Source organism: Halodesulfovibrio sp. (assembly GCF_025210605.1).
Lineage (GTDB): Bacteria > Desulfobacterota > Desulfovibrionia > Desulfovibrionales > Desulfovibrionaceae > Halodesulfovibrio.
This window is the reverse complement of the sequence record NZ_JAOARI010000020.1, coordinates 1-53,895: the sequence shown is the minus strand read 5'-3', so window position 1 is coordinate 53,895 and position 53,895 is coordinate 1. Positions and strand designations below refer to the sequence as shown.

Here is a 53,895-nt window from a genome sequence, read left to right as displayed (position 1 = left end):
TCATGTCACCACTCTCCACTTGAGCAACAACAGCCAGTTTAAAGCCTAATGTGTAGTCCCGTTGTGTTCGCTTAGTCTTTGTTCTTGTTTGCTTTCTCATAATAAGTCCTTTTCTTGTGAACTTATTCAAGGACGGGACAATTGCTTAAAAAAAGCTCTTGCCCAAGAAAGAACGCTTTTCTGACATGTACAGCAGAAAAGCGTTCTTTTTCGAACTGTTCATGTGCAACTGTTTGAATATGCTAGTAAATTCAACAGAGCCAAGAAGCAGTTCGGCGTAAAAAAGGAAAAATCTCCTGCTCGTGGGACAGGAGATTTTTCAGAAAAAAAAGGAGGAAGAAGGTCGTATTTATTCAGATATCTTATAAATATGGCAGTACTTGATAAGATAGTGAACTAGCGCTGATAAAGAAGATACTCTGTGTAGATTTAATTTCAAGTTTATAATATTGAAAGATTCGTTCAATTTTTTTGAAAGAGGAATTTATGAATATTACCATAAGGCAAATAGAATTATTCCTCGCGCTTATGCGGAATCCTCATATTGGAACCGTTGCGCAGGAACATTTTTTGACACACTCAGCTGTCTCAATGGCGATAAAATCACTGGAACAAACAGTTGGCGAGCGGGTTTTTGATCGAATAAGCAACAGGCTTGTGCCTAACGAGAATGGCAAAATTCTAATGGAATGTCTGGAACCTGCGTTTGAACAGATTCGCGATGTGGAAACATTATTTAAGCGTGACAGAATGGCTGGCGTGCTTCGCGTTGGTGCAAGTTCTACGTTTGCAGACTATATTTTGCCGCAGGTATTGTACTCTTTTAAAACAAAATATCCGCAGAGTCAGATTGAAGTTATTAACTTTAACTCAACGCATGTTGTTGAGCACGTTGAAAGCGGCGAAATAAACCTAGGTTTTATTGAAGGCGATTACGAATCCCGCTCCACCAAGTTTGAAGAGGTCTATAAAGAAGAGCTTGTTGTGGTTACAGCAGATAAGTATCTTGCAGGGTCGCAGGAGTATCATTTATCTGAACTGCTGGATTTAGACTGGATTTTGCGTGAGCAAGGTTCCGGTACTCGTAAAACCATGTGGAAGCATTTAGGACCGGCGAAGAAAGATATTAATATCTTTATGGAACTTGAACACATTGAGGCTATTAAATCTGTATTGAAAAATCCGGGAACATTAAGCTGCATGTCTCCGTTTTGTTTCCAAAGGGAGCTTGCGAAGGGAGAATTATTCCCTGTTCAGCTTGAAGGGGTACGGTTTAAACGCAGTTTGTATGCTGTGATGAATAAGCAGAAATATCGTTCGAATTTGCTAAACCAGTTTGTGTTTGACGTTCGTGAACATCTTATGAAAATGGTTCCGCAAATTGATGAAGAATAACAGGCAGTGCAGATGCATGCCTCTGGTCGCGTGTTTGTTTTCTAAAGCAGATAGCCTAATTGTTTCGATACGTACGTAACAAAGGGCAGTGTTATTACTGGACAGATAACAGTATTGTTATCTTGTTGATAGATATGTTGCAGATAGAGCAAGGGCAGTCCGAAAATTCAGGACTGCCCTTGTTTTTATTTTTTTAACCCGCAGGTGTCTTTAAACTCTTTAGCGTAACGATCTCCTTCTGAATAGAGGCAGCCGCAATATTGTTGGCGGTAGATGTTCCAGTCTTTGGAGGTTTCGATACCCTCTTTCCAGCCGGTGCGGAAATCGCGGTACAGGAACTTGGCAGCGCCACCTTGTGCCATATCTTCACCAAGCTTTTTAATGTCTTCATGCTTTTGCATTCTGGAGTAAAGCAGGGTGGTCGTCACGTAATCAAAGTTCCCTTTACGTCCGATAGAAAATGCACGCTCCATACGCATTGCATAGCAGTGGAAACAGCGGTTTTCTTCGCGGTAACACATGGTGCGGAACCATTTTTGCGGGTCGTATTCCTGATCGCGTAAAATCACTTTAACATCGTATTTACGGGCTACTTCAATAGCACCCTCACGTCGTCGAAGATATTCTTTCGTCGGGTGAATGTTGGGATTATAGAACAGTCCGGTTACTTCCAGCCCTTCGCTTTGCAACTCCTTAATAGTTGTTATGGAGCAAGGACCGCAGCACATATGTAAAAGTACACGCGCCATAGATTATGCCTTGGCGATCTTAATCTCGATGGCAACCTTGTAGGTTTTTTCCAGTTCGAGAAGACGTTCGCGTTTTTGGTTAAGTAAATACATGGCAAGCTCACGTTCTGCTTCAAGCTCGAACTTTGCAGAAGCATCTTTGTTGTGACGCAGACGACGAAGCAAATCTTTAAGAGATTGCAAAGACTGCCATTCCATGTTTCTGCGTGAGCCGGAGCCGTTACAGCATGGACAGACTTCTGTGCTGATGGATAATGCAGAGGAGCCTAAACGCTGGCGTACAATCTGAAGCAGACCGAAGCGGCTCATTTTGCCCACATCATGCCGTGCTCTATCCAGTTTCATGGCGTTACGCAGTGTTTTTTCTACCTCGCGCCAATGATTGCGGTCACGCATTTCGATGAAGTCGATAACAACCTGTCCGCCGATGTCGCGCAGTTTTAATTGCTGGGCAATAGTCTGGGCTGCTTCCATGTTGGTTTTCAGCGCCATGGATTCGAAATTTGTTTTGCCTGCGATTTTTCCGGAGTTAATATCAATCGCCATAAGTGCTTCTGTCTGGTCGAAGACCAAACGTCCACCGGATGGCAAGACAACTTCACGGGAGTAAATTTGCTCAAGCTGCTTTTGCAAGTTGAATCGTTCCCACATGGACAGTTCCGGCTGATTATGGATTTTTACCTGAAGTCCACGGCGCGGGAAAACGAGTCCTGCAAACTCTTCTACTGCTTCTGCTGTGCCTTCATCATCAATCCACACTTCACCGACTTCATCTGTCAGGTAATCTCGTACTGCGCGGGTTGCGAGGTCACGTTCTCTGTAGAGCAACGCTGGAGATTCTTCTGTGGTGGCTTTTCTGCGTACGTCTTTCCACATACGTTTAAGGAAGCGTAAGTCGCGCAGCAAAGAAGTTTTAGGCTGCGCCATGCTGACGGTACGAACAATTACGCCAAGGTCATCACCCGGCTTTTGTTCGTCAAAAATAGCTTTTAGGCGTGCGCGTTCTTTTTCGTCATCAACCTTACGGGAAACACCAATTTGTTCGCGTCCCGGAGTGAGAACGAGAAAACGTCCCGGAATGGAAAGATATGAGGTAAGAAAAGCGCCTTTAGTTCCGGTAGGTTCTTTAACAACCTGCACCAGAATTTCTTGTCCAGCTTTGAGGACTTTTTGGATTGGCGGGTATTTTTTACCTTTAGTTGGGTCATGCGGTGCAAGGAAATATTCGGAATGAACTTCGTCAATTTGAAGAAATCCGTTTTTTTCTGCTCCGTATGAAATGAAAGCGGCTTGAAGGTTTGTGTCTATGTTGTTGATAACACCTTTGTAGATATTACCTTTTGTTTTTTGCTGATGCACCATCTCAACATAGTATTCTTGTACTACGCCCTCTTCAGCAAGTACTACTTCAACCTGTTCGCCCGGCAAGGTGCTGATAAACATCTTACGCTTGCCTTTGCGTGGTCTGACCATTGTGAGTCCTTTAAAAAACCTTTCCGAATGTTGTCGGGGCACTCGGACTACTGGCAGGAGTAAAACGGCTCATCTGTGTTGAGTGTAGCTGTGCGATCCGGCTCTGACTTATAAATTGTCCCTTCATTCTCCAGTATGTCTAAAACGCCTATGACAATGGATAGAGGAAGGGTGAGAGCTATCGCGAGCTGTGACGGTGTCTGGGGTCTGCGTGTGAGCGATTCCAGAACACGTTGCTTTGCAGCTAACCGGTCTTGGTCATGCAAGTCCGGTGGGTTATCTGTGGCAGGCTGTGCTTCAGCTGCTGCCTGTGTGTTTTCTTTGGCAATATGTTGGTGGCTAGTCGAGCCGTTGGCATCAAATCTAGTAATGCACTCAGCAAGTGCATCTTGCCATACTTTTCGTACGTTAGAATCAACAGCTTTTGCTAAAGAAAAAGCACCGGGTCTTGATAACGTAGTTACGTCAACACGATGAGGCTGTAACTGAGTTACATACTCCTTGAGCAGGGTTAAATTTTCTTGTGAGTCATTTATGCCCTGCGACAGTAATATTTCTAGAAAAATTTTGCCGCTGTATTTTTTGCTGAACTGTATAAGACAGTCCGCAATTGCTGCGGCGCTAACCCCCCCGCAGGGGCGATTCAATTTCGCAAATTCTTTATCTACAAGTGAGTCCAGTGAAGGAAGCACAGCATCTGCTTCCAACAGTGCATTTTGCACATCGGGATCACATATGAGTGTACTGTTCGTGAGAACTGCTACAGGGACAGATGGAAGAATCTGTTTGCAGCCTTTTATTATCGTGTCCAGTTCACTGTTAAGACACGGTTCTCCGGAGCCTCCCAGAGTAACATAATCGGGTAAATTGTCGCTGTGTGCGTCGCGCCATTGGCGTAACTCGTTCAGCAGGTAGTCAGCCGGGACATACGGCTTCCGGTCAAGAGTCAACTCATCAGTTTTGCCCACTTCGCAGTAAAGGCAATCCATTGAGCAGATTCTTTCTCCAAGAAGATCAAGACCAAGAGAGTGACCAAGTCTTCCGGAAAAAACCGGACCAAAAATATATGTAAACTTCATGGCGATTATGTCCCGCACTCTGGTAAGGTTCATTATTATACGTACAGGCAGCACAAAAAGACAGCTATTATTTCAAGCAAAAAAGAGTTGCTACTCTGCATGACTGCTGGAAAAATCTTGAATTCTCAATAAGAGACTGTCTCTTGACAGCTACCATATATATAAGTAGGGCGTTGCTCCAACCACGGAGGAAAAAAAATATGATTAAGCAAGGCGAACTGGTTCTGCTTGTCGGCCCGCGCGGAAAACGCGTTATGCGCCGTGTAGAACCTGGCAACGATATACATGGCAATGATGGCATTCTTAAAATGGAAGACATCATGGCTGCCGGTTATGGCAGCGTGGTATTAACACATAAAGAAAAGCCATACCGCGTGCAACGCCCTTCGTTGCACGATCTTGTGAAAGGCGTCAAGCGTCAGACACAGGTTATCTATCCAAAAGATATTGGCTACATCTGCATGAAGCTTGGTGTGGGTAACGGTTCTAAAGTTATTGAAGCCGGTTCCGGCTCCGGTAGCCTTACTCTCGCAATGAGTTGGTTTGCAGGTGAAAAGGGCGAAATTCATACTCACGAAGCCCGCGAAGAATTTATGAAGCTTGCTCGTCGTAACCTCGACTGGGCAGGTGTCGGTCAAAACGTAACCCTCTACAACCACAACATCGAAAACGGCTTTCTTGTTGATGATGCCGATGCTCTGTTCCTCGATGTTCGTGACCCTTGGGAATATGTAAAATTTATTCCGGGTGCGATTAAGTCCGGCGCAATGGTTGGTTTCCTTGTTCCTACAGTGGATCAGGTTTCCAGCCTTCTTACAGAATTAGAAAAAGGTCCATTTGACGAAGTTGAAGTTTCTGAACTCCTCGTTCGTAACTGGAAACCAGTACCGGATCGCCTGCGTCCAAATGATCGCATGGTTGCACACACCGGTTTTCTTATTTTTGCACGTCATCAGGAAGGTCTTGAAGCTCTTGAGGGACACAAGTATGTGGGAACCCGTGAGCGCAAGCAGGAAGCGGCTCGTAAAGAACGTCTTGCTGCTGCAAAAGAAGAATCCGCAGAATAATATTTTGCTTGTTTCAGATGATTCTACAATCCCGATTCCTTGTGAATCGGGATTTTTTATTATGCGGCAATAGGAAAAAACTTGCATCCTCCGTTTTGTGTGGTATATTCTTGAAATATATGTAAAAAATAGAAAAAACTTGATTTTCTATTCATTTTGCTGTAAGCTCAGGGTTTAGTTCCGCATAAAAATTTCTTGTATGGAGTACCCACATGACCCGTAAAGACCGTACAGAAGGCATATATAGCCGACGTGAAGTGCTTGACGAAAGCGAACGTCGTCAGTTTTACCTCATCCAGCTTAAAGACCTTCTTACATACGCATACCGTTATTCTGAAGACGTTAAAAAACGTTTTGACCGCGCACAGTTTCAGGTAGAAAAGTTTAAATCTCTTTCAGATCTGAAACACATTCCTATCCTCAAGAAAAAAGAACTTATCTTTTTGCAGTCCATGGGACCGCGTCTTGGTGGACTGCTTACAAAAGACCTTGGTGAATTGAAGCGTGTCTTCCTTTCCCCAGGACCAATTTTTGACCCAGAAGATCGCACTGATGATTACTGGGGCTACACAGAAGGTTTCTACTCCGCAGGGTTCCGTCCGGGTGACGTTGCGCAGATTACTTTCAACTACCACCTTGCTCCAGCAGGTCTCATGTTTGAAGAGCCTCTGCGTAACTTGGGTTGTGCAACCGTTCCTGCTGGTCCGGGTAATGCTGCAACTCAGTTGGAAATCATGCAAAAATTGCGCGTAAGCGGGTATGTTGGAACTCCAAGCTACCTGATGCACCTTGCTCAGAAAGCAGAAGAAAAAGGTTTGAACCTGCGTAAAGATCTCTACCTCGAAGTTGCATTTGTAACTGGTGAGCGTATCTCTGAGAAAATGCGTTCTTCCCTTGAGAAGAAGTTCGACCTTATCATGCGTCAGGGCTACGGCACAGCAGACGTTGGTTGTATTGGGTACGAATGTTACCACAAAACCGGTCTGCACATTGCTAACAGAACCTATGTTGAAATCTGTCACCCTGATACTGGTATTCCTCTTAAAGACGGTGAAGTTGGTGAGATTGTTGTTACTGCGTTTAACAAAACCTACCCGCTCATCCGTCTTGCAACTGGCGACCTCGGTTACATTGACAGATCTCCTTGCCCATGTGGTCGTACCTCTCCGCGTCTTGGCTCTATTGTTGGTCGCGTAGATACTACCGCTCGTATTAAAGGCATGTTCGTTTACCCACACCAGGTTGAACAGGTTATGGCACGCTTTGAAGAAATCAAGCGCTGGCAGATCGAAGTTACCAACCCGGGTGGCATTGACGAAATGACCTTGTACGTTGAAGCAAGCAACTTCAAACGTGGGGATGAACTGCTGCACCAGTTCCGTGAGAAAATTAAACTTCGTCCGGAGCTTAAAGTGCTGACTCCTGGCTCACTGCCTCCGCAGATTCGTCCTATCGAGGACAAAAGGATATGGGATTAACCCTCAGAATTCTTTTTTCTGTAGTTGTCATATTGGGTGGTTGCACGTTGGTGCAACCACCTTTTTCCCACGCTGCCCATGCACCGCCAGCAGATGGCTCTGATACTGCTCAAGCGGTGAAAGCAGACCCCGCTCATTCAAAACTATCCTCCAAGTATACTGAAGGCGAATTCTTTAACGCCAACGGTTCCAAAGCATCCCTTTCCGAAGTACTCGCCCTCGCACAATCATCAGACTACATTCTTATCGGTGAAACACATAACGTCACCTGCGACCATATCGTCCAAGCAAAATTAATCGATGCATTAGCAGCATCAGGCACACGGTTTACTGTGGGACTGGAAATGTTTTCACAAGACAGGCAGCCAAAGCTTGATGCAGTTAATGACGGCTCAGTACCCTTTGCTGAATTTCCAAAAAAAGTAGACTGGAAGGACGCGTGGGGCTTTTCATATGCTTTGTATGAACCGATTATTAAAGCGCTTTACGTTCATAGCATTCCTGTGTTCGCACTAAATTTTCCTTTCACAGTTGCACAAAAAATTGGCGACGAAGGTGTGGAAAGCTTAACGCCGGAAGAGCGTCAGTATCTTCCTAAAAATCCGATTCCAGCCATGAAGGAGCAGGAAAAGGAATTGCAGAAGGTGCATGATGAACATGTGGAGTTAATGAAAAAGGATAAAAAGAATCCTAAGGCGGCAGAAGTAGCTAAAAAATCGTTAGCGCACTATCGTCAGCGTTTTTTCCTCATTCAATCCATGTGGGATACGGGCATGGCAGAACAGGCTGTTGCAGTAAGAAAGCGTACAAATCTTCCTATGGTTATTTTGTCCGGCACAGGGCATGTGGAATATGGCTGGGGAATTGCGTACCGTCTTTCTAAGCTAGACCCTGATGCGAAGGTGCTGACGGTTGTTCCGTGGCGGAATGCAGCACCTTTTGAAGAAGCCAAAGGTGATGTACAATTTTACTGTCCACTCATTAAACAGAGCAGGCTTGGTTTTGTCTTGCGCATGGAAACTGACGGTGCCACTATTACTGCAATTAAAAAAGATTCTGCTGCATGCAAAGCAGGATTTTGTGTGGGCGATAAAATAGTTAAAGTTGGCGGGATGGATGTTGAATCCATGATGACCCTTCACAGGGCTGGTGTAAAAGCCTCCAAGGAAGGAAAAGACATGGTCTTTACAATAATCAGGGACGGCAAGGAGAAAACTATCTCTATGCCTGTGCCGAAACACCCTCATTCTTCATAATGCCAGAATTACCAGAAGTGGAAACCATTGCCTCCGGTCTATGGCCGATGCTGGCAGAGCAGACAATAGAACAGGTCACTATTTTGAATGACTCCAGTGTCGAAGGTCGGCGGGAGATGCTGGAAAAATACGTAGCAGGGCGAAAGATTACACATGTTCATAGGCGGGGAAAATTGCTGCTCATGGATTTGTCTATTCCTGAACGTTACGCAAACGAATTGCCTGTGCCGCGTTCAGAGTATCCATTGCAGCTTGCGTTTCATTTAAAGATGTCCGGCAGACTGTTTGTGTATCCTGCCGAGACTGAACCTGCGCGGCATACTCGAATTATTTTTGATTTGAGTAATGGAACACGGTTGTTTTTTGATGACATGCGAAAGTTCGGTTTTTGCCGTGCGTTAGCGCCGTGCGATTATTTGAATTGGCAGTTCTGGCAACAGCTTGGGCCGGAACCGCTCACTATTGAAACAGATGATTTTGTAGCACTGTTCCGTTCTCGTAGAACCCGCATAAAAGCGGCATTACTCGATCAAAAAGTAATTGCTGGAATCGGTAATATTTATGCAGACGAGTCACTATTCCGCGCCGGAATCAGACCGGATACGCCATCGAATGAGATTTCTAAAAAAAGCTTGGCGGTGCTGCACATAAAACTCAAGGAAGTGCTCAAGCAGGCGATTCGTGAGTGTGGTTCTTCAATTCGTGACTATAGAGATGCTCACGGCGATGCAGGGGCGTTTCAGAACAATTTTTTGGTGTACGGAAGATCTGGGCAGGATTGTCGTGTGTGCGGTGAGCCTCTTACAACCGAGAAAGTGGCTGGACGTACAACAGTCTACTGTAAAACATGCCAGAAGTAGGTGTCACTGTAACATATGTTTGTTTTGTGGCAGAATGTCGTAAGGCTCACATCTATGCGGTGGTATTACATACGCTACAAAAAAAGTAAGGCGGTTCTGATATACAGAACCGCCTTGGCGTATGAGGCGTATGGGAGGAGCTCCCAGTTACTATGAACTAGCTATTATGGGTGATCTTTAAATTTGTTTTCTGTAGCTTCAGAACCGGAGTGACAAGGAGTACAGTCCTGCTTGCCTTTAGCAATAGGGGACTCTTTGCCTTTACCGTGACAGCTTTCACAGTACTTCACAGATTCTTGTTTGCCGTAGAGACCTTCGAATTTACCATCAATTTTAGCATTGAGGATTTCGATAGCTTTGCGGGAAACGTCAGCAGTCAGGCGACCACAGCGTTCGGAACGAACTTTGGACTTAGCAGGAATACCTGTAGTGTAAGACCAACGGGATACAGAAACGTGACAAAGAACAGAGTTACTTACGCTGGTAGGGATTTCTTTATCAACGTGGATATCGGTTGTTGGCTTGTAGATAGGGAATGCAGTCTGTTCGTACCAGCGGAAAAGTTCGTCAACCATGGCTTTACGTTCTTTACGACCATAGAAGAGAGAGAATGCGGAAGCAGCACCAAGAAGTGCGCCACAGATGGTTGCCCAGTTGGAAATACCGGATTTACCAACTTCCATCATGTGGAAAGGAAAATCTTTGTATGGAGCGCCATGTTTTTCTGCCATCTGACCAACGATAGCGTAGAATGCACCGTAGCAGCAGCCGTAGCCTTTGTGGTAGTATCCGTCGTAGCCAAAGCGTTCGCCGATAGCTGGATCAACTTTGTGCGGAACCCACTCGGTGTTAGGAACAAATTTAGAAGGGGCTGCCATAGCTGGGAGTGCGGAAGCAACAGCTCCGCCCACGATTACTCCACCAACACCTGCAATCATCTGACGACGTGAAATTGTAGACATATCTTTGTATCCTCCTCAAGATAACTAAGAACTGTATTTTTAGTTTGCGCGATTTTGATAATACAAAATGCATGCCGATTGAGATATAATTCACAAGGTCTTGAATTATAATGAATCTTGGTAATTAGCGTAAAATAATACTGCAAACTTGTGTTAACAGTTTGCAGTGCAGAGATAACTATAGATTGCACATGAGTGCATGCTATAGAGTTGTCTAGTATGAGTATGTATCGATAATTATATAAGATGATGGATGTTTTTATTGTACTAAAAAACGAAGTGTACTGAATTTTTATTCAACAAAGAAAAAAGCTCCCGTACTGCTGCTCAGCTGTACGGGAGTGGATCTAGCTATACCATCTACATAAAATTATGTACGCAATGTTGCTTTAAGCCGTGCAGGGTTAACTAGTGATTCTAGTGCAGAAACGATGTCCGGCATAAGCACATCTGCGACTAGCAGAGCCTTTGGGCTTAACCCTTCCTGCCCAAGAATAGCAATGCCGAGTTCGGCTTTTTTCAGCATGTCAGTATCAACATTGCCGTTCCCGATAGCGCAGACAGATTCTGCACCGAGGGCTTCCACGTATTCCAGTTTTTCCTGTAATTGATAGGCACTGTTCACAACGCGGGTTGTTACTGGAAGGTGGGCAACTTGTTGGGTTACGTTCTGATTGGTGTCGGCAGATAGAATATGTACAGTAACCAACTGTGCAAGCATGCTAATTGCGGGTTCTACACCGCGAATAATATTGCCATCGAAAGCAATGGTTCCGTTAAAATCTAATACAAGATGGTCAAATTCCATTGGTTCAAAGCCGGGGATTGCGACTTTTAGCATGGGGGCTCCGCGTGTTTGAAAGACGTACTGATTTGTTAATGAAAAAATGCCTATCTGCTGCTGTAGCACCGTGCTTATCAACTAATTGAAACACTCACTGAAATTGTTGTGTCCCTGTGTCCACAAACCTTTGAAGACAGACTACATACATGGTAGTATAGGCTAACAGTGCTTAATGCCCAGTGATATTGTATTTTTTTAATTTGTACTGCAACAGACTTTTAGAAATTCCAAGCGCTTCCGCAGCCTTGACCTGTACAAAGTTACCGCGTGCAAGTGCTCTGCGGATTAGAGCTGCTTCAATTTTTTCCAGCGTATCACTAAGATCGAGCTGTACGGGGAGAAGGTCTACAGCACTCTTCAATTGGCTCTCTTCATCACGTACTTCAGGCGGGAGATCGTCAACAGAGATATCGGAGCCTGTGCCGAGCACTAAACAGCGCTCAATGACGTTTTCAAGCTGGCGGATGTTGCCCGGCCACTCGTAGCCGGAAAGGTAGTCTAACGCTTCCGGTGTAAAGGTGCGTTCATCAACATCTTGCTGCTCTGAAATTTTTTCAATGAAATGCGTCACTAGAAGTGGAATGTCTTCACGACGTTCACGCAGTGGTGGAATTTGCATGTGAACAACGTTCAGTCGGTAGTATAGGTCCTCGCGGAAGTTGCCTTTTTTAACTTCTTCGAGAAGGTCTTTGTTTGTTGCGGCAACGATACGGATATCTACTTCAATTTCTTCTGTCCCGCCTACGCGTTCAATACGGCGTTCTTGTAATACTCGAAGCAGTTTTACCTGCATATCGTGGGACAACTCCCCGATTTCATCAAGGAATAGCGTGCCTGAATCAGCGAGTTCGAAACGCCCTCGCTTCATAGCAACCGCGCCGGTAAACGAACCCTTTTCATGTCCGAAAAGTTCACTTTCCAAAAGACTTGGGTTTAACGCCATGCAGTTAACGCTTACAAACGGAGCGCTTTTGCGTGGTGAAGAAAAGTGAATTGCGCGGGCTACCAGTTCTTTACCTGTACCGGATTCCCCTGTGATAAGGACAGTGGACTTGCTTGGCGCAGCACGGTCGATAATGGAAAGAACAGAGCGGATGGCGCTGCTTTTACCGATGATGTTGTTTCGTCCGTATCGGGTTTGAAAATTTTCTGTGAGGAGCTGGTAGTTTTGCCGTGCCTGTGAAAGCTCGACTGCATTCTGTACTGAGAGTAGCAGCTCATCATTTGAAAATGGCTTGGCAATGTAATCGAATGCGCCAGTACGCATAACTTCAACTGCACTTTGAATAGTACCGAAGGCTGTCATAATGAGAACCGGAAGTCCGGGGTAATTTTTGCGGACATGATCGAGAACTTCTGCGCCGGTAATTTTAGGCATCTTCATGTCAGTTACAACGACATCAACATCAGATTCTTCTAGAAACGTCAGCGCGGTTTCGGGATCATTTAATGCTGTAACTTTGTATCCTGCATCAGTAAGCAGTGCTTCGAGAACAAGCAGATAGTTTTTTTCATCATCCAGAACGAGTAGGTGTTTTTTCTTTTTCATGCCTGATTACCTGCCAGATGTTTTCAGTGGAAATTCCATAGTAACGAGTGCGCCGCCAAGGTCTGACTTGCCTAACGTCAGTGTTCCGTGGTGACTTTTAACAATGCTATTTACAATAGGCAGTCCAAGTCCGGTTCCGTTGTCGCGTGTGGTGAAGAATGGATCGAGCATCTGGTTCAAATGCGCTTGATCGAATCCGCTGCCGGAATCGTGGAATTGCAGCATTGCTGTTCTGCCGCGTACGCCGCAAATCCGAATTTCCCCTTTGCCGTCCATCGCTTGAATACTGTTTGAAAGAACATTGTATACAGCACGATAGAGCAAGTCGCTATCACCCTCTATAAAGAATTTTAAATTATAATCCCTTGAGACAGTGATGCCTTTTGAATCCAGCTCGTTTTCGAGGAAGCCCAGCGCCTGATTAATAATAAGCGCAAGGTCAACCTTGTCGTGCCGTGCCATTTTAGGCTTTGCATAGTCGAGGAAGTCTGTAACCGTCTGGGCAAGGCGTTTGGATTCATCAAAAATAACTGTGAGCATTTTTTTGGTGAAGTCGTCAGTGCTGTCTCGTTTAATCATCATTTCAGCACTGGAAGAAATGATACCGAGCGGATTACGGATTTCATGTGCAATGGATGAAACCATGCGTCCCATGCCCGCAAGCTTTTCGTTTTGGTGCAGGTCGCGTTCAAGTTTTTCTTTCTCTTCAAGACGCTTTGTGAGTACGTGTTCTGCCCTTTTAATGATGCTCACAAGAATAATAAACATCAGCATAGACGAGAAAAAGATTGAGACAAAAATCAGGCGCTGGAATTGGATTACGCTTTTGTAGTCTTGCGTAATGTCCTGCGTCAGTTCAAGTACACCCATGATCGGCAGTTCTTTTGGCTCTTCACCGAGTTTTCCTTCAAGGCGCAGTGGATAAGTTGTGCGCAGGGTGAAGGAATCTTCAGGCAGCTTGAGCATAAAAACAGCTTTCAGCGATGAAACTTTTGACTCAATTTCAAAGCTGTATGTGTTTTGTTCAACTGCTTTCTGGGCAGAAATTCCGGCAATATTGCTTTTGCCAAGATCATCTTTATTCGTAGAAAATGAGGTAATCTGCTTGTTGTCGTAGATGCGCAGACTTTTAACGTGCAGCCCGTGAATGGTGTTTTGTACAACCTGTTCTAGGCGCTCATACTGAGTCGGGTTTCGTAGCGCAATACGCCCGTACCCGATGATGGTTGGAAGAGTAAACCGGCGGAAAATCTGATGGTTCAGATTTTCCGCCAGAAGGAGTGCAAAGTTCTTCTGTTTTTCGATTAAGGTTTTTCGGGCTTGATCCGCAATAAATGTGGACATGAGCAAGCTGGATATAATGATGACTATGAGCATTGCCCATGAGAGGACTCTAACAAAGCCGAATGGCTTTTTGTCCTTGAAAAACCTTGGAATCAAGTTAGAACTCCTGAATGTCGGGCTCCCTGCCTAAGAAATGTTCAAGCTGTTTGCTTTCTTCATCGTAGCCGGTCGCGCCGAGCCGTGCATTAGCCAGCCTTTTGCCTAATTCTACATGCGGCTGGTTAAGCGGATTTATTTCAAGCAGCCAGCCTGTAAGCACTGTGGCAATTTCCAGTAGTGCAATCAGGCGTCCTGCTTCCATTTCCGTTGTTTCTCCAACTCTGATTTCTACGAGAGGAGTGTCTGTCTGTCCTAGAGCCATGCGTGATCCGAGCGTCTCTGCTTGGAGCATAGTACCGAATTTTACACCGCGCAGGTAATCCCACTTTTCCGGTAAATCATCGGCAAAGGTCATACCTTCCGGCTGGTTCGGACAGGTCAGATATAAACAGCCTTTGTCACGCGGACCGCCAAGGTATAGCTGCTGCGTGGAATGCTGGTCTGTAACGCCTTTGGCTGGAAGCGGGGTAGACCCCTTACCATCTTTGCCGAGACTTTCAGCCCAAAGCTGAGCGAACCAGTCTCCGAAAGATGCCCATGTTGGAATATAAGTGAAGAACAACAAAATATTGTAGTCTTCTTCCATCAGCGTTTTTGCCCATGATGCAATTTTCCACGAAGGATGTGTAAGCATGGTGCGTTCTCCGCACCCGCGTTTACAAAGGCTTTCGCCAACAGACATAGCACCATCAAGCAAAGCTTTCCAGTCAATACCTAGGAACGCAGCCGGTACGAGACCAACTGCGCTGAGCACGGAATAGCGTCCACCGAGGTTGTCCGGAACAGGCATAGAGCGCACACCAAGTCTATTAACTTCATCACGCAGATAGCCGTTGTGGGCATCTGTGATAAGCATGATGTGATCGGTCCACGCATCGCCGAGATGTTCTTTTAACCATTCGCGCACAAGAAAATATTGTGCGATGGTTTCAATTGTTCCACCGGACTTAGAGATAACAACCACTACAGTTTTTTCTGCTGGTAACCGCGCAAGCCATTGTTCAGAAATGCCTGCATCTACGTTATCTGAAATCCATAAACGTTTCCCGGTGTGGTTCGGCATATCCTGCTCAGGATAAAAAGCACGCTGTAAAGCTCTGGCTCCCAGTGCGCTGCCGCCAATACCAAGCAGGAGCATGTGGTCAAAGGACTGAAGCCATGGTGAATGTTCCAGCAGCCCTTTTTCTAGATCGTCACGGTATGGTAAATTAATGAAAGGCAGTCTATTGCCGTCAATTTCTTCATAAAGATGCGTGGCGAGCTTTTCGCAACGGTTCTCGTGGCGTCGCTCATCTTTTCGGGCAAGCCGCCCGTTCCATGCACCTGTCCAATCAAGTGTATTCGTGGTCATGAAAATATTACCCCGCTTCATTAACATAGCTATTAAACCTGCCCTTAGGTGATAAAGGGCAGGTGTCTGTATGATGAAGCGTAGGGAAAAAGTGTAAAGCCCAATATTATATTTATCTTATCCAAAAAGAATGCGGGCTATTTTATGTAATGATTCTTCGAGGGTTTTCTCGTCTACTGCGTAGGAAATGCGAATACAATTGTCATCACCAAATGCGGCACCCGGAACCAACGCAACGCCTGCTTCTTCCAGCAGGTGTGTGCACATTGCAGCGGAATCCGGATAGGTTTCATTGTATAAGCGGTGAACATCAGGGAAAAGGTAGAATGCACCCTGTGGTACAGGACAAACAACATTTGGCCATTTTCCAATAATGCTCATGGCGAGATCGCGGCGTTTGCGGAATGAAGCGCGCATGGCGTCTACCACTTCAAAGCCTCCGGTAAGAGCGGCAACTGCGCCTTTTTGAGCAAAGGAACATACGTTGGACGTGGATTGTCCCTGAATTTTGCTCATGGCTTTGACGAGGTCTACATGCGCTAGAACATAGCCGATGCGCCAGCCTGTCATTGCAAAGCTTTTGGCAAGACCGTTTACGATACAGATCTGTTCTGGATATTTTTCCCACCAAGGGGCAAGTGATGCATGTTCTGCCGGTGCGTATACGAGCTGGTCATAAATTTCATCAGAAATAATGAAGATGCCGTGGCTGATTGCCCATTCTGCGATAGCGTCGATTTCTTCGCGGGAATATGCAGCACCAGTCGGGTTGGATGGGGAGTTCAGCAGCAGAACGGCTGTTTTGTCTGTGCGTGCGGCTTCAAGTTGTTTTACGGTAACTTTGAATCCGGCTTCCGCAGATGCGGCAACGGCAACAGGTTCACCTTCTGCAAGCTGTACCATAGGCGGGTAGCTTACCCAATATGGTGCTGGAATGATGACTTCATCACCCGGATTAAGAAGGCTTTGCAGCAGGTTAAAGAGCGCCTGCTTGCCACCGTTCGTAATCATTGTGTGCTCAGCACGCGCTGATGTTCCGTACATAAGGTTAAAGTAGTCGGCAACGGCTGTACGAAGCTCGGGGAGACCCGGTACAGCGCCGTATCTCGTAAATCCGTCGTCCAGTGCACGCTTGCATGCATCGCGTACATATTCCGGTGTTGGAAAATCCGGTTCGCCGACGGCAAGGCTGACAATTTCTTTACCTTGCGCTTTAAGCTCAAGCGCTTTTGCGTTTACAGCTAAGGTAGCAGACGGTTTTAGTTGTGCGATACGACGTGAAGTCTTCATGCGTTGCCTCTCTCTAAAATAAAATTTATGCGTATATGGTCGGCGTATCAATAAGCCAAAAGTATACCGGAAGCAGGTTCTGGGCACTGCTGGAAGGAAGACTGTTATGCAGTCTGTTGTAATACATTATGTTACCGTGGTGTATTGAGAATGCAGCACGTTTAAACAATAATTATGATGCCTTCTAGCCTTCTGCGGAGTACCAGTTAACAACACACATGTAAACTTTTAGAACCGGTTTCTTTATCCACTTTTTTTGGAAATCAAACATAAAATATATAGGAATTGTATGTCTAGCCTTGAACCACTCATTTTATATCCTGAAGGTTGCATTGCCGGATCGTTTGTGCGTCGTGTAAAGCGCTTTAGTGTAGAAATACTTGTGAATGGTGAATCTGTTTGGATTCATTCTAATAATACCGGTTCTATGATGGGATTATTAAGGCAAGGGTCGCCAATATTGGCTTCTCCGGCTGCTAATCCTAATCGTAAGCTTAAATGGACTCAGGAAGCGGTTGGATTGCATATGCCTAGTGGAATTGAGTGGGTTGGCGTAAATACACAGACGCCGAATAAAATGCTTAAAGCAGCTTTTGAAACAGATAGATTACATTGGGCAGAGGGCTATACGCAGTTCAAAAGTGAAGCAAAAGTCGGTGACAGTCGGGCAGATGGTGTACTGCGCACGGAAGATGATTCTTTGCCGCCATTGTGGATAGAGTGCAAGAACGTGACAATGGTGGAAGATGAAGTTGCCTGTTTCCCTGATGCTGTGACTGAGCGTGGTCGTAAGCATCTTAACAATATGATTAACCTTGTTAAGCAAGGACATCGCGCCGCATTTTTTTACCTTGTTCAGCGACCGGACGGGCACTGCTTTGCCCCTGCGGATGTTATTGACCCGCAGTATGCAGAGCTTTTTTACGAGGCACTTGAGCTGGGTGTTGAAGTGTATCCGTATAGAGCAAGCGTAACAGAAGCAGGTATCGCGCTAGGTGAACTGTTGCCTGTGAACGGTAAAGCATTTTAGGAAACACCAGTTTCCCTAAAGGAGAAACTGGTGTGATTGGCAGGAGCAGGGCATATAGGTCTTGCCTGTAGCTGGTTGTAAGCTTCAAGTCTTTCGGAATATAGGGACACCGTGTTGCACGCATATTGATGATGCAGATTACTGTGCCCTATGAACCGTCTAGCCTAGACTAATACCTACGTAGTCACCTTCTGCAAACTGAGCGGAAAATCCGTATACTGTCAGTTCTGTCCCCATAACACTCAAAGAATATTTTACATAGTGTCCACCAAATTGAACGCGCATGATGCGGGCAGCTGTACCTTTTGTGAGTACCAGCTGCTCCGGTCTGACAATAGCATACGCTCTGCCTTCTGGAATTATGGACTCAGTGAGACCAAGGTGGTTGCATAGTTCTGGTGTCAGGACATTTACGGGACCTAAAAATTTTGCCACTTCAACAGAGTTTGGAGAATTGTATAGCGCTGACGGTGTGTCAAATTGCTCTAGTTTTCCATTAAGCATGATGCCGATTTTATCCGACATGGCAAAAGCTTCTTCGAGGTCGTGCGTTACGCTGACCGTTGTAATACCAAATTCTTTTTGGGTATCGCGAATAAATTCTGCTGTTTCGAGTTTCAGGTTACGGTCAAGATTGGCAAAAGGCTCATCCAGCAGCAAAACGGCAGGGTTTACAACCATTGCCCGCGCTATGGCAACGCGTTGTTTTTGTCCTGCTGAAAGCTGTACAGGGTAATGATTGTGCTTATCTGAAAGATGAAAAAAATCCAGAATGGTATTGACTCGTCTTGTAATTTCAGCGGCTGGTACTTTACGTGCTTTTAGCGCGAATGCAGTGTTTTCAAAAACAGTGAGACTCGGAAAGAGCAAATAATCCTGAAACACCATAATTACAGGGTTGCCTTTGCTGGGCGGTGTTTCAAATGCAATGTTGCCGCTGTCTTGTTCTTCCAACCCTGCCAGAATTCGTAAAAGAGTTGTTTTTCCCACACCAGACGGCCCGATAAGGGAAACAATGTCTCCCTTATCAACGGAGAAAGAAACATCGGAAAGCACGGGCTTTCCGTTATATTTTTTGCATAACGTATCTATTGTAAAAACCATTCAAGATTATCCAAATAGCGTTCTATTGTTGCAAACGTGTCGTTGTTTTTAAGTGTCCGATTCTGCTGAGTGTATTCATACCACGCCATGTAGCACCATGAAAGACCGCGCAGGGTAATTGTTTTTTCCAGTACTCCAGTGAGGATGGAAAGTTCTTCGAGTGACTGGGATAATCCTGCGTGCTTTTTATACTGCGTTAAAAATTGCAATCTGTGCTCAGGCGAAGCAATAAAATCAGTTTTCCATAATGTTGTTGTCGGGACAATGAAGTGCCCAATGTCTTGATATCTGCAAGAAACAACAGCTTTTTCCCAGTCTACAAGATGTGCAGTGTCTTGTTCTCGGTTAATGATAAAATTACCGGAGTTTACCTCGGTATTTACTATTAATTGTGGTTCGGCTGCAAAGGCAGAAGCGTATTGATCTCCTAGCCGTGTTATCTGCTCACCATATGCTTCCAGCTTGCGGCGCAGGTCTATTTTAGGATGCTGTTTAAATCGTTCAAGAAGCCCTAGAGACTCAGTAACAATGTCTGCGACTGGATTTTTTTGATGGATAAAACTGTGGTCTTCTGGAACCGGCTGCGTGTGTATTGCAGCGAAAATATACGCGGCTTGATCTAAATCTTGTCTGTAATCCAGTGGTTCGCCGGATAGGTATTCCATGAGTAGTACGCCGTGGTCAAAGCCAGACGCAAGAATTTCTGCACTGTTGTCCACAAAAAGCGGCTGAGGGGTTACTCCAGAATTTTGGAGTGCTTGTAGAATAGAAAATTCGTAGGCAATCTGCTTGGTATCTAATTCCAGTTGGCTACCGTGATTAATGCGGAAGACATATTTTTGATGGCGTGTGGGATTATGTTCTGTGGTGACTGTAACAAGCCAGTTTTCGTTATATTCGCCTGCTGCCAGAAACGAAACATCTTCTAAAACCTGACTTGTGTCTTGCTCAAGCCATCCGGATTTATGAAGATATGTGATGATATTTTTTTTTGTATCCATATGTATTATTTTGTATTGCAGAGTGTTAGCGTTAAATTTCGAGTGCTCATGCGAATGATATTACAATAAAAAAGTATTAATCATGGAAAAGTAGTTTGTTACGTTGTGTACTTGAGTAGAAATCTCCCCACGATTATCAGGCATATGCATGCCATTCTTTCTGCAATTTATTTCCAACATTAGAGTAAAGTATATGCAAGAAACTCAAAAAGAAGCACTCGTGCAGAAAATGCACGCGGAAGTCGGTCGTTTGAAAATAGAAGTAGTTCGACTTAAAGAGATTACAAAACCTGTGGCACCGGATGATTCTATCGGAAGACTTTCACGTATGGATAATATAGTAAACAACAGCGTGAACACCGCGGCTCTTGCAAAGGCAGAATCACGGCTTGCCGGACTGGAATATGTCTTACGGAATGTCGATGATCCTGATTTTGGCTACTGCATGGAATGCGGTGCGCCTATTCCACATGCCCGCCTTATGGCAATGCCGGGAGCGACTCTGTGCGTTAAGTGTGCAGAGTAACAGGAAGATAAAAAAAGTACTATAGCCGCGTACCGGACTTCTCCGGTGCGCGGCTATTTATCTGTTGCGGGGACAACAGACACCGTAGCCAGTGGCACACCAACTTGTATGCATTGTTACTCCATTTTGTTTGATGGTCGTAGGTATTTTCTGTGAGTGGAAGTGATGGCAATGTGAACGGTTGTTAGAAGCGCACTATTGTTTTGGGGCTGTGTAGTTATGGCTACAATTTGTTTCGTGGATCATGTTGGTATGTTTTTTTGTCCTGTGAAAACAGATTCTTATTAGTTTTACTGCAATAAGGGTAGACTAGATTGTCAAAGTTATAAGTTCTCAATTCCGATGTGCTCAATGCTGACGGGTATGGTAATTTCAAGGTCAGTTTGGAATATATAATGCACATCGGGGGAACGTGTTAGATGTTGTATTCTGTTGAAGAGATAGACACAGAACATGATTTGTATGAGCCGACAGTGGCAATGCGGCAGGTTGATTTATATCCAGTAGGGCGGGTAACTCGTTCTTATATTCAAGATGAGTTAGAAAATAAAAGTATACTGCTGGTTGCGTTAAAAAACAGAACGCTTTTAGGGTGCGGACGAATAACAATCGAAGGTGATGTAGCGAGACTTTCGCACATGGTTGTGGGAGAGGAATTCCGTTTTACGGGAGTTGGAACTTCGCTGATGAAGAAGCTTATGGAAACGTCAAAGGAAAAAGGCGCGACGAAAATTGTGCTGGAAGCATCATCGGAGGCGGTTCCCTTTTTTAAGAGTTTTGGATTTACTACGGTTGGGAGTACAAAAATTCTAGATATCTTGGATTTACCCGCGTCGAACATGGAGTTGATCGTGTAAGAAGCAACACAAATGTGGCGCAGTTGCGGTACCGTTTACGTCAAAAAGAAACAAGCACGGAAAGCTGTGCTTAGCAAATCCATGCTTGTTCGCTCCCTCAATGGTTTCCAGTTGTGGGTAGAAACCATGAAGTTCCATTAGGCGATTTAGATGTGTGTTGGTTTGTGAGACCGCGTATTCTATAGCATGAAGAGTCAGTTGACCCAAGCACAAACACTGAATTTAGGTGGTTCCGGCATAAGTTATCATGCATATAATTCGCTCTAACGATTTTTTAGCTCTTTTTGGCATGATATTGCAGTTGGATATGCAGTTTCTATCTGCAATGAGGTTCTGCAATGCGAAGCTCTGCTGCAAGAGTGTCGAGAAAGTCTGCCGAAGTATACGGTTTTGGGATGAAACGGGCGATTCCACTTTGTAGTGTATTCATAATATGTTGGAGAGAAATCATATCTCCCATAACCAGCACGGGTGTTTGGGAATTCTGTGGGATTTCTTTAAGAAGTGAGGCAAATTCAACCGCAGCCATTTTTTGTGGTGGCGTGTCATAAATAATCGCATCAGTGATAATGACATCAAAGGTTGATGCTTGCAGTGCAGTGAGTGCGGAAGGCAGACCGTCGCAGCAAGTTGGGAGGTACTGCGCTGCTGTTAACAGAAGGAGCAGGCTGACTTGCTCATTCAGGTTGTTTGTAATGACGAGAATTTTGGGTGCCATATGCTTTTCCTCAATAGATTGAAAAGGTAAGTATATGGCATTTTTGTGTTTAACTGACAGAGTATAGTGTAGATAATAAAGATCCCGCGGGTATCCACGGGATCTTCTGCGTTTTTTGAGGTGGCGTTTTTCAGCAAATCAGTTTTTCATGAAATTGAGAGCGGCAGGCTTTATGAAAAAGCTTGGCGTGTTCTCTGTAGGAGACTTGCTTCTTCAGATAAAAAGCTGGTGCGATTTATAATCCAAAAAAGCGCACAGCGTTATTGCCGCATGTTGTCCAGATTTCTTCTGTTTCCATACCCAGTTCTTTTGCGATGCATTCTGCTGTGAAAACAGTGTATGCAGGCTCATTGCGCTTACCGCGGTAAGGAACAGGCGTAAGATACGGGCTGTCAGTTTCTACAAGCATACGATCAAGCGGGATTACCTTGAGTGCTTCGCGTGCTTCTTCATTTTTAGGATAGGTTACTGTTCCCGGAATGGAAAGGTACCAACCGTTTTTCACGATGCGTTCTGCAAGTTCAGTGTTTCCACCGAAGCAGTGCCACAGCACGGGGTAATCGACAAACCCTTCTGCTTCCAAAATAGTAATTGTATCCTCAGCAGCATCTCGTGAATGTATAATGACACGGGTATCAAGCTCTTTTGCAAGGTGGAGCTGTTTGATGAAAATTTCTTTTTGTGCTTCGCGTGGGAAATGATCCCAGTAGTAATCAAGACCGATTTCACCAACACCGCGCAGTCTGCTGTCTTCTGCAAATGCAGCGCGCATAGCATCTAATTCAGCATCGGTACATTGGTCTACATGGCTTGGATGCGTTCCCATGATAAAGAAGACTTCATCATGTCCGTCAAAAAGATGACGACTCTTTTTCCATGCGTCATGACCAAGAAATACGTTGCATATATGACGAACACCGGACTCTTTCGCCCGTTCAAGTACTTCCTGAATATCAGAAGAAAATGGAGCCAAGTCGAGGTGTGCGTGTGATTCTACACCGGTGCACGGTAATGCGAGGCTTTGTGGCAGTCGTGCCGGTTTTGAATTTTTCTTTTTACCCATTGAAATATATCCTGCTGTAAACTGACGATTGCCAGCCTTAGTGTGTAATTGAGCTGCTGATTATGATTGTGAAGCTAGTGGCTGTCTAGCTAGAAATAAAAAAGATGACGCATGTCGGCTTGTCTTATTTGAATGTGTCTTTGTAATCACAAACCAATAAAAAAGGTCAGATGCAACCATACGGTGATGTATGTGTTGTCCTGACCTTTTTATGTATTCTATGCAGAGTCGCGCTCTGCTGAAAAACTATCGTACTGGCGTAAGGCGCGCTATGCGGACTGCTGACGACGCTCTTCGATAAGTGCAATCGCACGCTGTGCCAAGAGAGTAACTTCCGGTTTTGAAACCTGAATATCTGCACCCACAGACTCACCTTTATGGCGAAGTTTATCTGTAATAAGGGATGAGAACAGAATTACCGGCAATTGCTTGAGCACAGGGTCGTCCTTAATGGATTTACATAGAGAGTGTCCATCCATTGCTGGCATTTCGATGTCAGACACCACAACCTGAACATAATCCGTTAGATTCCTACCGCTTTCTTCTGCAAGGGATTTGAGATGAAGCAGTCTGTTCCATGCTTCGCGACCATTGTTGTGTGCTTCAACCTGGAAGTTTGCTTTTTCCAGCAAGTCGGTGAGCATTTCACGAATGAGACCGGAGTCGTCTGTAATGAGTGCGCGGCGGCGTTCGCCACTTTCCCAGTCGATTGCTTCATCAAGTTTGAGTGCAAGATCCGGGTTTAAGTTGGCAACAATCTTCTCAAGGTCAAGCAGGAAGATGATACGGTCATTGATTTTTACAACACCGGTGATGGACTGGTTACTCAGATTCGCTACATAGCCGCTTGGTGGTTCAACTTCTTCCCAGCTGATGCGGTGAATGCGGTTAACGCCGGATACCTGAAATGCGGTGCAGACGTTGTTGAATTCTGTAACAATAACTTTAGGTGGTTCTGTTTCTTCGCGGTGTTTACCAAGCCACATGGAAAGGTCTACAAGCGGAATAACTTGTGAACGCAGGTTGAATGCGCCTAAAATACAGGAATGACCGCTTTCAGGAAGCTCCGTCACTGTAGGCATTCTGATAATTTCAAGTACCTTCGCTACGTTTACGCCGTAGTATCCACGGTAGCTTGTTCCGTCTATCTCGATTTCATCGAGAAAAAATTCAACAATTTCCAGCTCGTTTGTGCCAGATTCTAAAAGTATGTTCGTCTGCATGGCGTTCTCCGGTGCATAGCTCTATTTAGTGCAGGCTAATAAAAATATGATACTTCTACAACGTGTTAAGGAACTCTTCCGTGGCATCGATAATAGAACGCGGGGTTGAAGCACCGGCGGTTAGCCCTACTACTTTCATACCGGCAAAGTCCGATGCAGAAAGTTCTTCCGGTTGTTCAACGTGGAAGGTCGGGCATCCTTGTGCGCGGGAAACATCCGCAAGGCGGCGTGTGTTCCCACTGCTGTAGCCCCCTACAACAACCATTGCATCTACTTCTTTTGCAAGCGCAATGGCTTCCTGTTGTCGTTCTCTTGTCGCATTACAAATAGTATTAAGAACCTGAAGGCGTTCATGCAACTGTTCTTGCAGGTACGTATCTATTTGCGCAAATTCCTCTCTGTCCTGTGTTGTCTGTGCAGCAAGGCAATAGTCTATATCGGCAGAAAGAGGAAATTTCTTGAGTTCTTCAAGCGAATTAAACAAAAATGCTTTGTCATCAGCGTAACTCATGAGTCCGCGAACTTCAGGATGGTCTTTTTCCCCATATAACAAAAGAAAACAACCTTTGTTTATCATGTTGAGAATGCCAAGCTGAGCACGTTTAACTTTTGGGCAGGTTGCATCAACAACTTCTTCACATGATTCGGTCAATGTTGTTTCCGTGTCACGCGGAACACCATGAGCGCGAATAACCACACGTTCGTCAGATTTTGCTTCTTCTGCATGCTCAAGACAGCGCACATTGAGGTCTTCGTAGCGTTTAAGCACTTGCGGATTGTGGATAATCGGTCCCAGTGTTGCTATCGGGGTGTCGTGTTTTTCCACTTCTGCATCAAGTTTTTCCAGTGCCAGCGAAACTCCGAAGCAAAAGCCGGATGTTTTAGCTCTGCGTACTTCCATACTTACTCCAATGTACTCTGCATGCTGATGGTTTCTGAAATTTCATCCAGATCAACCGCTTCGCAACGTGCAAAAAATTCTTCGATCACGGCATCAAGCTGTTCCCAGTCTGTACAGGTAGAAAGCTGCTGTCGCAACGCTTTTGCTCCTTTAAACAGACGAACATACCGTGGAACAAATGTGCGCATTTTAAACAATGCACTGCGCTCGTTGGTATATTCGCGGGCAAGCTCTTTGTGCCGCTGGATTAACTGCATGGTTTTGAGAGGATCGGGGCGTTTAAGAGTCTCGCCCTTAATCAACGTGATGTACTCGTCAAAAATTGCAGGGTTGCCAATGGCTCCCCGTGCAAACATAACAGAAGCGGCACCAGTTTCTTTGACACATCTCACACCGTCTTCAGGTTCCAGCAAATCACCGCTTGCAATCACGGGGATTGATACAGCTTCAACAACTTCTTTAATAGCAGACCAGCGTGCTGTGCCGGAAAAGCCTTGTGCTGCTGTGCGTGGATGTAGAGTAAGCCAGCCAGCACCGGCATCTTCTAAGCGCAGTGCAAGCTCTTTGTATACTTCCTGCTCAGAATCGACACCGAGGCGGAATTTAAAGCCCACTTTACCTTTTCCGCCTATGGCGATCATTGCTTTGGCAACTTCTATAGAGTTATCTATGTCACGCATCATAGAAGAACCGCAACCCTGTTTGAAAACTTTGCGTACAGAGCAGCCCATGTTCAGATCAAACCAAGTGTAGCCAGCTTTGACCAGTGGTTCCATTGCCTGCGACATAATATCTGCATCGTTTCCGAAAAGCTGGAAAACAGCGGGCGATTCTTTTTCTGTAGTTTCAAGCAGCTTATGCGTGTTGTTGCTTTTATAGTACAGTCCTTTGGCGCTTACCATTTCTGAGCAGACAACGGCTGCCCCGAATTCTTTGCAAAGAAGTCTGAAACAAAGGTCAGAGTAACCGGCAAGCGGTGCAAGCCAAGGACGTTCCGGACTGATGTTTAAGCCCGTATTATCAGTATACTGCATATATGGAATACCGTTTTGAAAATTGTATTTTGAGCATCGCACACAGTGTGGCGTGTTCTTTTCTGTCTGAATCAGGCGCGTAAATTCAGTCCCCTGCGTTGTGCAGGAACCTCTTTGAATATGAGAGAGAGGATATCGTGCGCCCCCGCAGGCAGTTCAGAAGAGCCAAGGCAGGTACAGTTTGTAGATGTAGTGGTTGCTCGAGAGGTGTTGTTACCTGCTTTGCAGTTTTTATCAAGCAAGAGTCGAAATGCAAAGGCGGCAGGGTCGGTTGAAATATTCACCTGACCGGTTACGAGCACATGTTGTGCTCCTTTCAGGATTATACCCGCAGTAACCGTACAAATATTGTTTTCCGGTTTGGAAACGAGTAATTCAACCCCTTTTGCTGAAGGCATAAGCCACGGCATGTAGTGAAATGTTCCGTGCCCCCCCACTTGCACCATGCGCTGCACACTGGAGAGCAGACGCATTACACGAGTGTATTGATCGAGAGCGGCGGGAGTGCGCAATAAAAATTTGATAAGCGCTGTACGGTGCTCTTCACTATTCTGACCTGCTGATAGCTTTTGCGAATCCCAGAAGGCATACGCCAGCATGGTGTCGAGTTTGTCTCTTTGTGTGAGGTAAGAGCGGATATAGTCACTCAGGAAGATAGAACCGCGCGGGTCGGTTCCGTGCTGTAGCTGACGCAGAAGAATGGAAGGTTCCAGTGCTAGCACAAGAAATTCCATCCACTGCCCCGGTTCAGGCATGTGTTCAACTTGCGCCAGTAGCTCCATATCTCCAATCAAAACCCATGCGAAGCCCTCTTGCTCGACACGAAGCATTCTGCCCTTGAGCAACTGCCCGACTTTAACTTTACGTTTAAAGATAGCACCGCGACTTGTGGAGGCGGAGGACTGGCTACCGCCGTAAGGATTGCTGTTGCCGGAAATACGCATGGAACACCTGACTTGCTGGTGTAAGCAGCAGCCCGAGATGGTTAGTTATTGATGGTTGCGCTATTCTGCTTTCATCAAAATAAGTTCAACTTCATCAATAGAAAGACCAGTGGCTTTTGCAAGCTGTGGAATGGTTTGACCTTTCTTACGCCCTGTTAAAATAAGCTCACGCAAGAATTGCGGGGAACGGCTGATAGTTTCTGCCTGCTCCAAAAGCTTGCGCAATTCAGCAGCACGGGCTTCCAATTGAGTTTCAAGTTCTTGAAGCTCAACCTGTCGTTTTGCAAAAGACTCAACAATTTCTTGTTCAAGCTCAGCATTGAAGTGCATTTTGTTAACCAGCGATTCCTGACCTTCCTGCATTGCAGTAAGGAGCGCCTCACTTTTACGTAAGCGAACGTAAAAAATGAATAAAAGCGCAAGCAAAAGAATTTCTGAGCCGCTGATAAAAAGCAATATAAGCTGGGAAGATGTCATTGTTATACTTTAGTATCTATAATTTTGCCTTGCCATGCGCTCTCGGAGTTCGGCTTGGTTTCAACATCTTCTTCGGATGTTTCTTCCTGTCTGGCTTCGGCGGAAAGGTGTTGGTTGAACTGTTGCCCATGACCGTCTTCGTCAACATTAAGGTGTGATTGTTCTGTTGACTGCATTTTTGCCACATGACCGCGAGCATGTTCTCCGCCTTTGCGTGCAGCGTCTCTGGCTGTTGCCTGCTGTCGCTCTGGGCGGGATTTTTCTTGCTCTGCAATTTTTTGCACACGTCCCATTTGTTGCAGTACTAATGGGATGTCGGTTTCAATGGACATAACTATTTTACCAAATAGTTTTCGATGAATACTTCCTTAAACTGACCATGTCCCATGTATTGGTTAACAACAGCAAGCAGGTCTGTTTTGAGCAGCTGTGCGTTATCCTTGTTGGAAAGGAATTTAAGGTCTTTGTTACGCAGGTAGTAGAAAATAGCATCGCGAAGCGTTACTTTTTTCTTTCTAGCTTCCCACGCTAATTTTTCATTGTCCGTGTAGACTGCAAATTTACACACAAGAAAACGAATGTCTTCTTCGTTGTCGCGTTGTTCAACCCAAAAAGGCTTCCATGTGACGTCGAATTTGTCTTTTTGAACAATCGGCGGTGTGTCATATTTGCCTTTTTCTTTCTTGATAACGCGCTTAACCGGAACCGGTGGTTCGCTAGGGTTAAGAACATTCCAGCCTACAGCGATAAGTGCAATGATGAGAACGCCAAGAGCACCGAACATAAGCTTGCGCTTTTTAGCGCGGGCAGCATCTTGTGTGTCATCTGATTCGGCAGAAGAAGAGAATGAATCGGCGCTGCTAACCGTGGCATCGTCAAAAATTTGTTCCTCTTCCTCTTCTTCGTCTTCCATTAAAAATGGCGCGTCATCAAGATCAAGCTCTACCTTGTCATCTTTAGTCGGCTTTAAGGAGTCTGATGTCGAAAGGGTATCCACGTCTAGGTGAGCCTTATTCGTACCGGCGTTGCCGGGTCTGTTTGTTGGATCTTCTGCCATTTTTTACCTGGCCTGTGGTTTTTTTGGCAATATCATAAAAACAAGGCAATCCGGCAGAGGAAGACGACAGGCTTTGGGTATGGCATGTTGTGATTTCCTAAGCCGGATTGCATTCGTTTTATGGGCAGTTAGCAATAATTATGGGAAAATCTTATCGATTTTCTGTTTCATAATTTCTGCTGTAAACGGCTTAACAACGTAGTTGGAAACTTTTGCCTGCACAGCTTCAATAATGTTTTCCTGCTGTGCTTCTGCAGTAACCATCAGGAAAGGAAGATCTGCAAATTCTTCACTGCTGCGAACTTTTCTGAGAAGCTCGATACCAGTCATTTGTGGCATGTTCCAGTCACAAATGATAAAATCGATACGGTCTTTATTAAGAGTTTCCCATGCAGTGGTTCCGTCGTCAGCTTCTACCATATTGGTGAAACCGAGCTGGCGAAGAATATTTTTTACAATTCGTCTCATAGTAGAGAAATCGTCTACAACAAGAACGCGCATATTAGGATCAAAGCCCATGATAGACTCCTTCAGTCTTTATAGTCCGCTGTCTTTTCCATGCACCGCATAAAAATTATTTCGTAGCTTAAGTAATGCCTGAGAGTGCAATTGTGAAATGCGCCCTTCAGTAACCCCCATGACCTCTGCTGCCTCTCGCATATTCAAATCATCACTATAGTAGAGGGACAATACCAACTTTTCTCTAGGTGTCAATTGTTCAACTAGTTGTGAAATCTGGTATAATGTTTCCTTAGAAGCAGTTTTCTTAAAGGGTTGGCTATCTGCGTCACTTAATTCGTCTGATGAGACAGTGTCTTGAATAAGATCAAGATTAAGACATAGTTGACTTTGCAGGGCTACAAGTCCTTCGCGCACCCCTGCTTTATCCAAGCCGGTAGCCTGTTGCAGTTCTTCTTCAGTAGCGGAACGACCTTTATCGTTTTCCACTTGCTGCATTGCTTCTTCAATTTGTCTTACACGTTGGCGTAAGCTTCTAGGGAACCAGTCAAGGCGTCGTAATTCGTCAAGCATTGCTCCGCGGATGCGGTTCTCTGCGTAGGTATCGAACTTGATGCCCATTTCCGGTTTAAACTTGCCCAGCGATTCCATAAGCCCAAGCGTACCCGCGCTGATAAGTTCACCAAGCTCCACATTTTTAGGAAGCTTAACTTTCAGACGTGACGCAAGATACCGAACCTTGGGCGCATAGTGACGAACCACGTTTTCTTGTTCGTGGTCTGACATGGCGCTCCAGGCCTTCTCGCCGGACTCCAGTAACTCCCATGCATTAGTGCTGGAAGAGGAGCTTTTTCCAGAAAAACTTGATATTTCCATCAAGATTCGCAGATATTTCCCAATTTTGAATCTTATCCGCCAATTTGCCTATAGCCTGACAAACCGGTGCATTAGGATTCTGTTGACAAACAGGACGCTGAGCCACAATAGCTTTGCGTACAGCAGGATCTTGCGGCAAAAAGCCTGCATAATCCAAAGAAACTCCAGACAGGAAGTGGTCACATGCAGAATAAAGGCGGACGAACATTTCGCGGGCTGCTTTTTCTGAAGCAGCCATGTTTACTACGACCTTAAAGTGCTCAACACCGTGGTTCAATTTCATTACTTTAATGAGAGAGTACGCATCGGTTAAAGAGGTTGGTTCTGCTGTCAGTACGACAATGCGTTCTTGTACTGCAAGGTTAAAATACAGCACGTTGTCGTTAATTCCTGCACCGGTATCGACAATAAGAAAGTCTACGTTGTCTTCAAGCGTGTCCATTGACTCGAGTAAGTCAAGTTTCTGACCAGTGGAAAGCGTGAGCATTTCACCGATGCCTGAAGAGGCGGGCAGAATATCGAATCCATACGGTGTGGAGTATAGAATATCGGAAAGGGCAACCCCTTCGCTAAATAGGTGAAAGAGATTTCGTTCGGGCGTAAGCCCAAGCAAAACATCTACGTTTGCAAGTCCTAAATCTGCATCCAACAAAACAACTCGTTTGCCCTTTTTTGCTAATGAATGCGCAAGGTTGACAGAAAGATTTGTTTTGCCCACGCCTCCTTTTCCGGAGGTGACAGACAGGACAAGAGGAAGGTTGCCACTCATAATTTATATTATCTCCAATATGCCCTTAGGCATTCTGGTGAATTGTATATTCGCCGGGAAGCTGGTTTTTAAAAAGAAGTCTCCACAGCATCACGTCTTTGGCTGGAGCCAGTGTCTCCTTTAGACCTGAGCCGTATGAAAATGCTGAAATAGGGAGTCCCGTGGAAACTGCTGTATTGATTATTGTGCCGAATGTACAAGCTTCGTCGATCTTAGTCCAGACAATGCTTCCACCCTTTACTGCGCGATACTTTTCCAGTGTTGCAGTAAGCTGTTTACTGCTTGCTGTTGGTGAAAGAACTCTGTGAAAAGAGTTTTCGCGGATTGCGTGCAAACCAAAATGCTCAACCTGTTCTTTAAATGAGTCACGCAGTCCTAATCCCGGCATGTCGATAATGATACGGTCATAATTTTTTGCAGCATCACGTATTGTATTAGCAAAAGTGATGTTGTCACGAATCTCGTAATACCCCATATCACAAAGCTGTGCGTAGTGACGTAACAGAAGTCTACCGTTACCACGAGAACAATCTGCATTGATAAAACAGATACGCATGCTTTGATTCTGCTTACGTAACTCAAGTGCCATACGGACTGCTGCGCTTGTTTTACCTACGCCGAAAGGACCTACAAATGTATGTACACGACCTTTCCAGTCTTCACTCCATGGCTTGAAATTAATTAAATCACCAAGCGGAGAAAGAATAGACATTCCTGCATCTGTTTTCAATGGGCGTAAGAGACGCAGTATTACGGTGTCGTCAACATCATGGCGCTGGAGATGTTCCAGAGCAAGGCGCTGACGCGGGGATAACTTATGTAGTTGCAGGCGTGGTTTTACAAGCTCTGCAATGTATTCCTTAATTTCCGACCACTCTTCATGCCAGCGTCCCCATGCGGACGGTGCTTCGTATTCTTGAGTTTCAGCTTCCTGAAGCTCTTCGGCAGTGTGCTCTACACCGGCGGTAATCTGGCACCAGCGGCTGTCTGCGTCTTTGCCTTCCTGTTTAGAAAGAATAACTGCCTCTTCGCCCATTTCCTGTTTGATTTGAGCGAGAACTGAACGTGTGGTTTGTCCTGAAAATGTTTTTACCTGCATACTAGATTCCTACATTACCAACAGTGTTCAAACGAATATCTGCAGGTATTTCTGCTTGTGAGATGACCGGAATGTTCGGAATAAATCGCATAATCAATTGTGAAAGATGCGGACGTACCATTGGAGATGTCAGAATAATTGGCTGACCATCGGTAACGACTGCGCTTTCAACAGCTGAGTTTACGGCCTGAATAACTTGCTGGGCTGTGGCAGGATCAAGCGCAAGGTATGCGCCGCCTTCTGTCTGACGGATGGCTTCCTGAACAGTTTTTTCCACATGCGGGTCCAGCATAATGATTGGGAGTGTGTTTTCCTGATCCATGTATGGTCGAACAATGGTACGGGATAAGCGTTCGCGGACATACTCGGTAAGTACTTCCGGATTTTTCACGCTTGTTCCGTAGTCAGCCAGAGTTTCAACAATTGTGAGCAGATCGCGGATCGAAATGTTCTCTCGAACAAGATTTTGCAGAACCTTCTGCACCACACCCAGTGTAAGTACGTTTGGTACCAGCTCTTCCACAGCTTTTGGTGCATGCTTAGCAAGGTTATCCAGCAGTGACTGTACTTCCTGACGTCCAAGGAAGTCGGCAAGGCTGCGTTTGAATACCTCGGTAAGATGCGTTGCAATAACGGTGGATGGGTCAACAACGGTGTACCCTGCAAGCACAGCTTCTTCTTTTTGCACTTCCGGTACCCAGAGAGCTGGCAGGTTAAATGCCGGTTCGCGGGTTTCAATACCTTTAATGGAGTGGCGCGCATCGCCTGGGTCCATTGCAAGGAAGTGGTCGATAAGAATCTCTGCTCCTGCCATTTCGTTACCTTTGATAAGAACTGTGTATTGTCCCGGTTTAAGTTGCAGGTTGTCCCGCAAGTGGAGTGACGGAATAATAACACCCATATCAAGTGCAAACTGTCTGCGGATTGTTCTGATGCGTGAGAGCAGGTTGCCATCCTGTGCTTCATCAACAAGCGGAATGAGACCGTAACCGACTTCAAGCTCCAGAGCATCCAGTGGGAGAAGAGACTGTACTGCTTCCGGTGTGTCCATAGCTTCTGCAGGTTCTTCGCCTGTCTGTTCGCCTGCACCTGTTGCTCCTGTGCGCTGTGCAACTTCGTCGCTGGCGTTGGAGGTTAAGCGTGCGATAACAAACATGCAGATTGCAAAGAATGAGAATGCGATAAACGGCATACCCGGAACCAGAGCGAATACAAGAAGTACGCAACCTACAAGGTTGAGTGCTTTAGAGTTGTAGGTAAGCTGACCCATGAACTCTTCGCCCATTTTCGCTTCAGCAGCGGCGCGGGATACGATGATACCGGCAGCAGTGGAGATAATGAGAGAAGGAATAGTGGATACAAGACCATCACCGACTGTAAGCAGGGTGTAGGTGGAAAGAGCGTCTGCCCACGGCATGCCTTTCTGGAATACAGCAATTAATATCCCTGCGGTGATGTTAACAATAGTAATGAGCAGACCCGCCATTACATCACCCTGAACAAACTTACCGGCACCGTCCATAGCACCGTAGAAGTCAGCTTCTCGGCGAATGGTTTCTCGGCGCTGTGTGGCAGTCTTTTCATCAAGAATACCAGCGCTTAAGTCTGCTTCAATTGCCATTTGTTTACCCGGCATAGCATCAAGGGTGAATCGGGCTGCAACCTCTGCGATACGTGTTGTACCGGAGGTGATAACCATTTTGTTCAGAATAAAAAGAATGGCGAAGATTACGATACCGATGACGTAGTTACCGCCAACAACAAATTGACCGAATGACTGGATAACATCACCCGCAGCGTCCGGTCCTTCGCTGCCGTGCAGCAGAATAAGACGTGTTGTTGCTACGTTGAGAGCAAGGCGGAACAAGGTGGTAACAAGCAGCAGGGTCGGGAAAATAGAAAACTCCAGCGGCGACTTGATGAACATAGATGTTACGAGCACAAGTAACGCCAATGAGATAGACATGCTGAGCATGACATCCATAAGCAGGGTTGGAATTGGGATGAGCATTACAAAAAGAATGAGCACCACACCGCCTGCAAGGAGTATATCCCCGTGCTTAGAGAAGCGTTCGTAGTTGATTGAAGAAGCATTTGCGCTGGCAGCCATATTTCCGACACCTTTTTCGAAAAGTTAAGTAACGTCTGAACTGAATCAGTTGTTCCTAGTAACCTACTGTTTTTGTTTAAACTTGTTGAGTGAAGCAAGGATGGAAGCTACTGCTTTGTAGAGATCTTCCGGAATTTGATCGCCCACTCGTACTGACTTATACAAAGCTCGTGCCAGAGGAACGTTTTCTCGCATAGGAATGTTATGTTCTTTCGCAAGTTCTCTAATTCTTTTCGCTTGCAGGTCGGCGCCCATGGCAACAACGATAGGGGCTGGAGCCTCCATAGCGTTGTATCGAAGCGCTACAGAAATATGTGTAGGGTTGGTGATGACAACGTCAGCATTCGGGACATCCTGCATCATGCGCTGCTGTGACATCTCGTTCATTTTTTGACGCTGTTGTGAACGGACTTTCGGATCACCTTCTGCCTGTTTATGCTCGTCTTTAACCTCATCTTTGGACATCTTGATGTTTTCTTCATAATCCCAGCGGGAGTAAAAGAAGTCGCCAAGACTAACGAGGAGCATAGCAATAACGCCATATAATGATACTTTGAACACAAGGTTCAGCATATAATGCGCGATGCCTTCCGGTGATGCGTTGTACAGCAGGATAAATTTATCCATTTCGTCTGTAATAACGATGTACGGTGCAATGCCGATAACAACCGCAAAAACAATGCTTTTAACAAGTCGAACAAGTGTTTGCATGGACAGGAACATATTTTTCATACCCTTGATCGGGTTGAATTTGTTCCACTTCGGCTTGAATACTTTCATTGTCCACAAGTGCCCGACCTGAGCACGCATGGAGAATCCAGCAAAGAAAAATAAGAAGAGGAAGACAGGAACCAGCATGACTGCAAGGTCGTATGCAAGTTCATAAATTATTTTGAGGGCAGAAGCCGTGGTCATATCGAGAGTTGCGTCAAAGGTATAACAGGAGCGCATAATCTCTTGCAGGTGTTCGTTAATAGTTCCCATCCATCCATATAAAATGATGATGCCTGCGAGGGTAGTGGCGGCTTTAGGAACTTCTTGCGATTTGGCGACGTCACCGTCTTCGCGGGTCTTTTCCCGCTTCTTGGGCGTCGCCTGTTCGGTTTTACTTGGATCACTTTGTGGCATGGCTGTGCATCCTGTTTATTACTGGAGTAACGGGGAACCGGCTTTAATAAGCGTTGAGAACATAGGACCAAGGCTGGCAATAAGTTCTTCCATTCGCTGTCCCATAAGAGAGAACAGCATGCCGATGAAGACAAGACCGACAGCAATTTTGATCGGAAAACCAAGCATGAGCAGGTTCATTTGCGGGGCTGCGCGTCCCATAAGACCAAGGGTAAGTTCAACCAGCATGAGTGCGATCATAACTGGCGCGGCAACTTTAATTGCCAGAACAAACATGGTGAGAGATAGCGTAAGTATTTGTTCCCCAAGCTTGGCGGAAAGAACAAGTCCTCCCGGAGGGATACGGTCAAACGATTCTGTCAGTGCTTTAATGAGATATAAGTGACCGTTTGCAATGATGAAAACGGTAAAGCTCAGTTGATACAGCAAGATAGAAGTAATTCCTTCCTGCTCACCGGATGAAGGGTTCGCAAGGGTGAGCATAGAAAAGCCCATCTGGAATCCGATTACATGCCCACCTGTTCGTATACCTGCAAAAATAAATTTAACAGCAAGTCCAAGTGCAACACCTAGTAATATTTCACTAAGCAACATGATGGCTATTTCGAACGGGTGAGAAGGAAAGGCGGATGCCTTGAGAGACAGCGCCGGAAAGACTGCAAGGGTAAGCATAAGACACACAGCAGCCTTCACCATGTTTGGAATTGTTTTACCTTCAAAAAAAGGTAGTAAAAATACCACAAGGCTAAGGCGCATGAGTGTGAGCAGAAAACTGAAAAATTCTGCCATATCAAAATTAAAGATGTCCATATATAAAGAATAGCAAAAGTTGCGCCACTCTTTGATAACTAAGGGTTTTCGTGCGTTGGGACATCTCAACCTGTCTCAACCTGTCAGATGGATGACGCCCTTGCAAAGAGTATATGATTCTGGCACTCCACGCAGATTGCAACGACGCGGTGCAGCTTTTAAGGCAGTCTACGCGGCGATTACTTTACCTGTACCTTTCATTGGGATTGGATATTGTAATTGCAAAGAGTTGCGATACTGTACGACAAGGATATTTGTTAAGAGACTGGAATTACAACCTTTGGAGACGTAATGAACCTTTTGCCTATTAAACGAGCATTGTTGAGTGTTACAGACAAGTCTGGACTGGTCGAATTTGCGACTTTTTTGAGCGAACATGGTGTAGAGCTGGTTTCCACCGGCGGTACTGCCCGCATGCTTAAAGAAGCAGGGCTGAAGGTTACCCCAGTAAGTGATGTTACCGGATTTCCTGAGATTCTCGGTGGAAGGGTGAAAACTCTTAATCCGTTTATTCACGGTGGTATTCTTGCAGATAAGGATAACCCAGAGCATCTTGAAACGCTTAAAGAACACAATATTGCAGCGTTCGATTTGATTGTGGTTAACCTGTATAATTTTGAAGACGCAGCGGCTCGCGGGCTTGATTTACGCGGTGCTGTGGAACAAATTGATATTGGCGGCCCTTGTATGCTTCGTGCGGCTGCAAAGAACTTCCATTCAATTCTCGTGCTGCCTGATCCTGCACAGTATGCTACAGTGCAAAAAGAATTACTCGAAAATGATATGCGTGTAGGGCTTGCGCTTCGTCGCGATATGGCGGTAAAAACATTCGCGCGTACTTCTCAGTACGATGGAATGATTACGGAGTATCTTGCTAGCAAAGATATTTAATACATATAAAAGATATGCCTCCGGCGGCTGAGGGGGAACCTCGTTTAGATTGATGACAAACCAGCACATTGCTGCGTTTCTTTAAAAAAGCCGAATTTTCGCATACGGTTCTGTACGTATCGACCTTGGCTTTTTTCGAGCCTTGCACTGTTCAGCTTTGCCTCAATCTAAATCTTTTTGCGATAAACGAGGTTACCCCTCAGACTTCCCCTCCTGAAAAACCATTAGGGTTTTGATGATAGGCGATGTGCTATGGATAGTGGGTGTAAGCCGAGTTTGCTGTTAAAAAACAGGATGGCTCGCAGTTAAAAGTTTTTGGAGAGTCCAGAGAAGCCTTTTTACAAAAAGGTTCTCTGGCCGCCGGAGGCATCCCGCTCCCCGCCGGAGGCAATAGACACAACAGGAGTTCGTCATAGCCTCCAAGGTTCTCGGCAACACACAGGGACTCAAACCGAGTCAGTTAAAATCTCTCCAGCGGCTTTTTGCCCGCCGTTATCCAGTAAAAGAGGGATATACTTCCGATCAGGCGCATGAGCTTGCGGCGCTTTCCCGCAGCGTCGGCAGACAGATAGCCTTGCTCATCGACCGCCAAGGCAAGCCGCAGATGGTACTGGTGGGTGACACCGGCGCTATCTATATCCCGGAGCTTCCTCGCGCCCGTTCCAGCAGCGACCGTTTACGCGGTTTGCGTCTTATTCATACTCACTTGAACGATGCACTTCTTTCGCAGGAAGACTTGATGGACATGCTGTTCCTGCGGTTAGATTCTATTTCAGTTCTCACCGTTGATGGCATGGGTGCACCCGGTGCTTTCCAGTCTGCACATATACTACCTGTAGCTTCTGCGGATGGCACATCGTACAATGTACATGAACCAACCTCGTGGGAAAAAGTCGATATCGATTTTGAAGCGCAGACTGAAGCATTAGAAGCAGAACTTGCGCGTACCGCAGACAGCGCCCGCAAACAGGGTGGCGCTGAACACGCCGTATTAGTAAGTGTAAGCACGTTGCCGAAAGATGTTCAGGAATCTCATTTGAACGAACTTGCTGATCTTGCAGATACTGCCGGTGTTACTGTTGCAGGCAGGCTTGTGCAGCGAGTGCATCAGGTGAACCACAAATTTATTATGGGGAAAGGTAAACTTGCAGAGTTGGAAATTCTTTGTCTGCAAGGCAACGCCTCTATGATTATTTTTGACGGTGAACTTTCTCCAGCTCAGCTGCGTAACCTTACTGAAGTAACCGAACGTAAGGTAATCGACAGAACGCAGCTTATCCTCGATATTTTTGCACAGCATGCCACAACCCGTGCGGGTAAATTGCAGGTCGAGATGGCGCAGTTGCAATATGCTTTGCCGCGTCTTGTCGGTAAAAACCGTGCAATGGATAGACTTATGGGTGGCATCGGCGGGCGAGGGCCGGGTGAAACAAAACTCGAAACCGACCGTCGTAAGGTGCGTGACCGTATAGCTCGTTTCAAAAAAGAACTGACTGCATTACGAAAACAGCGTGCGTATGCCCGTGATCGTCGTAACAAAGCCCGTGTTCCTGTAGCGGCTCTTGTTGGATACACGAATGCTGGCAAATCAACGACGTTGAATGCGCTAACCAATTCAACAGTGCTTGCAGAAAACAAATTGTTTGCAACGCTTGATCCTACAACACGTCGTCTGCGTTTTCCTGAAGAGCGTGAATTGATTTTGACGGACACAGTAGGATTTATCCGAAATCTTCCAAAAGAATTGCGGGAAGCATTTCGTGCAACGCTAGAAGAGCTTGAAGCAGCAGATTTGTTGCTGCATGTGGCAGATTCTGGGCACCCAGAGCTTGAAAAGCAGGTTGCAGCGGTTGAGCGTATTCTGGAAGATATGGACTTGCATGAAATTCCAACACTGCTGATTTTGAACAAATGGGATACGCTCGATGAAGAGCAGCAAGATGCATTAACGCATTTGTATCCGAAAGCTATTCACATTGCTGCCAAAACCCGATTGGGGCTTGATGAACTTTCTCAGACGATTATTAATCGTATTGACTGGGAACGCGGCATGGTAAAATAGGTTAGATTACCAATAAAAAAAGCGCTCTTACGGATACTATCCGTAAGAGCGCTTTTTTTATTTTCAAAGGATGGCAAGGGGTTCAGTTGTGCTGAATATTCCTTGCTACAAAAGACAAAGGCTTGAGGAGCCACCTCAAGCCGAAATATGTCTTTAGTGAATTTAAGAAGTACTTTTTGTATAGCATGATATGTGCCAAAAATATCAATGCCCGCTGTGATTGCTTAACTCTTTGATATGTATGGCTTAATTGTTTTTGGGTGATTTGTTTGTGAAATCTAAGGGTAGAAAAAATTGTACCAGCAGGGGGGAAGCCTAGAAAAAGTAGTATAATTTTTTGCACGGACTGAGGATGTCACATGAGCGATGAGCGTATTTTTGATTATAACATGTTATAATCTAATGCGAAAAACTATTTTTCAAAGGTGTGGCAGACAGCTGTTGCATACGATTTTTGTTGTACTCATTTACTATTACCCCCGAATTTAAAGGGGTAGCGAGAATGCTCATTAGGATATGAGACGGTCAAAAAAAATTGGGGAACGATTTTGACGTACGTTCCAAAAAAGTTCTTAGCAGTTGAGTGCACGTTGTAAAAATGCGTAATAGAAGCCAAGGAAATATGTAGCGGCTGATGAGCATGTTTGCATAGCTGTACTTGTGCTATTTTGGCGATGAACCAAGATATAGCTTGAAATACCTAAGCTAGGTAGATGGTCTATAACATTAGAATACGATAAATGGTTTAGCCTTTAAATTGCGTATGTTTCGTGGAACTATCTAACGGGGTAAAAAAAATTTTACCTTCGCGCATTTCACAGTCGTTCTTTATAACGCAAAAACATGAGAAAAAAAAAGCATAGAATAATAGAGGGCTACGCACCGGCATTATGACGGAATGAGAAGACGGGATTTTGTATTCTGCGGAAATGATACGATGAATGTGCCTGCTGCTTTCCGTGATGCGTATGATTCATTTTGATTGGACAGATCATAATCATGTGTTACTTTATTAGTAACTGATGAGAACTGTGGATCGTCTCTAGGCTTGTCAGGGTAGAGGCTATCACAGATGGCTCAAGCGCAGTATAAAGCGATGCAGGCATCTATCCCCTCAGAATGCGCGGGCGCGATGTGACCTGTCAGGAGCACACGCGAATGGTTGATCCTCGACCAGCGCATACCGTGTCTAAGGCGTTTTTGAGAATAACCTCAACAGGAGGTGTTACACTACGGAAAATCGGTCTGACCATAATGGCAAATAGAGTTGCCCCTGCCGCGGGGAGGGATTGTTACCCCAAAGTTCGTGCACAGCATAGGTTTTAGAGGTTGCCTCTTTAACACACCGGTCACCGGAAATTGTGCACTTTTTTTGTGCGGTAGGACTGGGATCAAGCCCAAAGTAACCATGCTGCTACATTGCGTGTGGCAGGTATACGTTGAAGGTTGAGCCTTGTTTTTTAGCAGAGGTTACAGAAATTGTACCGCTGTGATTGTTCGTAATAATAAAATATGAAACAGAAAGCCCAAGCCCAGTGCCGTCTCCAACCGGTTTTGTTGTGTAGAATGGTTCAAAAATACGCTTACGCACATCTTCGTCCATTCCTGGGCCGTTATCTGCCACAGTAATCATTACGCCGGAAGCTGACTGCTGAGTCGTGATAACAATTGTAGGCTTCTCTACTGCTGGAGTCATGGAAGTAAATGCCTGCGCAGCATTTTTAAGCAAATTGAGAAGAACTTGTTCAATTTCCTGTGGTGCGCAAGAAATTTGAGAAACAGACTCGTCAAATTCTTTGATAATCGTAATTTTGCTGAATTGTTGTTCCGTTTTCAGCAGATAATCGTTTGCTGCAAGGTCTATTGATTTCTCAATAATTTCATGAATGTTTGCAGGAACTCGCAGCGTGTCAGAGCTTCTGCTAAATTCAAGCATATTTGAAATAATAGATGCTGCACGCCTTCCACTCTCTGTGATATCATCAAGAAGACCGAATATTTGCCGTTTCTTCATGTACTCATTTATTTGTTCAAGAGATATTCCTAATTCTTCGGCTGCGTTAACGTTTGGCGTAAGCTCTGTACTGAAGCGACGTTGTACATTGACTGCCCCTTGGAGAATCCCCCCGAGCGGATTGTTGATTTCATGCGCCATGCCTGCGGCGAGTCCGCTGATGGAAGCCATTTTTTCTGTTTGAATAATGCGTTCTTCCATCCGTAATCGTTTAGTAATGTCATCAATTCGCAGTACGGCGATGTGTTCGCTGCTGATGGTAACCGGAAAAATAACAATGTCATAGGTAACCGGAACACCTTTTCGAATGGATGTTACTTTGGGTACTGTGACCGGAACGACATTTGTTAACGATTCGTGGATATGCTTTTCGATGAAGGATAGTTCAGGAAGCAGTTGTCTGAAGCGTTTTCCTTCTGCATCGCTAGCGCTAATGGCAGTGCTGTCCTCAACGGTGTCATTCCAGAGCGTTACTGTCATCTGCTCTGTTACTCCGACAATGAGTGACGGCATGCAGTTAATAATATTTTGCAGCATTTCTTTAGTAGAAATAAGGCGCTGTTCTGCATGTTTCTTGGGGGTAATGTCTGAATGAGTGCAAATAAATCGGTAGGGTTCTCCATCTCGATTGTTAAGCACTTGACCTCTCCCAAGAAGCCAACGGTACTTTCCATCTTTGTGGAGCATTCTATATTCAACCTCTGAGCGACCGGATGCATCATAGATATAGCCGTCAAACAGTAGTCGGCTGATGTTTCGATCATCAGGGTGCACTCGTTCAAGCCAAGCTGCAAGAGAGTTTGTCAGTTCTGCATCTGCATAGCCTAGCAACTCTTTCCAGCGCGGGGTATAGATTAAAAAGTCCTGCCCGAAGTTACGGTCAATAATGCCGTCCATTGTGCTTGCGGCAATAAGACTGAACTGCTCCTGACTTGTACGCAGTTGGTATTCAACATGCTTTCGTTCTTCAATATTTTCTTGCAGACGCTCGTTAATTTCAGTCAACTCAGTTTCGCGCAGTGCAACCTGCTTTGCCATTTCATTAAAATTTGTAGCAATCTGTTGTAATTCGCGAATACGCAGCGTCGGGTAGTGGTCAGAATAGGTTCCCGCCCGTAGCTGGTCTATCATTTCACTTAGTTGTTTGAGCGGTCTTTTGAGATATATCTCTAATATTTTTTGCGTCAAAATGAGGATAGCAATAAGTAAAAGCGCAAGAATAGCGATATCATGCAGTAGCTTGGTGAGTTGTCTTTCTTTAAATGCAGTAAAGCTGAGGTGTGTCGTAATTCTACCAATTTGCTGATTGTTGTGAAAAATATTTCGGGAAATGACAGTGTCGGTAGGAGTTTTAGTATCACTTATGTAATCAGCAATAAGTTTTCCATCCGGTTCTTCAATGCGGATGCGTAGTACGGTTTCAGATTCAGAAAATACAGAGATAACGCGTTCAACAGTATCTTGGTCAACATTCCATACAGGGAGTGAAAGGATTTCTGCAAGATTATCTATTCGTGAATTTGTTTCATTTTGCACTACTGTTAGAGCGTGTCGGTAGATTTGAGAGTAGTGATAGATTCCTATCAACATCATCGTTGCGCATACAATAGCAATTATACCAAGTAATAGATTGCGGGAAAGAGAAGAACCGCGAAAGAATCGTACGATGTTGTTGGTTTTGGAGCTTTGCATGCATTCCCCTGTAATTTCTATGCAAAATAAACGAACACTGCGTAAAAGAACTACAAGAATATAGAAAAGATATAAATAGTCAATAATGGAGAGCTACTACAGGCTATCGTGTGTTTGTGATAAAGATACTTCCTGCTGTAGTGAAAAAGTATAAAAAAATTAGATAGTATAGATTATTGATCGTACTGTGACCTTTGTAAGCGCTGTAGAAAAACAGAGGCTGACATTACTATTGATACGAAGAATGCGTTTTTTGATGCATAATCCTGCAATGGATTACCGTAAGTTGCTTGCTGCCGACTTTGCTAACAGTATCGGCAAGCTTTGGGTACTTGACTCTAAAGCGGTAATGAGCAAAGTATTCCGACTTGGATGTACGATAAAAACGACAGAGAGTGTGCTCTCTGCTATATAATAAAGGATGGACTATGGGGTTCTTTTCGAAACTGAAACGACTTTGGACAACTGAGGATTCTCCTGAACAGCAAACGCCGGAAGGTGTTGTAGAAGAATCAACGGATTCTGAACAGGTAGCTGCTGAAGAGGCGCAGGAAGATTCGCAAGCCGAAACTGTCGAACTTGAGGAACAGGTAGAGGACAGTGAGACTGTTGAAGTTGTTTCGGAGCCTGAAGAAGAGCCTGCTGGTGAGCAGGTAGAAATTACGCTGACACCGGAATTTATTCTTACAGAAGAACCTGAGGCTGAAGCTGAAGTTTTAATAGAGCCAGAAATTGAAGAGCTGCCTGTTATTGAGCCAGAAATCGCCGTTGAACAGGAAGCTATCGTTGAGCCATCAGTTGAAGTTGAAGAAGTTGTTGAACCTGAAGTTGCAGAAATCGAAGTTCCTGCTGAACCGGTGTCTGTAGCCGAGCCAGAAGTCGTTGTAGAACCAGAGCCAACTCCAGAGCCAGAAGTAATTGAGCCAGAAGTCATTTCAGAACCTGTAGTGGAATCTGTTCCTGAGCCTGCACCTGTTGCAGCTATGGAGCCTGCTACTCCTGAAACGGCCACCGTTGTAGCAGACGATCAACCTCAGTGGCAGAAAGACCTCACTGTTGCATTGCGTGGCGCTGAGCCAAAGCTTTCCGTTTGGCTTGAGCATGTGTTGGATGGCATTGAGGAAGTTGGTGACCCGTTATGGGAACGCCTCCGTTTCTTCTTTGATGCTCTTGATGCTCCAAAAAATGAAGCTGAAGAATTTATTACTAAGTTTGCAGACTGGCTCGATGACATGGAATATGACTATGTCAGCGATTTTCGTTCCGAACTTCAGTATCGCTTGGCACTTGCTCTTGATCTTGAAGATGAAGAAGACGAACGTTCACGTTTGTTCTTAAAACTCTCCGAAGGTCTTTCCAAAACTAAAGAGCAAATTACAAAGCAGATTGACGGGTTGCTTGCAACGCATTCAGAGATTGATGAATCTTTCTGGGAAGAGTTTGAAGAAATTCTCATTATGTCTGACGTTGGTTTTGAACCGACGATGAAGCTCGTTGAGCGTCTGCGTGAGCGTGTACGCAAGGCAGGTACAAAAGACCCAGCGAAATTTAAAGAATTTATGCGCGAAGAACTGGAAGAAATCTTCAAAACAGGTCCTCGCATCACTGCCGTTAACATGCCGGAAGTTGTTCTTATGGTTGGTGTTAACGGTGTTGGTAAAACAACTACGATTGCAAAGCTTGCGTACCGTGCCCAGCTTCAGGGTAAAAAAGTGCTTATCGCCGCAGGTGATACCTTCCGCGCCGCCGCTATTGAACAGTTGCAGGTATGGGCAGATCGTATTGGAGTAGATTTCCATGCTAAGTCTGCGAACTCTGACCCAGCCGCTGTAGCCTATGAAGCAGTGGAAAAAGCAGTAGAAGGCGGCTACGACCTTCTGTTTGTTGACACCGCCGGACGTCTTCAGACCAAGGTAGGTTTGATGGACGAGTTACAGAAAATTCGTAATGTTCTCGGCAAAAAGCATGAAGGCGCACCGCATCGTACTATTCTTACAATTGATGCAACAACCGGTCAGAATGCGCTGTCACAAACTAAGCTGTTTAATGAAGTTGCTCATCTTGATGAGATCATTCTTACAAAGCTTGATGGCACTGCAAAAGGCGGTATCGTTGTAGCAATCGCAATGGAATTTAATCTTCCGATTACCTACATTGGACTTGGTGAGAAAATGGAAGACCTCAGACCGTTTAATGGTGCGGACTTCGCGACAGCATTACTCGGACTTGAGGATACGCCTGAAGCATAAGTTGAGTCTGGCAGCGGATAGCAATGCTTATTAGCTATAACACATTGCTATACTAAACCGTATATTCGCTAGGTAAGACGGACGGGGAGACCTGTCCGTCTTTTTTTAGACAGGAGAAGAAAGGCATGATTCCAAACGATTGGTGCGAAGCTGTCCCGTATTTTCGAGAAGGCAGGCACGAACGCATTCTGCAAAAAGTGGCAGAGCTGCGCAAAAAGAACACAATTTTCCCACCTGAGGATCAAGTTTTTGCAGCACTTCAGGCTGTGCCTTTCAATAAGGTGCGCGTTGTTATCTTGGGGCAGGACCCGTATCACGGTGCAGGGCAAGCACATGGTTTATCGTTTTCCGTGCAGGAAGGTGCAAAATTTCCGCCATCGCTCAGAAATATTTTCAAGGAAATTGATGCAGAGTTTCACAACGGAGTGAAGCGCGAAGTTCCAACTGACCTTACTCGTTGGGCTAAGCAAGGTGTCCTTCTTCTTAACGCAACCCTAACGGTTCAAGAAGGCAAAGCTGCATCGCATGCAAAGCTTGGTTGGAATGCCGTGACAGATGATATCATCAAGGCAGTTAGCCGGAATCGCTCCAATCTCGTGTTTCTTCTTTGGGGAAAACATGCACAAGATAAACGACCATTGATTGCCGATAACAACCACTGCATTCTTGAATCAGTGCATCCGTCGCCGCTGTCAGCATCGCGAGGTTTCTTTGGTTGCAATCACTTCATCCTTACAAATGATTGGCTTCGTGAACATAACCAGCCTGCGATTGATTGGTAATATGATTGTGTAGTTTCGTAGGTTTTGAGATGTCTTTGACGGGCAGGCGGGCGCCGCCCCCTGCACCCCCGCAAGGGGACGCGTCCCCTTGACCCCGATTAGGGGAATGTTTTTTGGAACTGTGCTAATAATTATAATTTCTTTGAATTGAAGAATGCATAAAGGGCTGACCTGCATCTACAGGACAGCCCTTGTTTTTTTATTGAGTATGGTAGTGGCGCGTAAGCCGCGAGGTATTGTAAGAAACGTGCTGATCTCGCAAGTAAAAGTCTTTGGAGATTTTCAAGAACCTTTCTTCGAGAAAGCTTCTTGAAGCCCGCGGCGGCGCCGTCGGCGACCTTTTTAATCATCATTAGCATGTGCGTATTCGGCATGCCTTCGGCGAGTCTGCGACGGGCAGGCGGGCGCTGCCCCCTGCACCCCCGCAAAGGGACGCGTCCCCTTGACCCGATTAGGAGAATGTTTTTGGGAACTGTGCGAATAATTATAATTTCCTTGAATTGAAGAATGCATAAAGGGCTGACCTGCATATACAGGGCAGCCCTTGTTTTTTTATTGAGTAAGGTAGTGGCGCGTAAGCCGCGAGGTGTTGTAAGAAACGTGCTGATCTCGCGGGTAAAAGTCTTTGGAGATTTTTAAGAACCTTTCTTCGAGAAGGTTCTTGAAGCCCGCGGCGGCGCCGTCGGAGACCTTTTTAATCATCATTAGCATGTGCGCAGTCGGTATGCCTTCGGCGAGTCTCCGACGGGCAGGTGGGCGCCGCCCCCTGCACCCCCGCAAGGGGACGCGTCCCCTTGACCCCGATTAGGGGAATGTTTTTTGGAACTGTGCGAATAATTTTAATTTCTTCGAATTGAAGAATGCATAAAGGGCTGACCTGCATATACAGGACAGCCCTTGTTTTTTTATTGAGTAAGGTAGTGGCGCGTAAGCCGCGAGGTGTTGTAAGAGACGTGCTGATCTCGCGGGTAAAAGTCTTTGGAGATTTTCAAGAACCTTTCTTCGAGAAAGGTTCTTGAAGCCCGCGGCAGCGCCGTCGGAGACTTTTTCAAGCAGCGCCCGCCTGCTCGTCGAAGACCTTTTCTCTTAACAAATACGCGGTAGCTGCTCACCTTCAAGCATGTTGAGCAGCCGATGCCCGCCGAGAGGCGTTTCGAGAATAACTTGTCCGGCTTTACCGGGTGAAGTTTCTGGGTCGAGCACTGTACCTACTTGTGTTGCGCCTTCACCGTATTTCATTGATCGCATGAGTTTTAATGCTGCCTCTGCTTTTTCTTGCGGAAGAATGCAGATGAGCTTGCCTTCGTTTGCGAGGTAGAACGGGTCAAGACCGAGGAACGAACAGCCGTTACGGACAGATTCGCGCACGGGAACTTGGTTTTCAACAAGTTTAATGCTGACGTTGGACTGTCCGGCAATTTCGTTGAGTGTTGTGGCAAGACCACCGCGTGTCGGGTCACGCAGTACGTGGATGTCGCCGATTTCGGTAATAAGTGCTTCGATGATGTGGTTAAGGGGCGCAGAATCACTTTGCACATCGGTGGCAAAATTCAGTCCTTCGCGGTTGGAAAGAACGGTGAGTCCATGATCGCCCATTGTGCCGGAAACAAGGATAGCGTCTCCAGCTTTTGCGTGCGCACCGGATGTTGCTTCTGGAAGAATCAGTTCGCCGATGCCGGTTGTGTTGATGAAGATTTTATCAACGCAGCCGCGTGGTACAACCTTGGTATCACCTGTGACGATGAGAACATTTGCTTCTTTGGCTGCTTCTGCCATTTCGATAACAATTTTTTCCAGCGTGCTCATTTCCAGCCCTTCTTCAATAATGAAGCCGCAAGAAAGATAACGTGGGGTTGCGCCGAGCATGGCTACGTCGTTAACAGTGCCGTGCACTGCCAGTGTGCCAATGTTGCCGCCGGGGAAAAAAATCGGGTCGACAGTATAGCTGTCTGTACTCATGGTGACAGGGCCGGAAATGTCCAGCAGAGCGGCATCGTTCATTTCGTTAAGAATTGGATTGCCGAAGTGTTTAAAAAAGAGGTCGCCAATGAGACGGTTGGAAGCCATACCTCCGCTTCCGTGATCGAGAAGGAGTGTAGATTCGCTCATGATTATTCTGTCACCTGATATTTGAAGTAGGCCGCACAGCTGCCCTCTGTGGAAACCATGCAAGGGCCTACCGGTTTTGCAGGGGTACATGCTTTAGCGAATAATGGACAGTCGTTCGGCTGCATTTTTCCTTTAAGCACTTCTCCGCATTTACAGCCCGGAGTTTGCGGAACATCTGTCAGAGTAATGTTCAACGCTTTAAGGGCATCGAAATTTTCGTATTCGTCGTTAATAACCAGACCGCTTTCTGGAATAGTGCCAACCCCGCGCCATTGTGCTTCTGCAACATTAAATACAGAGAACATAATTTCGCGTGCTTTGGCATTGCCAGAATCAGAAACAGCGCGTTTGTACTGGTTTACAATAGATGCTTTACCCTGTTTGCGTTGTTCGATCATTATCAGCAACGATTCCAGAATATCGACAGGGTCAAATCCGGTGATAACGCCCGGTGTGTTGTAGCGCTCAGCCACAAAGTGGTACGGCTCCATTCCGAGAATAGTAGATACGTGCCCCGGCAGAAGGAAAGCATCGACCGCACATTCAGGGTCATCAAGAAGCACTTTAAGTGCAGGTGGTACCAGCTTGTGGAATGAAAGCACCTTGAAGTTTGTGAGGTTTTGATGCTTTGCCATCTGGATGGAAGCAGCAATGGTCGGTGCTGTTGTTTCAAACCCTACCCCAAGGAATACTACAGTGTCGTTCGGATTATCTTGAGCAAGCTTGAGTGCATCGAGTGGAGAGTATACTATCTCAATACGTGCGCCTTCAGCTTTAGCAAGCTTCAGGTTACGCCCTTTGGGACCGGGAACGCGCATAAGGTCACCAAAAGTAGCGAGAATTACGCCGTCTTTTCCTGCCAGATCAAGAAATGCTGCAACTTCACTCTCGTGTGTGACACACACAGGGCAGCCGGGACCGGACAGGTGCACGATTTCTTTTGGTAGTAACGGGCGAAGACCACTCTGGAAAATTGCTACAGTATGCGTGCCGCAGACTTCCATAAAACGAAGCGGAGAATCAAGCTCCTTATGCAGCTGATCCAGAAGTTTTTTACATAATTCTGGGTCTTTAAAGGAATCAGATACATTCATGGTATACATCCTTAAAACATGGTTGGATCATAGGAGACGCGGCAGGGTATCCGCACACTGAATACTGCTACGCTTTCAGTTTGGCGGTGTCAACGGGGTGAAAAAGTAGCGCTATATGCTGCCTTTGCTTTTTTTGCACCCACTTGCTACAAAAAGATGAAAGCCGTTCTTTTTTTGTAATTATCTTGCCGGACACACAGAGGTTTTTATGCGGTCACAGTCAAATTCTCAACAGACGCAATGTGCAAAGCGTAAGTCTCTTCCTTTTCACCATTTTCCTGTGAATCCGAAGTGGCATATCCCTTCCAATGCAGAGTGTAACGCGTTGTGGGATAAATATGATATGCCAGAACATATTCGGGCGCATAGCGAGCAGGTTGCACACATCGCCACCACGCTTGGTAAAGTTGCTGTGGAACGCGGGCTGAAAATTTCTGTGGAAAGCATTACGGCGAGTGCGTTACTGCACGATATCGCCAAGGCGTATACTATTGAATATGGTGGCGATCATGCATGGATTGGCGGCTCTATAGTGTTGTCTGAAACAGGTAACCCCTACGTTGCGCAAGGTGTCTTGCACCATGTGCATTGGGATTGGCCTGTAGATTCTGATTTGTGTTTTTTGCCGCTGGCTATTATCTACGCAGACAAGCGTGTGATGCATGATTGCGTTGTATCGCTTGATGAACGCTTTGAAGATCTTGTTGTCCGTTATGGAAAATCAGACAAGATTATTGAAAATATAATGAAAGCAAAGGTGCTTGCCAAAAAAATTGAGCAAGCCTTTTCCGAACAGTTAGGAATTTCGTTACATGAACATTCTTTTAATCGCGGGCGGCTGGTCTAGCGAGCGTGAAGTTTCGCTTAATGGTGCCAAAGGAATACACGAAGCGCTGCTTCGTCTTGGGCATTCAGTTACTTTTTTTGATCCGCAGCATTCTCTCGATGGACTGCTTGACGCTGCGCGGGAGCATGACTTTGCGTTTATTAACCTGCACGGTTCTCCGGGGGAAGACGGTATGGTGCAGGCTATGTTGGCTTCCGTCCGTTGCCCGTTTCAGGGAAGTTGTGCCACTGGTTCATTCCTTGCGCTTAATAAATCTGTTTCTAAACAGATTTTTCTTGATAACGGACTGCCAACTGCCGAGTGGGAGTTTTTAGCGAAACGTCCGTCTGAAGAATGGCGCCCTAAATTTTCGTATCCAGTATTTATAAAATCAAACACAGGCGGCTCAAGCCTGGGACTTTCACGCGTTGCGTGTGAAAGTGAACTTGCAGATTCCCTTGATGCCTTATTCGCAACCGAAAGCGAGCTTATTGTCGAGCCGCTAATTGAAGGTGTAGAAGTTACCTGTGGCGTGCTTGGTGATATTGCGCTTCCTCCGATTCTTATTGAACCGGCAGACGGTTCTATCTTTTTTGATTACGAAGCAAAATATCGTCCGGGTGGTGCTAGGGAGATTTGTCCTGCCCCATTGCCGGAAGCAATTACAGCTCAGGTGCAGGATTTTGCTTTAAAAGCCCACAATGCTCTTGGACTGCGTGGTTACAGCCGGGCAGATTTTATTTATTCACCGGACGGCAGTTTGCACTTACTGGAGGTAAATACCTTACCGGGTATGACTGCCACAAGTTTACTCCCTCAGGAAGCCGCTGCAATCGGACTTTCTTTTGATGACCTTATCGCAAGATTGATTGAACTTGGATTAGCCGCGCAGCAGTAGTGTTGCGCTTTTAGCTGCAACGGAGTGTTCCGGCTGCTGCCTGAACTGTTCTTTTTTCGTGCTCTGTTCGGTGTTGTCATGTGCTTAGCGTAAGAAATTACCTAAAGCAGACTCACTCTCAAACTTAGGATGCCTTATGAGCCTTGGATTCTCGCACAATATGATGCTTGCAGCCTATGGGACTGCATGGCGTATTGCCCGACCTGTTCTTGATCGCAATAAACGTTTGAAACATGGACTCTCCCAACGGCTTGTGCCGTATGGCTGGTCAAAACGGGCACATGTGTGGATTCAGGCTGCCTCTGGTGGTGAGGCATTTCTTGCGTGGCAAATGCTTCGCGAGATGCCGGACGATCAGCAGCTGACTATTCTGCTTACATCATGCACCAAGCAGGGGATTGAAGTTTTAGAGAAAGCTAAGGCATGGGCAGCTCAAGAAAAAAGTTATCTTGATGTTCTTGTGAACTATTTTCCATATGACCAGCCGCACTTAATGAAACGCGCTGTAGAAATGGTAGCTCCGCAAACTGTTGTATTGCTTGAAACAGAGCTATGGCCGGGGCTTATGTCAGCCTGTACTGAAATGAATATCCCTGTTGCCGTGTTTAATGGTCGAATGAATCCTCGCTCCCTCGCTGGCTACCTTGCTACTCCAGAATTTTGGCGACGCATACGCCCGGCAATGGTACACGCTATTTCCGACAAAGATGCACGAAGATATGCAGCCCTTTTCGGTGAACAGGGCGTGTACACAATGAACAATATTAAATTCGACAGCGTATCCGTTGGTTCCAAGACGGCGAAAAACCCACTCGTGGGTAAGGTGCTCAAAAAGAATACGCCTCTGGTTGTGTTAGGGTCTGTGCGCGAAGAAGAAGAGTCTGATGTGCTGGAGCTTGTTCGTAGTCTCAAAGAAGCACGACCAAAGACAAGTATCGCGTTGTTTCCACGCCATATGGAACGTGTCGGTTTGTGGGAAATGATGTTGAACGGGGCACAACTCCCTGTTGTTCTGCGTTCAAAAATCACGGAACCTCCGGCTCCGGGCACCGTTATTTTATGGGACACGTTTGGTGAGCTTGGCTATGCGTATCAGCTTGCCCGCGCTGTTTTTGTGGGTGGGAGCCTTGCTCCGCTTGGCGGACAGAATTTCTTGGAGCCGCTTGCATGCGGCAAAAATCCGGTAATCGGCACCAGTTTTCATAACTTTCAGTGGGCAGCAGGCGTTATCGACGAAAAAATGGTCTACTCTATGGAAGATGTGGACGGTGTTTTTGCCCAGCTTATGCGAATTTTGAAACGCGCTGCAAAGCCTGAGGTTACTCGGAAACGTTTTTCAACATGGCTGCAAGAACGTCAGGGTGGGACAAAACAAGTTATGAACGCGCTTTGGCTGTTATTGAAGCGCGGTTAAGGTAATCTCATCTTTTTAAAACAAATTTTGTTGACAGAACAAAGAGTCTCGCTTTACAGTTTCCATATGCAGAAAACAAACAATTCATCCATTCTTTCTCTTCGTAATTGGTGGTGGCGCTGGTAATTAGCGCCGTGGATTGTTGTTGTTGTCTGCGTAAAAAATTTACGTAGAACTTACTAAAACCGCGGTAGTGCAAACTGACCGCGGTTTTTTTATGGTCTAAGCACTGCCGTAACATATTAAGGAGACTCATTATGTCTACAGCAGTGAACAATGACGTTACAGCAGCGGGTTTTTTTGGAGAATACGGCGGACAGTATGTTCCGGAACCGTTGAAGCCAGTTCTTGCAGAGCTCGAAGCAGCGTTCGAAAAATACCGTAACGATCCTGAATTTATCAAAGAGTACAACTACTACTTAACACAGTTTTCAGGTCGCGAAACTCCTCTCTATCTCTGTTCTAATCTTACCGAAAAGCTTGGTGGCGCAAAAATTTACCTTAAGCGTGAAGATTTGAACCACCTTGGTGCACATAAAGTAAACAATACAATCGGACAGATTTTGCTCGCAAAGCGTATGGGCAAGAAGCGCATCATTGCTGAAACCGGCGCAGGTCAGCATGGTGTTGCAACTGCTGCAACTGCTGCTCTCATGGGTATGGAATGTACCATTTACATGGGTGAAGTGGACATTGAGCGTCAGAAGCTTAACGTATTCCGCATGCAGATGATGGGTGCTAAAGTTGTAGCTGCAACTAGTGGACAGCGCACTTTGAAAGAAGCTGTTGACGAAGCTCTTGCAGAACTTGTTCAGTCTTCAGAAGACACCTTCTATCTCCTTGGTTCAGCAGTAGGGCCACATCCGTACCCGACAATCGTTCGCGAATTTCAGCATGTAATCAGTAAAGAAGCTAAACGTCAGATTCTTGAACAGGAAGGACGTTTGCCAGACTGTTGTCTTGCTTGTGTTGGTGGTGGTTCAAACGCAATCGGCATGTTCGCTGATTTTATTGAAGAAGAGGGCGTTCGTCTTATTGGAGTAGAGCCAGCGGGACGTAGCCTTGAATATGGTCAGCATGCTGCGTCATTAAGTCTTGGTGAACCGGGCATTATGCATGGATTTAATTCATACATGCTTAAAGATGAAAATGGTGAAGCCGCAGAAGTGTACTCTATTTCTGCTGGGTTGGACTACCCAAGCGTTGGGCCGGAACATGCATTCCTCAAAGATGCTGGTCGTGCTGAATATGCATATGTAAGTGATAAAGAGGCGATGGATGCATTCTTTGCCTTGTCACGCACAGAGGGTATCATTCCGGCAATTGAATCTTCCCATGCTCTTGCGCACGCAATGAAGCTGGCACCGCAGATGGGCAAAGATCAGATTATGATTGTCTGCCTTTCCGGTCGTGGGGACAAAGATGTTGCCCAGATTGAAGAGATGGTGTCAGCAGGCGAGATCGTTATTCCTAAGCTGTAAATTTTAGAGAATGCAAAAAAGCGGAGTGTCAGTAATGGTGCTCCGCTTTTTTTGTTTCCGACAGGCAGGCGAACGAAGGTGGGGTGTCTCCGACGGGCAGGCGGGCGCTGCCCCCTGCACCCCCGCAAGGGGACGCGTCCCCTTGACCCCGATTAGGTAAATTTTCTTTTATGCGGGATATGAAGTTGTTAGTCTTTTTCGACAGGTTATTTCAGCGTTAACTGGGGGAGATTTGATTTTTGCTTAGCGCTTTAATTAAATAAGGTAGTGGTGCGTAAGCCGCGAGGTGGTGTAAAAAAAGGGCTGACCTCGCGAGTAAAAGTCTTTGGAGATTTTCAAGAACCTTTCTTCGAGAAAGGTTCTTGAAGCCCGCGGCAGCGTCGTCGAAGACATCTTGAAAC

At 45.7% G+C, this 53,895-nt stretch carries 47 protein-coding genes; 16 read left to right on the top strand and 31 right to left on the bottom strand.

Going from position 1 to position 53,895, the window contains the following annotated elements; all coding sequences use genetic code 11:
• Nucleotides 1-486 precede the first annotated feature (486 nt).
• A complete protein-coding gene (locus N4A56_RS08585; protein WP_295546550.1) occupies nt 487-1,395 on the top strand; it encodes a LysR family transcriptional regulator in 909 nt (302 codons plus the stop codon).
• 185 nt (nt 1,396-1,580) lie between these two features.
• On the opposite strand, the gene N4A56_RS08580 is transcribed toward N4A56_RS08585, so the two are convergent.
• From N4A56_RS08580 to N4A56_RS08570, 3 genes are read right to left on the bottom strand one after another with little or no spacing between them, the layout of a single operon-like run.
• Entirely contained in the window at nt 1,581-2,144 is a 564-nt protein-coding gene (locus tag N4A56_RS08580; RefSeq protein ID WP_295546547.1) for an epoxyqueuosine reductase QueH, read from the bottom strand.
• 3 nt (nt 2,145-2,147) lie between these two features.
• A complete protein-coding gene (locus tag N4A56_RS08575; protein WP_295546545.1) occupies nt 2,148-3,617 on the bottom strand; it encodes an Rne/Rng family ribonuclease in 1,470 nt (489 codons plus the stop codon).
• Between the two features lie 47 nt (nt 3,618-3,664).
• Nucleotides 3,665-4,696, bottom strand: coding sequence for a radical SAM protein (locus tag N4A56_RS08570; RefSeq protein WP_293670227.1), 1,032 nt, complete (start codon nt 4,694-4,696; stop codon nt 3,665-3,667).
• 200 nt (nt 4,697-4,896) lie between these two features.
• Between N4A56_RS08570 and N4A56_RS08565 the strand changes: the two genes are divergently transcribed.
• From N4A56_RS08565 to mutM, 4 genes are all read left to right on the top strand, one after another.
• A complete protein-coding gene (locus N4A56_RS08565; RefSeq protein WP_293670229.1) occupies nt 4,897-5,763 on the top strand; it encodes a tRNA (adenine-N1)-methyltransferase in 867 nt (288 codons plus the stop codon).
• A 212-nt stretch (nt 5,764-5,975) separates the two neighbouring features.
• On the top strand, nt 5,976-7,241 hold the full coding sequence (locus N4A56_RS08560; RefSeq protein WP_019999629.1) for an AMP-binding protein: 1,266 nt from the start codon (nt 5,976-5,978) through the stop codon (nt 7,239-7,241).
• Nucleotides 7,232-8,497: a ChaN family lipoprotein gene (locus tag N4A56_RS08555; RefSeq protein WP_295546540.1), complete on the top strand. Its 1,266-nt coding sequence runs from the start codon at nt 7,232-7,234 to the stop codon at nt 8,495-8,497. The genes N4A56_RS08560 and N4A56_RS08555 overlap by 10 nt, the downstream gene beginning before the upstream one ends.
• Nucleotides 8,497-9,357, top strand: a complete 861-nt coding sequence (gene mutM, locus N4A56_RS08550; RefSeq protein WP_295546538.1) for a bifunctional DNA-formamidopyrimidine glycosylase/DNA-(apurinic or apyrimidinic site) lyase — start codon at nt 8,497-8,499, stop codon at nt 9,355-9,357. The genes N4A56_RS08555 and mutM overlap by 1 nt, the downstream gene beginning before the upstream one ends.
• Nucleotides 9,358-9,521: 164 nt before the next feature.
• Here mutM and N4A56_RS08545 read toward each other — a convergent pair whose 3' ends face one another.
• The 6 genes from N4A56_RS08545 to N4A56_RS08520 all read right to left on the bottom strand — a co-directional run bounded on the left by N4A56_RS08545 (nt 9,522) and on the right by N4A56_RS08520 (nt 16,796).
• Nucleotides 9,522-10,319 (bottom strand): C-GCAxxG-C-C family protein, encoded by a 798-nt coding sequence (locus N4A56_RS08545; RefSeq protein ID WP_293670236.1) that lies wholly within the window; start codon nt 10,317-10,319, stop codon nt 9,522-9,524.
• A gap of 370 nt (nt 10,320-10,689) precedes the next feature.
• A complete protein-coding gene (locus tag N4A56_RS08540; RefSeq protein ID WP_295546534.1) occupies nt 10,690-11,160 on the bottom strand; it encodes an ATPase P in 471 nt (156 codons plus the stop codon).
• A gap of 172 nt (nt 11,161-11,332) precedes the next feature.
• A complete protein-coding gene (locus tag N4A56_RS08535) occupies nt 11,333-12,712 on the bottom strand; it encodes a sigma-54 dependent transcriptional regulator (protein ID WP_295546531.1) in 1,380 nt (459 codons plus the stop codon).
• 6 nt (nt 12,713-12,718) lie between these two features.
• Nucleotides 12,719-14,152, bottom strand: coding sequence for an ATP-binding protein (locus tag N4A56_RS08530; RefSeq protein ID WP_366519907.1), 1,434 nt, complete (start codon nt 14,150-14,152; stop codon nt 12,719-12,721).
• 1 nt (nt 14,153) lies between these two features.
• A complete protein-coding gene (locus N4A56_RS08525; RefSeq protein WP_293670240.1) occupies nt 14,154-15,506 on the bottom strand; it encodes a glucose-6-phosphate isomerase in 1,353 nt (450 codons plus the stop codon).
• Between the two features lie 117 nt (nt 15,507-15,623).
• Entirely contained in the window at nt 15,624-16,796 is a 1,173-nt protein-coding gene (locus N4A56_RS08520; RefSeq protein WP_295546530.1) for a pyridoxal phosphate-dependent aminotransferase, read from the bottom strand.
• 289 nt (nt 16,797-17,085) lie between these two features.
• On the opposite strand from N4A56_RS08520, the gene sfsA reads away from it, so the two are divergent.
• Nucleotides 17,086-17,826 (top strand): DNA/RNA nuclease SfsA, encoded by a 741-nt coding sequence (sfsA, locus tag N4A56_RS08515; RefSeq protein WP_295546528.1) that lies wholly within the window; start codon nt 17,086-17,088, stop codon nt 17,824-17,826.
• Nucleotides 17,827-17,985: 159 nt separating this feature from the next.
• On the opposite strand, the gene N4A56_RS08510 is transcribed toward sfsA, so the two are convergent.
• Both N4A56_RS08510 and N4A56_RS08505 read right to left on the bottom strand, forming a co-directional pair.
• Complete coding sequence (locus N4A56_RS08510) at nt 17,986-18,930, bottom strand: ABC transporter ATP-binding protein (protein WP_295546525.1); 945 nt, start codon at nt 18,928-18,930, stop codon at nt 17,986-17,988.
• Nucleotides 18,915-19,931: a phosphotransferase gene (locus N4A56_RS08505; protein WP_295546522.1), complete on the bottom strand. Its 1,017-nt coding sequence runs from the start codon at nt 19,929-19,931 to the stop codon at nt 18,915-18,917. The genes N4A56_RS08510 and N4A56_RS08505 overlap by 16 nt, the downstream gene beginning before the upstream one ends.
• A gap of 193 nt (nt 19,932-20,124) precedes the next feature.
• On the opposite strand from N4A56_RS08505, the gene N4A56_RS08500 reads away from it, so the two are divergent.
• Nucleotides 20,125-20,457, top strand: a complete 333-nt coding sequence (locus tag N4A56_RS08500) for a TraR/DksA family transcriptional regulator (RefSeq protein WP_293670248.1) — start codon at nt 20,125-20,127, stop codon at nt 20,455-20,457.
• Nucleotides 20,458-20,876: 419 nt separating this feature from the next.
• Nucleotides 20,877-21,314: a GNAT family N-acetyltransferase gene (locus N4A56_RS08495; protein ID WP_295546518.1), complete on the top strand. Its 438-nt coding sequence runs from the start codon at nt 20,877-20,879 to the stop codon at nt 21,312-21,314.
• 316 nt (nt 21,315-21,630) lie between these two features.
• Here N4A56_RS08495 and N4A56_RS08490 read toward each other — a convergent pair whose 3' ends face one another.
• The 16 genes from N4A56_RS08490 to fliR form a co-directional block, all read right to left on the bottom strand.
• Nucleotides 21,631-22,032: a hypothetical protein gene (locus N4A56_RS08490; RefSeq protein WP_295546515.1), complete on the bottom strand. Its 402-nt coding sequence runs from the start codon at nt 22,030-22,032 to the stop codon at nt 21,631-21,633.
• A 235-nt stretch (nt 22,033-22,267) separates the two neighbouring features.
• Nucleotides 22,268-23,095, bottom strand: a complete 828-nt coding sequence (locus tag N4A56_RS08485) for a TatD family hydrolase (RefSeq protein WP_295546512.1) — start codon at nt 23,093-23,095, stop codon at nt 22,268-22,270.
• Nucleotides 23,096-23,364: 269 nt separating this feature from the next.
• Nucleotides 23,365-24,318: a chemotaxis protein gene (locus N4A56_RS08480; protein ID WP_295546511.1), complete on the bottom strand. Its 954-nt coding sequence runs from the start codon at nt 24,316-24,318 to the stop codon at nt 23,365-23,367.
• A 55-nt stretch (nt 24,319-24,373) separates the two neighbouring features.
• The gene (ispH, locus tag N4A56_RS08475; RefSeq protein WP_293670256.1) at nt 24,374-25,219 is read right to left on the bottom strand and encodes a 4-hydroxy-3-methylbut-2-enyl diphosphate reductase; all 846 of its coding nucleotides are present in this window, start codon (nt 25,217-25,219) and stop codon (nt 24,374-24,376) included.
• 2 nt (nt 25,220-25,221) lie between these two features.
• The gene (locus tag N4A56_RS08470) at nt 25,222-26,253 is read right to left on the bottom strand and encodes a tRNA-dihydrouridine synthase family protein (RefSeq protein ID WP_295546508.1); all 1,032 of its coding nucleotides are present in this window, start codon (nt 26,251-26,253) and stop codon (nt 25,222-25,224) included.
• A gap of 71 nt (nt 26,254-26,324) precedes the next feature.
• On the bottom strand, nt 26,325-27,197 hold the full coding sequence (locus N4A56_RS08465) for a hypothetical protein (protein WP_295546507.1): 873 nt from the start codon (nt 27,195-27,197) through the stop codon (nt 26,325-26,327).
• 60 nt (nt 27,198-27,257) lie between these two features.
• Entirely contained in the window at nt 27,258-27,674 is a 417-nt protein-coding gene (locus N4A56_RS08460) for a hypothetical protein (protein ID WP_295546505.1), read from the bottom strand.
• Between the two features lie 2 nt (nt 27,675-27,676).
• On the bottom strand, nt 27,677-28,006 hold the full coding sequence (locus tag N4A56_RS08455) for a hypothetical protein (RefSeq protein WP_295546503.1): 330 nt from the start codon (nt 28,004-28,006) through the stop codon (nt 27,677-27,679).
• A gap of 2 nt (nt 28,007-28,008) precedes the next feature.
• On the bottom strand, nt 28,009-28,731 hold the full coding sequence (locus N4A56_RS08450; RefSeq protein WP_295546499.1) for a flagellar basal body-associated FliL family protein: 723 nt from the start codon (nt 28,729-28,731) through the stop codon (nt 28,009-28,011).
• 138 nt (nt 28,732-28,869) lie between these two features.
• Entirely contained in the window at nt 28,870-29,250 is a 381-nt protein-coding gene (locus N4A56_RS08445) for a chemotaxis response regulator CheY (protein ID WP_066855505.1), read from the bottom strand.
• 18 nt (nt 29,251-29,268) lie between these two features.
• Nucleotides 29,269-30,066 (bottom strand): FliA/WhiG family RNA polymerase sigma factor, encoded by a 798-nt coding sequence (locus tag N4A56_RS08440; protein WP_293670267.1) that lies wholly within the window; start codon nt 30,064-30,066, stop codon nt 29,269-29,271.
• Nucleotides 30,020-30,835, bottom strand: a complete 816-nt coding sequence (locus N4A56_RS08435; RefSeq protein WP_293670269.1) for a MinD/ParA family protein — start codon at nt 30,833-30,835, stop codon at nt 30,020-30,022. Before N4A56_RS08435 ends, N4A56_RS08440 begins: the two co-directional genes overlap by 47 nt.
• 25 nt (nt 30,836-30,860) lie before the next feature.
• Nucleotides 30,861-31,934: a flagellar biosynthesis protein FlhF gene (locus N4A56_RS08430; RefSeq protein WP_293670271.1), complete on the bottom strand. Its 1,074-nt coding sequence runs from the start codon at nt 31,932-31,934 to the stop codon at nt 30,861-30,863.
• Nucleotide 31,935: 1 nt separating this feature from the next.
• Nucleotides 31,936-34,044, bottom strand: a complete 2,109-nt coding sequence (gene flhA, locus N4A56_RS08425) for a flagellar biosynthesis protein FlhA (RefSeq protein WP_295546493.1) — start codon at nt 34,042-34,044, stop codon at nt 31,936-31,938.
• A gap of 63 nt (nt 34,045-34,107) precedes the next feature.
• Nucleotides 34,108-35,172: a flagellar biosynthesis protein FlhB gene (gene flhB / locus N4A56_RS08420; protein ID WP_293670274.1), complete on the bottom strand. Its 1,065-nt coding sequence runs from the start codon at nt 35,170-35,172 to the stop codon at nt 34,108-34,110.
• An 18-nt stretch (nt 35,173-35,190) separates the two neighbouring features.
• Complete coding sequence (gene fliR, locus N4A56_RS08415) at nt 35,191-35,961, bottom strand: flagellar biosynthetic protein FliR (protein ID WP_366519906.1); 771 nt, start codon at nt 35,959-35,961, stop codon at nt 35,191-35,193.
• 312 nt (nt 35,962-36,273) lie between these two features.
• On the opposite strand from fliR, the gene N4A56_RS08410 reads away from it, so the two are divergent.
• Together N4A56_RS08410 and hflX are read left to right on the top strand one after the other, a co-directional pair.
• Nucleotides 36,274-36,873, top strand: a complete 600-nt coding sequence (locus N4A56_RS08410) for an IMP cyclohydrolase (RefSeq protein WP_293670278.1) — start codon at nt 36,274-36,276, stop codon at nt 36,871-36,873.
• Between the two features lie 604 nt (nt 36,874-37,477).
• Entirely contained in the window at nt 37,478-38,935 is a 1,458-nt protein-coding gene (gene hflX, locus N4A56_RS08405; RefSeq protein ID WP_293670280.1) for a GTPase HflX, read from the top strand.
• Nucleotides 38,936-40,349: 1,414 nt separating this feature from the next.
• Here the strand turns inward: hflX and N4A56_RS08400 are convergent.
• Nucleotides 40,350-42,641 (bottom strand): ATP-binding protein, encoded by a 2,292-nt coding sequence (locus N4A56_RS08400; RefSeq protein WP_293670281.1) that lies wholly within the window; start codon nt 42,639-42,641, stop codon nt 40,350-40,352.
• 428 nt (nt 42,642-43,069) lie between these two features.
• Between N4A56_RS08400 and ftsY the strand changes: the two genes are divergently transcribed.
• Nucleotides 43,070-44,890 (top strand): signal recognition particle-docking protein FtsY, encoded by a 1,821-nt coding sequence (gene ftsY, locus N4A56_RS08395; RefSeq protein ID WP_295546487.1) that lies wholly within the window; start codon nt 43,070-43,072, stop codon nt 44,888-44,890.
• A 125-nt stretch (nt 44,891-45,015) separates the two neighbouring features.
• Nucleotides 45,016-45,672, top strand: coding sequence for a uracil-DNA glycosylase (gene ung / locus N4A56_RS08390; RefSeq protein ID WP_295546486.1), 657 nt, complete (start codon nt 45,016-45,018; stop codon nt 45,670-45,672).
• A gap of 1,086 nt (nt 45,673-46,758) precedes the next feature.
• Here the strand turns inward: ung and hypE are convergent.
• Together hypE and hypD are read right to left on the bottom strand one after the other, a co-directional pair.
• The gene (gene hypE / locus N4A56_RS08385) at nt 46,759-47,781 is read right to left on the bottom strand and encodes a hydrogenase expression/formation protein HypE (protein ID WP_293668813.1); all 1,023 of its coding nucleotides are present in this window, start codon (nt 47,779-47,781) and stop codon (nt 46,759-46,761) included.
• A 2-nt stretch (nt 47,782-47,783) separates the two neighbouring features.
• Nucleotides 47,784-48,875, bottom strand: a complete 1,092-nt coding sequence (gene hypD / locus N4A56_RS08380) for a hydrogenase formation protein HypD (RefSeq protein WP_295546485.1) — start codon at nt 48,873-48,875, stop codon at nt 47,784-47,786.
• Between the two features lie 208 nt (nt 48,876-49,083).
• On the opposite strand from hypD, the gene N4A56_RS08375 reads away from it, so the two are divergent.
• The 4 genes from N4A56_RS08375 to trpB all read left to right on the top strand — a co-directional run bounded on the left by N4A56_RS08375 (nt 49,084) and on the right by trpB (nt 53,494).
• Nucleotides 49,084-49,722: an HD domain-containing protein gene (locus N4A56_RS08375; RefSeq protein ID WP_295546484.1), complete on the top strand. Its 639-nt coding sequence runs from the start codon at nt 49,084-49,086 to the stop codon at nt 49,720-49,722.
• A complete protein-coding gene (locus N4A56_RS08370) occupies nt 49,688-50,599 on the top strand; it encodes a D-alanine--D-alanine ligase (protein WP_295546483.1) in 912 nt (303 codons plus the stop codon). The genes N4A56_RS08375 and N4A56_RS08370 overlap by 35 nt, the downstream gene beginning before the upstream one ends.
• Before the next feature lie 136 nt (nt 50,600-50,735).
• Entirely contained in the window at nt 50,736-52,013 is a 1,278-nt protein-coding gene (locus tag N4A56_RS08365; RefSeq protein WP_295546481.1) for a glycosyltransferase N-terminal domain-containing protein, read from the top strand.
• 257 nt (nt 52,014-52,270) lie between these two features.
• On the top strand, nt 52,271-53,494 hold the full coding sequence (gene trpB, locus N4A56_RS08360; protein WP_293668807.1) for a tryptophan synthase subunit beta: 1,224 nt from the start codon (nt 52,271-52,273) through the stop codon (nt 53,492-53,494).
• A 217-nt stretch (nt 53,495-53,711) separates the two neighbouring features.
• Here trpB and N4A56_RS08355 read toward each other — a convergent pair.
• On the bottom strand, nt 53,712-53,895 hold a 184-nt coding region (locus tag N4A56_RS08355; RefSeq protein WP_295546479.1), incomplete at its 5' end, for a hypothetical protein.

Bases quoted from the DNA above. Each gene is read 5' to 3' on its own strand.
- N4A56_RS08585 (WP_295546550.1), top strand. From the start codon at position 487: ATGAATATTACCATAAGGCAAATAGAATTATTCCTCGCGCTTATGCGG.
- N4A56_RS08580 (WP_295546547.1), bottom strand. From the start codon at position 2,144: ATGGCGCGTGTACTTTTACATATGTGCTGCGGTCCTTGCTCCATAACA.
- N4A56_RS08575 (WP_295546545.1), bottom strand. From the start codon at position 3,617: ATGGTCAGACCACGCAAAGGCAAGCGTAAGATGTTTATCAGCACCTTG.
- N4A56_RS08570 (WP_293670227.1), bottom strand. From the start codon at position 4,696: ATGAAGTTTACATATATTTTTGGTCCGGTTTTTTCCGGAAGACTTGGT.
- N4A56_RS08565 (WP_293670229.1), top strand. From the start codon at position 4,897: ATGATTAAGCAAGGCGAACTGGTTCTGCTTGTCGGCCCGCGCGGAAAA.
- N4A56_RS08560 (WP_019999629.1), top strand. From the start codon at position 5,976: ATGACCCGTAAAGACCGTACAGAAGGCATATATAGCCGACGTGAAGTG.
- N4A56_RS08555 (WP_295546540.1), top strand. From the start codon at position 7,232: ATGGGATTAACCCTCAGAATTCTTTTTTCTGTAGTTGTCATATTGGGT.
- mutM (WP_295546538.1), top strand. From the start codon at position 8,497: ATGCCAGAATTACCAGAAGTGGAAACCATTGCCTCCGGTCTATGGCCG.
- N4A56_RS08545 (WP_293670236.1), bottom strand. From the start codon at position 10,319: ATGTCTACAATTTCACGTCGTCAGATGATTGCAGGTGTTGGTGGAGTA.
- N4A56_RS08540 (WP_295546534.1), bottom strand. From the start codon at position 11,160: ATGCTAAAAGTCGCAATCCCCGGCTTTGAACCAATGGAATTTGACCAT.
- N4A56_RS08535 (WP_295546531.1), bottom strand. From the start codon at position 12,712: ATGAAAAAGAAAAAACACCTACTCGTTCTGGATGATGAAAAAAACTAT.
- N4A56_RS08525 (WP_293670240.1), bottom strand. From the start codon at position 15,506: ATGACCACGAATACACTTGATTGGACAGGTGCATGGAACGGGCGGCTT.
- N4A56_RS08520 (WP_295546530.1), bottom strand. From the start codon at position 16,796: ATGAAGACTTCACGTCGTATCGCACAACTAAAACCGTCTGCTACCTTA.
- sfsA (WP_295546528.1), top strand. From the start codon at position 17,086: ATGTCTAGCCTTGAACCACTCATTTTATATCCTGAAGGTTGCATTGCC.
- N4A56_RS08510 (WP_295546525.1), bottom strand. From the start codon at position 18,930: ATGGTTTTTACAATAGATACGTTATGCAAAAAATATAACGGAAAGCCC.
- N4A56_RS08505 (WP_295546522.1), bottom strand. From the start codon at position 19,931: ATGGATACAAAAAAAAATATCATCACATATCTTCATAAATCCGGATGG.
- N4A56_RS08500 (WP_293670248.1), top strand. From the start codon at position 20,125: ATGCAAGAAACTCAAAAAGAAGCACTCGTGCAGAAAATGCACGCGGAA.
- N4A56_RS08495 (WP_295546518.1), top strand. From the start codon at position 20,877: ATGTTGTATTCTGTTGAAGAGATAGACACAGAACATGATTTGTATGAG.
- N4A56_RS08490 (WP_295546515.1), bottom strand. From the start codon at position 22,032: ATGGCACCCAAAATTCTCGTCATTACAAACAACCTGAATGAGCAAGTC.
- N4A56_RS08485 (WP_295546512.1), bottom strand. From the start codon at position 23,095: ATGGGTAAAAAGAAAAATTCAAAACCGGCACGACTGCCACAAAGCCTC.
- N4A56_RS08480 (WP_295546511.1), bottom strand. From the start codon at position 24,318: ATGCAGACGAACATACTTTTAGAATCTGGCACAAACGAGCTGGAAATT.
- ispH (WP_293670256.1), bottom strand. From the start codon at position 25,219: ATGGAAGTACGCAGAGCTAAAACATCCGGCTTTTGCTTCGGAGTTTCG.
- N4A56_RS08470 (WP_295546508.1), bottom strand. From the start codon at position 26,253: ATGCAGTATACTGATAATACGGGCTTAAACATCAGTCCGGAACGTCCT.
- N4A56_RS08465 (WP_295546507.1), bottom strand. From the start codon at position 27,197: ATGCGTATTTCCGGCAACAGCAATCCTTACGGCGGTAGCCAGTCCTCC.
- N4A56_RS08460 (WP_295546505.1), bottom strand. From the start codon at position 27,674: ATGACATCTTCCCAGCTTATATTGCTTTTTATCAGCGGCTCAGAAATT.
- N4A56_RS08455 (WP_295546503.1), bottom strand. From the start codon at position 28,006: ATGTCCATTGAAACCGACATCCCATTAGTACTGCAACAAATGGGACGT.
- N4A56_RS08450 (WP_295546499.1), bottom strand. From the start codon at position 28,731: ATGGCAGAAGATCCAACAAACAGACCCGGCAACGCCGGTACGAATAAG.
- N4A56_RS08445 (WP_066855505.1), bottom strand. From the start codon at position 29,250: ATGGGCTTTGATCCTAATATGCGCGTTCTTGTTGTAGACGATTTCTCT.
- N4A56_RS08440 (WP_293670267.1), bottom strand. From the start codon at position 30,066: ATGGAAATATCAAGTTTTTCTGGAAAAAGCTCCTCTTCCAGCACTAAT.
- N4A56_RS08435 (WP_293670269.1), bottom strand. From the start codon at position 30,835: ATGAGTGGCAACCTTCCTCTTGTCCTGTCTGTCACCTCCGGAAAAGGA.
- N4A56_RS08430 (WP_293670271.1), bottom strand. From the start codon at position 31,934: ATGCAGGTAAAAACATTTTCAGGACAAACCACACGTTCAGTTCTCGCT.
- flhA (WP_295546493.1), bottom strand. From the start codon at position 34,044: ATGGCTGCCAGCGCAAATGCTTCTTCAATCAACTACGAACGCTTCTCT.
- flhB (WP_293670274.1), bottom strand. From the start codon at position 35,172: ATGCCACAAAGTGATCCAAGTAAAACCGAACAGGCGACGCCCAAGAAG.
- fliR (WP_366519906.1), bottom strand. From the start codon at position 35,961: ATGGCAGAATTTTTCAGTTTTCTGCTCACACTCATGCGCCTTAGCCTT.
- N4A56_RS08410 (WP_293670278.1), top strand. From the start codon at position 36,274: ATGAACCTTTTGCCTATTAAACGAGCATTGTTGAGTGTTACAGACAAG.
- hflX (WP_293670280.1), top strand. From the start codon at position 37,478: ATGGTACTGGTGGGTGACACCGGCGCTATCTATATCCCGGAGCTTCCT.
- N4A56_RS08400 (WP_293670281.1), bottom strand. From the start codon at position 42,641: ATGCAAAGCTCCAAAACCAACAACATCGTACGATTCTTTCGCGGTTCT.
- ftsY (WP_295546487.1), top strand. From the start codon at position 43,070: ATGGGGTTCTTTTCGAAACTGAAACGACTTTGGACAACTGAGGATTCT.
- ung (WP_295546486.1), top strand. From the start codon at position 45,016: ATGATTCCAAACGATTGGTGCGAAGCTGTCCCGTATTTTCGAGAAGGC.
- hypE (WP_293668813.1), bottom strand. From the start codon at position 47,781: ATGAGCGAATCTACACTCCTTCTCGATCACGGAAGCGGAGGTATGGCT.
- hypD (WP_295546485.1), bottom strand. From the start codon at position 48,875: ATGAATGTATCTGATTCCTTTAAAGACCCAGAATTATGTAAAAAACTT.
- N4A56_RS08375 (WP_295546484.1), top strand. From the start codon at position 49,084: ATGCGGTCACAGTCAAATTCTCAACAGACGCAATGTGCAAAGCGTAAG.
- N4A56_RS08370 (WP_295546483.1), top strand. From the start codon at position 49,688: ATGAACATTCTTTTAATCGCGGGCGGCTGGTCTAGCGAGCGTGAAGTT.
- N4A56_RS08365 (WP_295546481.1), top strand. From the start codon at position 50,736: ATGAGCCTTGGATTCTCGCACAATATGATGCTTGCAGCCTATGGGACT.
- trpB (WP_293668807.1), top strand. From the start codon at position 52,271: ATGTCTACAGCAGTGAACAATGACGTTACAGCAGCGGGTTTTTTTGGA.